The organism is Allobosea sp. WAO (assembly GCF_001509835.1).
Lineage (GTDB): Bacteria > Pseudomonadota > Alphaproteobacteria > Rhizobiales > Beijerinckiaceae > Allobosea.
Window position 1 is genome coordinate 1 of record NZ_JXTJ01000015.1, and the last position, 55,153, is coordinate 55,153.

Genomic DNA, 55,153 nt, shown 5'->3' on the forward strand with positions numbered 1-55,153 from the left:
CCGACCATGACGCGGAAAGGTTGCGTGCCCCCTCATCCGGCCCTTCGGGCCACCTTCTCCCGCAAGGGTAGAAGAGAGCGGCGGGCTTCTCAAACCTTCTTCTTCCCCGCCGTATTCAGCGCAATGGCAGCGCGGACCAGCGCTGTCAGCGCCGCCTCGTCGATCGCATCGCTCTCATGAATGTCGATGGCGCGGCGGGTGTTGCCGTCGAGGCTCGCATTGAACAGGCCGGCGGGATCGGGCAACGAAGCGCCCTTGGCGAAGGTCAGTTTCACCGCGCTCCTGTAGGTCTCGCCGGTGCAGAGGATGCCGGCATGCTCCCAGACCGGGACGCCGCGCCATTTCCAGGTCTCGACAACGTCGGGGTCGGCCTGCCGGATGATGGCGCGGACTTTTGCGAGTGCGGCACCTCGCCAGTCGGTCAGCTCTGCGATCCGGGCATCGATCAACGCGGAAGCCGAGGCTTCGCGAGCCTGGTCGTTGTCCGTCGTCATGCGATTGTCCTCGCGCTGGTTCGGATGCAGCTCCGCCGACCGCTCACATCTTCTCGCCCGGCAAGCCGGCAGCCTGCTTCACCCAGGCGGTGAACTGGGCCTCGTCGAGCCCGTCGTTCTCGTGGATGTCGAGATAGCGTACCTCCTTCTGCTTGGAGGGGCCGGGCGGGACGGGGTCGAGCGCCGCCCCGCGAAAGAAGGAGACTTTCACATAGTGCGTGAAGCAGTGCAGGCCGAGGAACCAGTAGTCGTCCTCGAGCCCGTAGAGCGGCGAGTTCCATTTCACCGCCTTCCTGACGCCGGGGACGGCGGCACTGATCAGCGCGTCGATCCGGGCGCCGAGGGCGCTTTTCCAGCCTGGCATGGCGGCGATATAGGCCTGGATCGGCGCCTCGCCATAGCCCTTGGCGATCTGCGGATTGCCGCCCGAAAGCAGCACTGGCCGCCCGCTCGCGTCGGCCTTCGGTTTCGGTGCTGCCTTCTTTGCCGCTTTCGGCGCTGGTTTGGGCTTTTCGGCCATGGTCCCGCTCCTAGCTGCCGATCCGTCGCCCGCTACCCCGGCCGGAGACATAGGGCAGCACGAACATGTAGAGCCCGGAGAACATCAGCAGGAAAAGCGGCAGCAGCGGGGAATAGACGATCCAGGCCGGCGGCTCGCCCACCGCCATCGCGGCGAAATTGGCGATGACGGTCGCCGTGAAGATGATCGACAGCCAGCGATGGCCCTGCCGAATGACGCCATTCAAGGACAAGGAGGCCTCCTTCTTGAAACGAGGGTGGGGCGACACGGCTATTCGGCCTGTGCGAGCAGCGATTCGAGCTTGTCGAAGAAGCGCGGCCAGCCGCTCTTCGCGCCGCCATAGGCCAGCTTCTGGTCCGGCCGGAAGCCGACCTGTTCCATGCGCAGCAGCGTGCCGCTCGGCGTCGGGGCGAGGGTGAAGGTCACCACGCTCTTCAGGCTGAAGGCCGCGTCCTCATGGGCGAGATCCCAGGTGTAGGACAGCGTGCGATTGGGCTCGATGGCGAGCACTTCGCAGTCGAGCACGCCACCCCAGTCGCCATGCAGCTTGAAGCGGTGGCCGAGGCTCGGCACGAAATCGTTCCGCATCAGCCATTCCGCGATCAGGTGCGGCTGCGTCAGGGCGCGCCAGAGTTTTTCCGGCGGATGGGCGATCTCGCGCTCGACGATCACCGAGCGCGTCTGCGGGGCGGTGGTGCTCATTGGTCCATCCTGTCGAGCAAGTTTTCCAGGTCGTCGAAGCGTGCCTCCCAGAAGCCGGCCATCTGGCTGGCCCAGTCGATCAGCGGGGCGAGGGCCCCGAGCTGGGGGCTGTAATGGGTCTGGCGGCCCTGATGGCGGTCGCGCACCAGCCCGGCCTGCTTCAGCACGCCGAGATGCTTGGAGACGGCCGGTTGCGAAATCCCGGCCTGTACCGTCAGGGCGCCGACGGTCTGCTCGCCGTCGCGGCACAGGCGTTCGAAGATCGCCCGCCGGGTCGGGTCGGCGAGCGTCCTGAACAGCATGTCGTGAGCAACCGGCGTCATGATCAATAACTCGTTGGCTATGAGTTTATTCATAACCATCGAGATATGAATTGGTCAAGCGTCCGCGTCCGACATGCAGGGCGGAGGCGCGTCGCAGGCGCTGGACCGCATCGCGGCGGTCCAGCACGATGCGATGGAAAACGCAGGGGCGGCGGCGATGCCGGCGCGGCGCTGCGGACCGCCTTCTGGGGAACGTCACCATGGATCTGAAGCTCAGCGGCAAGCGTGCTCTCGTCACCGGGGGCAGCAAGGGGATCGGCCGTGCGATTGCGCGGCAACTGGCGCTGGAGGGTGTCGACGTCGTCATCGCAGCGCGCAACCAGGCGGAGCTCGACGCCGCCGCGGCCGAGCTGGCACGGGAGAGTGGACGCAAGGTCGTCGGGCTCACCGTCGACACGCAGCTCGATGCCTCGGTGAAGGCGCTCGTCGCCGGCACGGTCGCCGCGCTCGGCGGGCTCGACATCCTGGTCAATGCCGCGGCGCGGCCGGCGAGCCAGGCGGCACCGCCCAAGCTCGCCGAGATCACCGACGCGCTGTTCTGGACGACGTCAACGTCAAGGTGATGGGCTATCTGCGCACGGCCCGCGAGGCGGCGCCGATCATGGCGGCCAATGGCTGGGGCAGGATCATCAACATCAGCGGGCTCAATGCGCGGATGGCCGGCTCGGCCATCGGCTCGATCCGCAATGTCGCCGTCGCGGCGCTGACCAAGAACCTCGCCGACGAACTCGGGCCAAAGGGGATCAACGTCACCGTGGTGCATCCTGGCGTGACGCGCACCGAGAAGACGGCGGGCATGTTCGCGGCGCGGGCGGCGGATGCCGGCGTCGACCCGGCCGAGATGGAGCGCCGCGCCGTCGCCAATGTCTCGATCGGCCGCCTGGTTGATGCGGCGGAGATCGCCGACCTCGTCGCTTTCCTGGCCTCGCCGCGCAGCGTCGCCATCAATGGCGACGCCATCGCCGCGGGTGGCGGCGCGAAGGGCGCGATCCATTACTGAGCGGCAGCGCGCCCGGCCGGCAACCCCACCGCCCTTATCCTGAGGAGCGCTCCGCAGGAGCGCGTCTCGAAGGATGCTCCAGCTGTCTCCCCAACCTCCTGGACCATCCTTCGAGATGCAGCCCTTGGCTGCTCCTCAGGATGAGGCCGGGGAAACTCGAGAGACGGGGAAGGCCGTCAGAACAGCGCGGTCGGTGCGAGTTCGGCCAGCACCATCAGTGCGAGGCCGAGCAGGCCGAGGCCGCCGCCGGTCCAGGCCAGCATGGTGACGCCGGTGATGATCGCGGCCGAGGCGATCACGATGGCGATCTGCAGCAGGCCGGAGACGATGTCGTATTTGTCGTCGCGTGCGCTGGAGATGTCGCGCCGGGCTTCCGCCGCCTTGGCGCGGGCGATCAGCTCCTTGCGGCCTTCCTGGGTCTCGGGCTCGGTTTCATAGCGGGCGATGGTCGCCTTCCAGCCATCGATCCGCTTCTGCAGCCGCTCGCGGGAAGCTGGATCGGTCGCGCCGGCGAGCTCGACCTCCATTGCCTCGGCGGCGGTACGCAAGGTGGTGCCGCGAATGGTCTTGGCCTGGAAGAAGGACCAGAGGTTCGAGGCCTCGATGTTACGGGCGAGCGCGTCCTGCTCGGCGTTCTTGCCGCCGATCTCGGCGAAGGCCAGCATCAGCGCGAGAATGGCGATCAGCAGGGCGATGCGCTTGTTGACCTTGCTTCCGGTCGCGCCTTCTTCGGTGACGTCTTGTGCTGCTGCAGACATGGACCTGATTCCCTCGGGATCGCGCAGCGCAGATCATCCGGTTGCGGGCCGGAAGCAAGCGGGATTTCCGCAGGGTCAGGCGTTATCAACGGGCGCGGGGATGGGCCGCGTCATAGGCGGCGAGCAGCCGGCTGGAATCGATCCGGGTATAGACCTGCGTCGTCGACAGCGAGGCGTGGCCGAGCAGTTCCTGGATGGCGCGCAGATCGCCGCCGCGGCCGAGCAGATGCGTGGCGAAGGAGTGGCGCAGTGCATGCGGGGTCGCGCTGCCGGGCAGTCCGAGCGAGCCGCGCAGGCCCTCGACCGCGAGCTGGATGATGCGCGGGGAGAGCGGCCCGCCCTTGACGCCGACGAAGAGCGGCCCGTCCGGCTCCAGCCGCCAGGGGCATTGCGCGAGATAGGCGGCGATCGCCTCGATCACGATCGGCAGCACCGGCACCATCCTGGTCTTGCCGCCCTTGCCGAGCACGGTCAGCGCGTCGCCGGTGCTCGTCGGTGCCTGGGCACGCTTCAGGCCGAGCGCCTCGGAAATGCGCAGGCCGCTGCCATAAAGCAGCGAGAGCACGGCGGCGTCGCGCGCCAGCACCCAATCGGGCCGATCCTCGCCGGCGCGGGAATCCGCCTTGGTCACGGCGGCGGCCGCCCCTGCATCGAGCGGGCGCGGCAGGCCCTTGCCGAGGCGCGGGCCGCGGGTCGCGGCGAAGGCGGCGGCGGTGAGCCGGCCGTCTCGCTCGCCGAAGCGCGCGAGCGAGCGCAAGGCCGCGAGCTGGCGCATCAAGGTGCGGTTACCGACGCCGTCACGGCGCCGCTGGCCGAGAAAGGCGCGCAGGTCGGCGGGCTTCAGTGCCGCGACGGCCTTGAGATTGGGCGATGCGCCGAGATGCTCGGTCAGGAAGGCGCGGAACTGGTTGAGATCGCGGCCATAGGCTTCGAGCGTTTTCGGCGAAAGCCGGCGCTCATGCCCGAGATGGGCGAGCCAGTCGCGCTGCAGGGTGTCGAAATCGCTCATGCCGTTCCGATGATGGGGCGGGAGCCTTAACAAGCACTGTGCGTCGGTCCCTTTGGTCCCCGCACTCGCCTTCATAACCAGGCGCGATGGCCGCCATCGTGTTTGCCGGCATTCCCGCGGCCTGCGACCGCTGCTATGAGCCAGTGCGGAGATTGTTCAGGGGTGACCATTTTGAACGCGATCGACAGCCACGGCCTGAGCTTTCCCTTTCCCGAACCGCCGGCTCCGGGGCAGGTGATCGAGGTCGCGCCCGGCGTGCTCTGGGCCCGTATCGCGCTGCCTTTCCGGCTCGACCACGTCAACATCTACCTGATCGAGGACGGCGACGGCTGGGCGGTGATCGACACCGGCATCGGCGATGCGGCGACCAAGGCGGCCTGGCTGGCTTTGACCTCCGGCCCGCTTGCCGGGAGGCGCCTGACGCGGCTCTTCGTGACGCATTACCATCCCGACCATATCGGCCTCGCCGGCTGGCTCCACGAGCAGTTCGGTACCCCGCTCCTGACCAGCCAGACCAGCTATCTCGGCTGCCTCAACATCTCGCTCAGCCCGGGCGCCTCCGAGGCGCCGGTCTATCGCGATTTCTATCAGCGCCATGGCCTGTCGGCGGAGGTCACCGAAGTCGTCTCGACCCTCGGCCATGGCTATCTGCGCATGGTGACGCCGTTGCCGCCGACATTCACCCGGGTCGTCGCCGGCGACGTGCTGAAGATCGGCGGGCGCGACTTTTCGGTGCTCGCGGGCGACGGCCATGCGCCGGAGCAGCTGATGTTCCATTGCGCCGAGGCCGGCATCTTCCTCGCCGCCGACCAGATTCTGGCCAAGATCACGCCGAACATCAGCGTCTGGGCGGTCGACCCGGAGGGCGATCCGCTCGGGCTCTATCTGCGCTCGCTGCGCAGCATCGCCGCGGCGATCCCGCCGGACACGCTGGTCCTGCCGGGGCATCAATTGCCGTTCCGCGGCCTGCAGGCGCGCTGCGCCGAACTCGTCGAGCATCACGGAGAGCGCTGCCGGCTGATCGCCGAGGCAGTCGCCAGGGGGCCGCATTCGGTCGCCGACCTCGTGCCGGTGATGTTCACCCGTCCGCTCGATCCGCACCAGCTCAGCTTCGCCTTCAGCGAGGTCTTCGCCCATGTGAATGCGATGCTGCGGCAGGGCGAGCTGCGCTGGGCGGAGCCGAAGGCCGGCATCATGCGGGTCGAACCCGGGCGCTGAGCCGTCCGTTCACCACCGTCTCCAGCCAAACCGTTAAGTATGGCGGCGGAAGTTTGGCCGCTGACGGTTGGTCACTACGCGGAATTAGGATTCTCCCGCCATCAATGCACGCCAATGGAGGCGTGATTTCGGTGGGTACTGACGCTGTTGGACCGTCGGAGGCGCGGAATGCCGCGAAAACGACGGGGAAAAACAGAGCCATGGCGATTCCGGCGATCATCCGGGCGATGCGACCGCATCACTGGCTCAAGAACGGTCTCGTCTTCGTTCCGATCCTGCTCAATCACGACGTCTTCGACCCCCACGCCATCGCCTATGGCGCGATCGCCTTCCTCTCCTTCTCGCTGCTGGCCTCGTCGATCTATCTTCTGAACGACATCGTCGACGTCGAGGCCGACCGGCGCCATCCGACCAAGTGCAAGCGACCGCTGGCCGCCGGCGAGATCACCAAGGCGCAGGCCTATGCGATGGTGCCCGGCCTGATGATCGTCGCCTTCGGGCTCGCCTGGTTCCTGCCGCGCTCGGACCTCTATCTGGCGGCGCTCGGCGCCTATCTCGTCCTGGCGCTGGCCTATCTGTTCTTCCTCAAGCGCAAGCTGCTGGTCGACGTGCTCGGCCTCGCCGCGCTGCACACGCTGCGCATCCTCGCCGGCAATGCCGCGGCGGACATCCCGCTCTCGTCCTGGCTGCTCGCCTTCTCGATGTTCCTGTTCCTCAGCCTCGCTCTGGTGAAGCGCTATGCCGAGCTGCGCATCACCCAGGACCAGTCCGGCCTGAAGAAGGCCGGGCGCGGCTATCATGCCGAGGATATCGAGGCGCTCTCGCAGCTCGGCATGGCCTCGGGCTGCACCTGCGCGCTGATCATGGCGCTCTATGTCGACAGCGCCGCGGTGAAGGAGCTCTACCGCTACCCGCAGCTGATCTGGCTGGTCTGCCCGATCGTGCTCTACCAGATGGCGCGGATCTGGTTCCTGGCGCGCCGCGGCCAGATGCCGGACGATCCGCTGGTGTTCATGATCCGCGACTGGCGCAGCCAGCTGATGGGTGCCGTCGTCGTCGTCATCATGGTCGCCGCCTCGGTCCTGCCGTGAATGGGCGGGTGGCCGACGTGCGTTCCTGGGGAGGGCTGAGATCGCAGGGCAGCGTCCTGCTCGAGCCGGCCGACTGGCTCGCCGCTCCGGCTATGCAAGGCGCGCCGGTGCTCGCCTATGGCAATGGCCGCTCCTATGGCGATTCCTGCCTGAACGATGGCGGCGGGCTGATCGCGGCGCGCCGGCTCGGGCGCATCCTCTCCTTCGACGCGACGAGCGGCGTGATGGTCTGCGAGGCCGGCGTCCTGCTCGACGAGGTGCTGACGCGCGCCGTTCCGCTCGGCTGGTTCCCGCCGGTGACGCCGGGCACCTGCTTCGTCACCATAGGCGGGGCGCTCGCCAATGACGTCCATGGCAAGAACCACCACCGCGCCGGCACATTCGGGCGCCATGTCCTTGCCTTCGAACTCGCCCGCTCGGACGGGACGCGCCTGACCTGTTCGCCGGCCGAGAATGCCGCGCTCTTCGCCGCGACCATCGGCGGGATGGGGCTGACCGGCCTCGTCACGCAGGTGACGGTGCAACTGATGAAGATCGAATCCGGCGAGATGCTGCAGGAGGCGGTCCGCTTCGAAGGGCTGGAGCGCTTCTTCGAGATCGCGGCGGAAGCGGATGCGACGCATGACTACACCGTCGCCTGGATCGATTCACTCGCGGGCGGCCGGAATTTCGGGCGCGGCGTGTTCTTCCGGGCCAATCACGCCCCGGCCTCGTCGGCGCCGCCGGCCAAGGCCGCAAGGGCATTGCCTTTCCCGCTCACGCCGCCGGTCTCGCTGATCAACCGGCTGACGCTCACCGCCTTTAACGCGCTCTATCTCTCCGCCCAGCCGAAGACGGCCGAGCCTCGGCGCATTCCCTATCGGCCGTTCTTCTACCCGCTCGACCGGGTGAACAACTGGAACCGCGCCTATGGGCCGAAGGGGCTACGGCAGTTCCAGTGCGCCGTGCCGATGGCCGATGCGCGCCCGGCCGTCGAGGAGATGCTGCGCCGGACGCTGGCGGCCGGCGAGAGCTCCTTCCTGACGGTGCTGAAACTGTTCGGCGATGTGCCATCGCCCGGGATGATGTCGTTCCCGATCCCGGGAGCGACCCTGACGCTCGATTTCCCGCATCGTGGCGAGCGCACGCTGAAGCTGCTCGACGAGCTCGACCGCATCGCGATCTCGGCCGGCGGGCGCGTCAACCCGTACAAGGATGCGCGCATGTCGCCGGCCACTTTCGCGGCGTCCTTCCCGCAATGGCGGGATTTCTCCCGCCATATCGATCCGGCCTTCTCTTCCGACTTCTGGCGGCGGGTCACGGCGGGCTAGATCGCCGAGCGTCACAACGGACGCGCTGGCGATCTATCTCCTTGTTAAAGCATCGGCTTCGCGATGCTCCAGGACTCAGGCCGAGGCCTTTTCCGGCGAAGGCGAGGGCTGCTCGACGGTCTTCACCGTCAGCGTGTGCTTCTTGCCGTCGCGGGCGGTCCAGGCAATCGACTGGCCGGCAGCAAGCCCAATCAGGGCGGTGCCGATCGGCGTCAGGATCGAGATCTTGCCCTGCTCGATATCGGCCTCGCCCGGGAAGACGAGCTGGACGCGGCGGTGCTGGGCGCTGTCGGAGTCGAACTCGACGATCGAGCCCATGCGCACGACGTCGGCCGGCATCTGCTTGGGGCTGACGACCTTGGCGCGGTCCATCTCGGCCAGCAGCTCCTCCGCAACCTCGGGTATGCGCTCCAGCGCGGCAGTGGCGAGCCCGGTCAGGCGTTCGAGATCGCTTTCCGTGACGACGATCTTAGGCTTGCGGGGAGACTTCTGGGTCATGATGACGCGGGTATCCTGTGGTGACGCATGCAGGCGCGCGGCGCTGCTTCGGAAGAGGGAAGACTAGGAGGTTGCGCCTGCTGGATCGTGCTGCGAACAGCGTCGACGGCCCCCCTGAACTCGGGGCGCGTTGAGCCGAGTCCGGGGCTATAGGTCCGCGATCGGGTGGATCCGGAAAACGGTGCGGCGCAGAGCGGTCATGCACCTAAATTTGGTCCCTTCCTTGTTTCTGTCAAGCCTCGCCGGGCGAGCACCGGCACGGGTGCACGGGCAAAATGAAAAGGGCCGGCGTGAGCCGGCCCTTTAGCAAGTCGGTCGATGTGGTGGCGGCTCAGCCCTTGCTGACCGCGACCTTGCGCAGATAGTCGGTGACGATCCGGGTGATGCCGCGCGAGAGCAGGTCGTCGAGCGCGTTGACGAACTCGTCGCACTGCTCGCGGGTGACGATCAGTGGCGGCTCGAGCCGGATGACGTTGCGGTTATACTCGGTGAAGGCGACGAGCACGTCGTAATCCTTCAGCAAGAGCGCGCCGATGAAGCCGCAGAGCGAGCCCTTCAGCTTGTCGTCGAGCAGCGCGACCATGTGCTTCAGCCCGAAGGGCATGGTCTCGCTGATGTCCTGGAACTCGACGCCGATCATCAGCCCGCGGCCGCGGATCTCCTTGAGCAGGCTCGGATGCTTGGCGCGGAGCTGGTTCAGCCTTGCGATCAGATAGTCGCCCTGGCGCTTGGCGTTGCCCATGAGGTCTTCCTCATAGAGCACGTTGAGCCCCTCGATCGCGCTGATGCAGGCCTCGCCCATGCCGCCGAAAGTGGCCTGGGCGTGGATCAAAGCGGTCTTCGGCTTGCCATAGGCCTTCATGTAGAGCTCGCGGCGGGCGATCATCGCACCCATCGCCGCCTTGGAGCCGCCGAGCGCCTTGGCGAGGGCGGTGACGTCCGGGACGACGCCGTCGCGCTCGAAGGCGAAGAACTGGCCGGTGCGGCCGAGCCCGCACTGCACCTCGTCGGCGACCCAGAGCACGCCATGCTTGTCGCAGAGCGCGCGCAGTTCGCGCCAGAAGCCTTCGGGCGCCTCGACGATGCCGCCGCCGCCCTGGATCGTCTCCATCACGACGATGCCGATCGCAGGATCGCTCTCCAGAGCCTGGCGCACCGCTTCGATATCGCCGAAGGGCACCTTGACCCGGTTTTCGACCAGCTTGAACTGCGACTGGTAGAGGGTGGAGTCGGTGACCGAGAGCACGCCCTTGGTCTTGCCGTGGAAGGAGTGGGCGGCGTGCAGGATCTTCGACTTGGCGGGCCCCTGCGCCTGCTCGGCGACCTTCAGCGCCGCCTCCATCGCCTCCGAGCCGGTCGAGCCGAGGAAGACCATGTCGAGGTCGCCGGGCGCGATCTGGGCGAGGTTGTGGGCGAGGGCCGAAGCGTATTGCGACATGAACGCCATGCAGATCTCATGGCGGTTCTCGTCCTGGAACTTCTGCCGCGCCGCGATGATGCGCGGATGGTTGTGGCCGAAGGCGACCGAGCAGAAACCGCCGAAGAAGTCGAGGATCTTGCGGCCGTCCTTGGTGATGTAGTGCATGCCCTCGGCGCGATCGACGAGGATCTTGTCGAAGCCGAGCAGCTTCAGGAAATGCACCTGGCCCGGGTTGATGTGGGCGGTGAAGAGGTCCTTCACCTGCTGGGCGTCGAGCTGCTTAGCACCTTCGACGCTGATCAGCTTCGGGCGGGCGGGGTCGGTGGCGGCCACGGTGTCCTCGTTCCGGTAAGCGGGCATGCTCATGCTGCGAGGCTCCTCTGCGCCTTGGTCCCTGCGGTCTTGGCCTTGCGGTATTCGGTGTAGGCGGCGAGCAGCATGTCCTCGTCGCGGTGCTTCGGCGTCCAGCCGAGTTCGCGCTTGGCCTTGCTGGTGTCGAGGATGCAGACCTCGTTGGCGATCTTGTACTGCTCGGGGTCCATGATCGGCAGGTTGACCGCATCCAGCGTGTCGAGCGCGAGCTTGACCAGCGGCGCCGGCGTCGGCAGCAGGATCGACTTCGAGCCGGCATGCTTGATCAGGTCGCCGAGCAGCTTCTTCACAGGCGGTGGATCATCCGAGCCGAGATTATAGGCGCTGTTCGGGAAATCCGCCTTCCAGGCGGCGATGCAGGCGCTGGCGCAGTCGAACACCGAGATGAACTGGTAGGGGTTGCTCCCTGCGCCGATCATCGGCACCGGCAGGTTGAGGTCGATCAGACGGAAGAGCTTGACCAGGATGCCGAGCCGGCCCGGCCCGATGATCAGGCGCGGCCGGAAGATCGGGATCTGGAAGCCCCTGTCGCGATAGCCCTGGGCCAGCTTCTCGGTGGCGAGCTTGCTCTCGCCATATTCGCCGAGCGGGTTTGCCGGATGGGTCTCGTCCTGCGGCACGGTCACGGCATGGCCGTAAATCATGTCGGTGGTGAAGTGGACGAGTTTGCGCGCGCCGTTCTTCTCCATCCATCTCAGGATGTTCTCGGTGCCGTGATAGTTCACCGGCCAGAAGAAATCGTGGCGTTCCTTGCGAGTCACGATCGGCGACAGCATCTTGGCCGAGAGGTTGTAGACGAGGTCGTCCGCAGTCAGCGCGATGCTCTCGACGCTGGCCGCGTCGGTGACGTCGATCTTCTGGAACGGCACCCGGTCGTAATGGGCGTGGCCGCTCTTTTGGATGTCGCAGACGAGGACCTCCTCGCCCATGGCGGCGAGGTCGGCCGCCAGATGCGAGCCGACGAAGCCGTCGCCGCCGATGATGATGTGTTTCATGACTGGTGGGCCGCTGTTTCGAAGGGCGGGATCTGCATCAACGCGGCGCGTCGGGCAGGCGGGTGCGGGTGCGTGCGGGAACCGGGATCGGCTTCAGCGTGGGCTCCGCCGGCGGGACGAGGAAGGTGCCGAGGCGCAGAATGAAACGGGCGATCAGGTCCATGGCGTTCCTCAGCTTTGTGCGATGAAGATTGTGCCCAGGACGATGAAGCCGATGCCGGCGATGCGGGCCGGGCTCAGATCCTCCTGGAAGACGAAATAGGCGTAGACCGCGACCACGACGTAGGCGAGGCTCAGGAACGGGTAGGCGTAGCTGATCTGCACCTTCGACAGCACGATCAGATGCGAAGCCATGCTGACCACGAAGGTGCACAGGCCCGCGAAGACGAAAGGGTTGAAGACCACGCGGAAGACGGTCGCGATCAGTCCATCGCCGCCGACATCGAGATGGCCGACGCCCGTCATGCCGCGCTTCAGCATCAGTTGCGCGGCAGCGTTGGTCAGCACCGTGAACAGGATCAAAGGCAGGTAGGCATTCATCGGCGCTGGAGTTTCCGCGTGGCTGATGCGGCCCTGAATGGCGCGGAAAATACTTCGAATGCCTTACGCTACGGGACCTTATCGGCCCGTAACCTTAAAAGTGTACTGCGCCGACCGCGGAAAGACCGCGGCTTCCCTTCAGCCATGCCGTCATCGCCCTGGCCTCCGGCCGAAGGCAATCCGGGGCGGATGCGCGAAATTGTGGCGGGAATGTGCGGCGGATTGATCCCGGAGCCCCGCTACTCTAAGGTTAATCATTCCTTAACCTGGATTTTCAACCCGCCATGGCCGACCTGCTCCGGCTCGCGTCCCGTGCTCGCTCCGAGCTCCTGCAGGCCAGCCCCTGGGCGTGGCCGTATGAGGCCGCGCTCATCTCAGCCGAGGCGCTGCCGCAGCACGGCTCGGACGAGCTTCGTGCGATCTACGCGGCGCGGCGCGAGGCGACCTTGCGCCGCCTTGGATCCGGGGGCGCGGCCTGGAACGCCTGGGCGGCGAACATGACGAGCCTGCGTCGCAAGGCGGGCGACGATCCGGCCCTGGCCCGGCTCTGGCAGTTGCTCGCCGGTGTCGAGCTGGTCGACGAGACCTTCGACGGCGAGTTCGACGTCGCCGGCTTCCACTTCCCGGGCGCGGCACGTTTCGCCGGCTCCGCCTTCGGCAGCGATGCCTGGTTCACCGATGCCAGGTTCTCCGGGCCTGTCGATTTCCGCGACGCGACTTTCGGGCGCGATGCCTTCTTCGAGCGCGCGCGGTTCGCGGCGGGGGCCGATTTCGGCGGGGTGCATTTCAAGCGCAGCGCGGAGTTTCGCGAACTCTCCTGCGCCGGGACGCTCGGCTTCGTCGAGGCCGAGTTCTCCGGCAGCGTCTGGTTCCGCAGCTCGTTCTTCGAGGGGCCGGTGCGCTTCCGCGGCGCGCGGTTCGGCTGGGAGGCGGGGCTGGGCGATTGCCGCTATCGCGGCCCGGCGGATTTCGCCGAGGTCGACTTCGCCGACAATGCCGGCTTCGAGAACGCGATCTTCGAGCAGAGCGCGACTTTCGCAGATACCCGCTTCTGCCAGGCGGCCTGGTTCAGCGGGGTGCAGTTCCGCGGCGAGGCGGTGTTCGACCGCACCCGCTTCCTTGGCCGCCGGCATTTCGACGGCATTGCTGTGTCGGTGCCGCAGACCCCGGTGGCGACGCAGGCCGCGGTCCTCGAAAGGCTGCGCGCCGCCTTTTCAGGCTGAGCAGGCGCTGCCGGTCAGACCGGCAATGCGTCGTCCTTGGCGATGGTCTGCTGCAAGGCGGGCCGTGCCAGCATCCGCTCCATATAGGCCTCGAAGGCGGGCAGGCGCGGCAGGGCGCCGATGATGTTCATGCCGAAATGGATGCCGCTGCCGAGCTGGGTGTCGGCGGCGGTGAAGCGCTCGCCCGCGGCATAGGGGTGGGCGGTCAGCCGCTTCTCGAGATTGGCGACGGTGTCGGCATGCGAGCCGAAGGAGAAGCCGCGCGCCTCATAGGCGAAGTTGTGCACCTTGGTGGCGATGATCGGGTCGAGCACAGCGTCGGTGTAGACCAGTGCGGTCAGGAAGGCGGCGCGGTCGGCATCGCCGATGGCGGGAGCGAGCCGGGTCTCGGGAAACCGCTCGGTGAGGTAGAGGCAGATCGCGGCGCGCTCGGTGACGACGGTGTCGTCATGGACGATCGCCGGTACCTTCTTGTGCGGCTGGATGGCGCGGTAGCTCTCCGGAGGGCCAGCCTTCGCGCGAATGTCGACCAGTTTCATCTCATAGGGCTGGCCGAGCTCCTCGAGCAGCCAGAGGATCGAGAAGGAGCGCGACTGCGGCGAATGATAGAAGGTCAGCATGGCGATATCCCTTTCGGCGTTTCCTCAAGCGCTGGACGGGCTGATAGGGGTGCCATGTGTCAGTAGTTGTCAGGATCGACGCGAGCCCGCCCAAGCCGTCGGCACCGAAACGCGAGCGGGCGGGGGCTCCCTTCGCTGTCGGCTGCCGGGGCTATCTCCTGCGCGCTACGATGAAGGGACGGCTGTCCTTCCCCTTGCTGGCATGGCGCTCGGTGCTCAGCACTTCGAAGCCTGCGGCCGTGATGCGGGCGCCCAGGTCCTGCGCACTGAAGATACCGGCATAGGGCGCCTGTCCGATCATCTGCATGATTGGCAGGGCAAGTCGGATCAGCGGGTTCATCTCGCCGAGGCAGGGCGTCTTGGAGAGGAACAGGCCGCCCGGTGCGAGCAGGGCATGGACGCTGCGCAGCGTGCCGGCGAGGTCACGGACCAGATGGAGGTAATTGAAGGCAAGAACGGCATCGAAGCGAGCGCCCTCGGATGCGATCGTTTCCGCTGTCGCGGCGCGGAAGGCGAGACCGGGAACTGGACTGGCGGTGCGCTTCTCTTCGGCGATTGCGATCATCCCGGAGGATATGTCCGTCGCGAGATAGGAGAGGGCCCCGTCGGCCAGTCGCAGGGCCGTTGTTCCCGTTCCGCAACCCAGCTCCAGCACCGTGTCGCCGGGCTTCAACAGGGCGCGAACCCGCTCCAGCGTGCGCTCATATCCGGCCTGATCCGAAATGCGCGACCGCGCATAGCGTCTCGAAGATCGGTCCCAGAAGCGTGCATCACTGGCGGTGCTCATGCATCTCTCCCTCGCGATGCGGGCTTAGCACAGGTGCTGTTACAGGCTTATGGATTCCGGCGGCGCTGTCCTGTCGCAGCTCGCCGCCGCTGGCCTGAGGTGGGAGCCAGGGTTGACCCCGCTCTCCCAAGTCCGGTTAAATCCCGGCGGGGGCCGTTGCAGGGATGATCATGCTGCGCGCCATTGTCTTGACTGCCGCCGCTCTCGCTTTCGCTACGCCTGCGTCGGCCTATTCCAATCCGATCAGCCGCGGGCTCGCGGACTTCCTCAACATCTTCAGCGAGCAGCCGGTGCCGCGCCAGGTCGTTCCCTGGAACGGCAAGCAGGCGCCGGGCACGGTCGTGGTCTCGACCAGCCAGCGGCGGCTCTACTACGTGCTCGGCCCGGGGCAAGCGATCCGCTATGGGGTCGGCGTCGGCCGGCAGGGTTTCAGCTGGTCGGGCACGAAGACCGTTTCGCGCAAGCGCGAATGGCCGGACTGGCGTCCGCCCGCGGCGATGCTGAAGCGCCGGCCCGACCTGCCGCGCTACATGGCGGGCGGGATGGAGAACCCGCTCGGTGCGCGGGCGATCTATCTGGGATCGAGCCTCTATCGGATCCACGGCTCGAACGAGCCCGATACGATCGGAGCGGCGGTCTCCTCGGGCTGCATCCGCATGACCAATCGCGACGTGATGGACCTCTATGATCGCGTCAGGCTGGGGACCAAGGTCATCGTACAGCGCTAGCCGTCGCTGTGGCCCCGCCTGATGCGGCGGACCATGCTCCAGACCCCGAAGAGCGCGAAGGGGACGAAGAGCGCGGTGGCGATGCCGACATCGACCGGCAGATAGCCGGCATCCTTGGCGCCCTTGGCGAGGTAGCCGAACAGGCTGACGACGTAATAGCCGATGGCGGCGACGGAGAGCCCCTCGACCGTCTGCTGCAGGCGCAGCTGCATGCGGGCGCGCTCGTTCATCGCCGCCAGCAGGTCGCGGTTCTGCTGCTCGAGCGCGACGTCGACGCGGGTACGCAGCAGGTTGGCGGCGCGGGCGAGCTTGCGCGACAGATCGGCCTGGCGCTCCTGCAGCATCTGGCAGGTGCGCATCGCCGGCGCCATGCGCCGGGAGAGGAAGGCGGCGATGGTCGGCCAGCCGCCATAGGCAACCTCGTCGATCGCCGCCAGGCGCTGGTGGACGATGTTGTCATAGGCGCGGCTGGCGCCGAAGCGGTAGTTCGAGGAGGCGGCCTCCGATTCCATCGGCGCGGCGAGTGCCGTCATCTCGTCGAGCAGTGCATTGTCGGCCGCGAGCCCGTCGGTCTGCGTCATCGTGCCGGCGATGCGCACCAGCGCCTCCTCCGTCGCCCGCACGGAAGGGGCGAGGCGCTGCGCCTCGGGCAGGCCGAGCAGGGCCAGCACCCGGTAGGTCTCGATTTCGAGCAGGCGCTGCGCCAGCGCCCCGGCGCGCGAGGGCGTCAGCGCCCGGTCGAGCACGAGGATCCGCACGAACCCGTCCGGGCAGGGGCGGAAATCGGTCGCGGCGAGCGCGGCCTCGCCATCGACCAGCGAGGCGGCAAGGCTCGCGGCATCGAAGATCTCCTCGAGCGGCGGGGCTGCTCGCTGCGGCAGGAGATGCAGGTCGACGGCGACGAGATGCGGCCCCGGCTGCGGCAGCTCGAGCATGTGATGCGGCAGCGCGTTGCTGCCCGGCGTGAAGGGCGCGCCGCCATTGCCCGGCAGCTCCCAGCTATAGGTGGTGAACTCGCTGTGCTGCTCCCAGCGCAGGCCTATTTCGCCGAGCCGGGCCCGGTGATGCTTGGCACCTTCGGCCGGGCCCGCGACGCCGCGTTCGGCGCAGAAGCGGGCGAGCGCCTCGCGATCGGCATTCGCCTGCGCCTGATCGGTCATGAAGGCGAAGTGCAGCAGGCGCCGCGGCGTCTCCAGCGGCGCGAAGGGCCGGGCGTGGATCTCGGCGAGGATCGCAGCGCGGGAAGGGTGCGCGCTGAGCGTCGGGCCCGGACTTGCGTCGGTGCGATCCATGCGATGTGCCCCGTAGCGGCGGCTCTGCGGCCGAGCTCCGCTTGTAAGGTCGAGCTTGCCGCAAAGCCCCGGGGACGAAAAGATCGCCATGGTGTCGCAGGTCCTGCCTGGCTGGCGCGGGACATGGCTGCGCGGTATCGTCCCGCAGCCAGCTGGGGATGTCCGCCATGACCTCGCAAATCCGGCCTTCGGGCATGCGCACTTTCCGCGCGCGCATCTTCCTTGCCGCCGCGACGACGCTGCTGATCGGCGCCGGCTTTGCGGGCATCGCCCGCGCAGAGGTCGCCGACGGTCCGGCCAAGCGCGACATCGAGCGCCATCTCGGCCGCAAGGCCGCGAGAGTCGTCGAAGCACCGGTGTTCTACGGGGATTTCAATGGCGACGGCCGGGGCGACGCGGTCGCCTTCATCTATGCGGAGACCGGCGGCAACAGCACCAGCCTCGACGTGCTGCTGTTCACCGGCGGGCCAGACGGCTTCCGCTTCTTCCGCAGGGCGGAGGGCGTGTTCGGCGAGGGACCGCGCAATGTCGCGATCAGACCTGGCGCGATCGACGTGACCCTGACCACGCTCGGCCCCCGCGATGCGCGCTGCTGCCCGACGCAGGAGAAAAATCTGACGATCGAGATCTCCGGCGTCAGGCGCGGCCGGCGCTAGAACATCGCCCGAAAAGTGGCCCTCGGTGTTCGGAAAGGCCGATGTGGACCAGGGAGCTAGCCAGCCACGCTGCTGCTGACGCGGTCCGGTGCCGGGTGGGCTAGGGTCCTGACATTGCCGGACATATTCTCTCCCAGCCATGCCCCTGCCAAACCGTATCCGCCCCGATGGTTCGTTGTTCGCCGATCCCGCGCGCGGCACGCTGTTCGGCAATCGCGGCGGCAAGTTCCACGATCAGGCGACGCAGGCGCTGCCGCAGCGCCTCTATGCGACGAAGCAGTGGATCTGCTGCGTGCTGTCCTTCAACGGTCGGCAGCGCGACGTCTGGGGCCGCTACTACACCGAGCTGTTCTTCTGCGACGAGGTCACCGCTTTGGCGGCCGGGCACCGGCCCTGCATGGAGTGCCGGCGCAAGGATGCGCTGGCCTATCGCGACGCCCTGGTTGCCGGGCTCGGCCTGAAGGAAACGCCGCCCTTTCCCGAGATCGACGAGCGACTGGACGGCGAAAGGCGTGACGGTCGGAAGAAGCGCCTACACGAGTTGCCGGCCGAGGGCCTGCCGGATGGGGCGATGCTCGTCTCGGCCGAAGGCGAGTTCCTCGCCTTGCACGGCTCCAAGGCGCTGCTCTGGTCGCCCGCAGGCTATGTCGTGGCGCGGCCGCGGCCGGCCGGACCGGTCGCCGTCTTGACGCCGCCGACCTCGCTGGCGGCGCTTGTGAACGGCTATCAACCTCTCTGGCACCCGAGCGCCGCCAAACTGGCCTGAAACGCGGCTTCCCTCACTTGTCATTCGCTTCCGTTGCCGCAACGTCGCGCCCGTGGATCGCCGGCCGCGAGGCGCGTGCGCGGTCGATCCGGGGGAGGAGATATCCATGTTGCGCAAGACCGTTTGGGCGCTCGCATTCCTGCTCGCCGGCTTCGCCGGAGGGCCGGCCATGGCCGGGGCGCTCTCGATCACCGATGCCGATCCGGTGGCGGTCGTGACCATTCCCGATGCCTGGACGAGCAGCAAGATCGCCCGCGGCGTCGAGATCAAGACGCCTGACGACGAGATCTATCTCTGGTTCGAGCTGGTCGCGCCGGGCGAGATCGACACGGTCCAGAAGGAGCACAACGGCTATTTCGACAAGGAAGGCGTCACCATCACCGGCGCCTCCGAGACGATGAAGCAGGAGGTCAACGGCAAGGCCTGGTCCTTCACCGAGCTCAAGGCCAAGAGCAAGGATGGCGACTCGATCATTCGCTACATCGCGATCAACCCGAACGTGCCGAGCGGCAAGATCATCATGATGACCTATTGGGCTTCGCTCGATGGCCACAAGGAGCACGACGCGGCGATGAAGAAGCTGATCGACAGCCTCGCCTTCAAATAGGCGTCGGGCCGCAAGCGCGCGCAACGCAGTTTCCGCGTGGCCCGCCCTTCCTGGCAGGCCGGGAACCTTCAGGGGGCCTGCGACGTTGTCCCGCCATCATCACCGATGGCAATCAAGGGGGCAAATCATGCGTTCGATCGCATTGTGGCTGCTTGGGATTCCGATCCCGATCATCATCCTGATCTGGCTCTTCGTCCGTTGACAGGGGCTTGGTCCGCTGACAGGAACTGACAGAATAAATTGCTATGGCCGGGCGCGTCCCGGCCATATTCTTTTGCAGGAAGAGTCGCGCAGGCTGGGCGGAGCTGCGTGACATCACCTTCACTCGATTGCCCTGTCTCTCCAGCAGCGTTCCGCCATGCAGCCGATCATCCAGATTTCCGGTCTCTCGAAGACCTATGCCTCGGGCTTCCAGGCGCTGAAGAGCGTCACGCTCGACATCAGGCGCGGCGAGATCTTCGCCCTGCTCGGGCCGAATGGTGCCGGCAAGACGACGCTGATCAGCATCGTCTGCGGCATCGTCAATCCGAGCACCGGCAAGGTGCTCGCCGACGGCCACGACATCATCCGCGACTACCGCGCTGCGCGCAGCCGCATCGGCCTCGTGCCGCAGGAGCTGACCACCGACGCCTTCGAGACCGTCTGGGCGACGGTCTCCTTCAGCCGCGGCCTGTTCGGTAAGCCGAAGAACCCTGAAATCGTCGAGCAGGTGCTGCGCGACCTCTCGCTCTGGGACAAGCGCGACAACAAGATCATGACGTTGTCCGGCGGCATGAAGCGGCGCGTGCTGATCGCCAAGGCGCTGGCGCACGAGCCACAGATCCTCTTTCTCGACGAGCCGACCGCGGGCGTCGACGTCGAATTGCGCCAGGACATGTGGAAGCTGGTGCGGCGCCTGCGCGACAGCGGCGTCACCATCATCCTGACCACGCATTACATCGAGGAGGCCGAGGAGATGGCCGACCGGGTCGGGGTGATCAGCAAGGGCGAGATCATCCTGGTCGAGGACAAGGCCGAGCTGATGCGAAAGCTCGGCCAGAAGCAGCTCACCCTGCATCTGCAGGCGCCACTCGCCGAGGTGCCGGAGGCGCTGGCGGGCCATGGGCTGACCTTGCGCGCCGATGGCACGGAGCTGGTCTACAGCTACGACACCAAGGCCGAGCGCACCGGCATCACGGCGCTGCTCAGCGATCTCGGTGCCGCGGGCATCCGCTTCAACGACCTGCAAACCAGCCAGTCCTCGCTCGAGGATATCTTCGTCGGCCTGCTGAGGGCGAACGCATGAGCGCCGCGACCATGAACCTGCACGCGATCAAGGCGATCTACCTGTTCGAGATGGCGCGGACCTGGCGCACGCCCCTGCAAAGCATCCTCTCGCCGGTGATCTCGACCTCGCTCTATTTCGTCGTCTTCGGCGCGGCGATCGGCTCGCGCATGCAGGCGATCGACGGGGTGCCCTACGGCGCCTTCATCGTGCCCGGCCTGATCATGCTCTCGCTGCTGACGCAGAGCATCGCCAACGCCTCCTTCGCGATCTATTTCCCGAAGTTCACCGGCACGATCTTCGAGCTGCTTTCGGCGCCGGTCGCCTGGTGGGAGGCGGTCTTCGCCTATGTCGCGGCGGCGGCGACGAAATCGGTGATGCTCGGGCTGATCATTCTCGTCACCGCCTTCCTGTTCGTGCCCCTGAAGATCGAGCATCCGCTCTGGATGCTGCTCTTTCTGGTGCTGACCGCGACGACCTTCAGCCTGTTCGGCTTCATCATCGGCGTCTGGGCAGATGGTTTCGAGAAGCTGCAGGTGGTGCCGCTCCTGATCGTGACGCCGCTCGCCTTTCTCGGGGGCTCGTTCTACTCGATCGACATGCTGCCGCCCTTCTGGCGGGCGGTGACCCTGTTCAACCCGGTCGTCTACCTGATCAGCGGCTTCCGCTGGAGCTTCTTCGGCTTCGCCGATGTCGGCATCGCCGTCAGCCTGACAATGACGCTGGTCTTCCTCTGCGCCTGCATCGCGGTCATCGCCTGGATCTTCAAGACAGGCTACCGGCTGAAGAACTAGGACGTAGACTCACCACTGCGCAACCAGATGCGGATTGCGACGAGTTTGAGAGCGGCGGGATATTTCTCGACCAGCTTGTGGCGGGTCGCGACGCGTCGAAACTGCTTGGCTTTGTTGAGGAAGCGCTCGACCAGGTTCGTAACCTTGCAGAGAAAGGGGCTGAAGCAGATCGGGTCCTTGCGACTGGCCTTGGGCGGGATGTTAGCCCATGCCTTTCGCTCGATGACGGCACCGCGCAAGGCATTGGCATCATATCGCTTGTCGGCGAGTAGAGGGCCGGGCCGGGCCGAGCCGCGACCGAACGGATGTCGAGCGCTCTATTCTCACAAGGTCGCAGGCACTAGCCGCGTGATGGCTCTGCAGCGATGGCGCTATTTAGCTCGCTGCGCATCATCGCAAGAAGCTGTTCGCGGCGCGTGTCGGTCAACCGTTCGAGGACCATTGCCAAGCTGATGGCGGCGTAGGGCGGCAGCGACCCGTTGGGAACGGCGAGGCCGATGCCGATGCTGCCGTCGGTGATCGCGTCGCGGCGCAGGGCAAACCCGCGCTGGCGCGTCTTCTCGAGGTCTTCGCGCAATTGCTCCACGGTGAGGTGCCCGCGCTCGGATATCGCCGCGCGGTTGGCCTCGACGATGGCGTCGGCCTCGGCTTTCGGCAGCGCGCCGAGCAAAGCGAGGCTGCCCGCGGTGATGCCGAGCGGATAGCGGTCGCCGACCTTCAGGGTCAGCGTCTTGATCGGGTAGTTGCCCTCGACGCGGTCGATGCAGACGACCTCGAAATCCTGTCGCATCACCAGATAGGCGGTGTCTCCGGAGAGCTCGGCGAGGCGGCGCATCAGCGGTTTCAGCCGCGCTGCGACATCGACCCGGTGGCTTGCCGCAAGCCCGAGCTCATAGGCCAGCGTGCCCAGATGGTAGCGTTGTGTCTCGGGATCCTGCCCGACCATGCCGTGGTCGACCAGGCGCTTCAGGATGCGCCGCGCGGTCGGTGTCGCGAGGTCGGCGGCGCGGGCCAGATCGGTCAGGCGGGCTGAGCCGCCATTGCCGGCGATCGAGCGCAGCAGGAAAATGGCGCGGTCGATGACCTGGGTGCCCTGGCCGGGCTCCCGCGCCGTGCTCTCGCCGTCCTGCGCCATGTGCTGAAAGTCTCCGTTTCCCCTTCGGCCCATTGCTGGGCTAGGGCCTCGAACAGTCGAACTCGGTCTCTTCATCGGACCATGGGTCAGGGCTGGTCTCTACCCTGCACATAGCCTTCCGCCCGTGCCTTGAGAAGGTGGACCGAAAGGCTGCAGATCCTCGGCGGCGTTCCGTCGGGCTGGCGCATTCAGGACGCCTGCAGCCGGGCGAAGCCGGCGATCGGCGGAAAGGCGCCCGGATCGACATGGACGTCGAGCAGAGAGGGGCCCTTCTCGGCGAACATCGCATCGAGAGCGGCGGGCAGCTCGCTGGCGGAGGCTACGGTGGCGTTGGCGCAGCCGACCGCGCGGGCGATCATCGCATGGTCGATCCGGGTGATCGCACAGACCTCGGTCGGCTGGCCGAAACGCAGCATCTCGGCATGGCGCTGGAAGCCGAGGACCGCGTTGTTCAGGACGATCAGCTTGACGTCGATGCCGTGCCGGACGGCGCATTCCAGCTCCGCCCAACAATGCGAGAAGCCGCCATCGCCGACCACCGCGACGACGGGGGTGGAAGGCAGCGCGAGGCGCGCGCCGAGCGCCAGCGGGTAGCCCCAGCCGATCCCGGCTAGCCCGCGGGGAAACAGGAAGCGCCTCCCGGACTCGTGGGCCTGCAGATATTGCGAGACCCAGAGGCTGGAATAGCTGGCATCGGCGACGAAGACCGTGTCCCGGGGCGACCGATCCTGCAGGACATGCATCAGATGCTCCGGCCGCAATGGATCGCCGGAGCGCAATGTCAGCGCCGCGACCTCGTCGGCGGTGGCAGCGCGTGCCTTTGCGATGGCGTCCGCGAGCAGGGGGCGGCGGCGCGCCGCGCCGCTTTCGGCGTCGGCAAGCCCGGCCATGGCGAGGCTCAACGCGCGCAATGTCGTGCGGGCGTCGCCGATCAGCGGCAGGGCAGGGTAGTTGCGTATCGCCTCGTCGACGGCGACGTCGACATGGATGAATTCGGCGCTGCCCGGAAACAGGTTCCAGCTGGCGGTGCCATTATCGTTGGTCCGGTTGCCGACGAACATCACCACATCGGCCGAGCGGATCAGCGTGCGCATCGCCCGCGAGGGGCTGCCGGGCCCCATCGCGCTGCCGACCACGCCCAAAGAGAGCGGATCGGCTTCACTCACGGCGCCCTTGCCCATGATCGTCGTCGCGACACCGAGCGCGAAGCGCTGCTGCAGGTCGGCCAGGTCGGCCTGCGCGCCCGATATGTGGACGCCGCCGCCGGCGACGATGATCGGCGTCCGGGCGTTGGCGAGCAGCCGGGCGGCCTCGGCGATCGCGGCCGGCTCGGGCTGCTGCCGCAGTGAAGGGAAGACGGCGGGTACCGAACGCGGCGCGCGCGGTTGGGGCAGCCGTTCGGCCAGCACATCCGCGGGAATGGCGAGCGCTACCGGACCCGGCCGGCCACTCGTTGCCAGGAGGATCGCCTTGCGCAGCATTTCGAGCGCTCGCGCGCCATCGTCGAGGCGGCGGAACCATTTCGTGCAGGAGGCGAAGAGGGCCGCGTGGTCGAACTCCTGGAAGGCGTTGCGATCGACATGGGCCCGTTCGACGTCCTGAACCAGGACGAGCACCGGGATGGAAGCCTTGAAGGATTCGCTCAGCCCGGCGGCGACCAGCGCTGCGGCGGCGCCGTTCTGGGTGGCGATGCAGCCGAGACGGCCGGAGGCGCGGGCAAATCCATCAGCCATCGCCGTTCCGGCATTCTCCGTCCGGAACCCGATCTGCCGCAGCCCGCGACGCTCGGCCGCCAGAGTGAGTGCAGACGGCGAGCCTTGCCCGAAGATCAGGTCAATGCCGGCCTTCTCAAGCTCGGCGGCGAGGAGTTCGGCGACGGTGGGCAGCTGGCTTTCGGTCATGCTCAATCTTGGAGTGCCATAATGTGGATGTTATATGTCCACGATAAAGGCGTCATATTGCCGATTGCAATGCCGTATAGGATAAAAGCCTATCTCGTATTTCATGTGGTGGAATTCTATGGATAGCAGCGCCGAGGTTCTGTCTGTCGATGAGGTCTATAAGCTCCTGATCGGATTGATCGTTCCGCGTCCGATCGCCTGGGTTACGAGCTTGTCGCTGAAGGGGGTGGTGAACCTCGCTCCGTTCAGCGCCTTCACCTATCTCTCAACCGAGCCGCCGCTGATCGGGATCAGCGTCATGCGTCGCGGTGACGGGCTGAAGGATACGGCGCAAAACATCGCCGATCGCGGCGACTTCGTTGTCAATATCGCTGACGAGACGCTGGTCCGGCCGGTCCATCTCAGTGCCGCCGAGTATCCCCACGATGTCAGCGAGGCCGAGTTGCTCGGCTTGGGCTTGGTGCCGTCGGTCGATGTGGCGGCGCCGCGCCTTGCTTGCGTTCCGGCGGCGCTCGAGTGCGGTTTTGAGCAGGTCATCGCCTTCGGCGACCGGGGCGCGCAGTTGATCGTCGGGCGTGTGCGGCGCTTCCATGTTCGCGACGAGCTTCTCGATGGCGGGAAGGTGATGACGGAGCGGTTGCGTCCCCTCTGTCGGATCGCCGGGCCGAAGTATGCCGGTCTGGGCGAGGTGCATACGCTTGAGCCTGTGCGGCAGGATGGCTCGCATTCTTATTCCACTTAGTGGATATTGATTTTATCATAATCGCTATTGACGCTCATTTTTGCGTCGATATGCTGATCCTATCGTCAATAAGCATCCATATAATGGAATATCGACATGGCGTTCAGCGAGATCGAGTACAGCGTATCGGGGGCGGTTGCGCGCATCCTGCATGCGCGGCCGGGTGCCCGGAACGCTGAAAGCCAGCTCCTGCTGGACGAGATGGATGCAGCCCTCGCTGCCGCTGTGGCCGATGCCGAGGTCCGGGTGATCGTGATCGGCGGTCAGGGCGATCACTTCTCGGCCGGGCACGATCTCAAGGAGGCCCAGGCGAAGCGGCAGGGCTTCACCGTCGAGCAGCGCTGGGACTATGAGCAGCTGCGCTATTTCGACTATGCGCTGCGGATCTGGGATTGCCCGAAGCCGACGATCGCGCAGGTGCAGGGCGCCTGTATCGCCGGTGGCTTCATGGTCGCCAATCTCTGCGATCTTGTCGTTGCTGCCGAGGATGCCTTCTTCGCCGATCCCGTGTGCCACTCGATGGGTGCGGCCGCTGTCGAGGTGCTGGTCCATCCCTGGGTGATGGGGACGCGAAAGGCCAAGGAGTTCCTCTTTACCGGCGCGCGTCTCTCGGCCCAGGAGGCTCTGGCGGCAGGCATGGTCAACCGTGTCGTCGCCCGTGGCGAACTCGAAGGCGAGGTGCAGGCGCTGGCGGACCGGGTCGCGGCGGCGCCGCCTTTCGCGCTGCGGCTGATCAAGCGCTCTCTGAACCGGACCATGGACATGCAGGGCTTCCGCAATGCGCTGTCGGCGCATTTCGACAGCCACCAGCTTTCGCATGTCTCGAACGAATTCGCTCAGATGCGTGGCAGCGGCCTGGCGAGCGCGATCGAGCGCGGGCGTCGGTGAGCTCTGCGATGAACGCGCTTTCCGCTAAGACCGCTTCGTCACCGGCAGCCATTCTCGCTGCGTCGACCGACGAGGCCTTCCGCGCCGGGATCAAGGCCTGGTTCGCACAGGAGCTGCCGCGGCTCGCCGGTGATCGTTACCGCGCCGCCGAGATGCAGCGCCTCGCCTTCCGCCGCGAATGGGAGGATCATGTCTGCCGTTCCGGCCTTTCGGGTCTAGGCTGGTCGGAAGCCGTCGGCGGCCGGCCGCTCTCGCTGACACGACAGGCGATCTACCATCAGGAATATGCCCGCGCGAAAGCGCCGCTCGCGGTCAATCTGATCGGCCACGGCATCGTCGGCCCGACCCTGATCGCCTTCGGCTCGCAGGAGCAGAAGGACCGCTTCATTCCAAAGCTCCTCAGCAATGAGGAGATCTGGTGCCAGGGCTATTCGGAGCCGAATTCCGGCTCCGACCTCGCCTCGCTGGCGACGCGGGCGGAGCGCCGCGGCGACGTCTATGTCCTCAACGGCCAGAAGATCTGGACGAGCTTCTCGCATCTCGGCGACTGGTGCTTCCTGCTCGCCCGGACCTCAAGCGAGGGGCCGCGCCAGCGCGGCATCTCGGTCTTCCTCGTCGACATGCGCCTGCCCGGTATCCGCGTGCGGCCGATCCGCCAGATCACCGGTGAGGCCGATTACGGCGAGGTCTTCTTCGACGATGTCGAGGTGCCCGTCGCCTGCCGGCTCGGCGAGGAGAATGCCGGCTGGGGCATCGCCATGGCTGCCGCGAATTTCGAGCGCGGTACCTATTTCATACCGCGCATCGTGCGGCTCCAGACCGAGCTCGAGGATCTGGTGCGGCTGGCGGCGACGACCGAGCGCGACGGGCGGCCGGTGATCCATGATCCGCTGGTTCGCGACGCGATCGCGCGCCTTTTCTGCGATGCCCATGCCTTGCGGCTGCATGCCGACCGCATGCTGAAGCAGGCGGAGGAGGGCGTGCCGCCGGGCGTCGAGGGCTCGGCCGTGAAGCTGCTCTGGAGCGAGACGCATCAGCGCCTCTTCGATCTCGCCATGGATATCATGGGTCCAGCCTTCCAGTACGGGCCGCAGGAGAAGCTGGCGCCGGCCGAGGGCCTGTGGCATCGCGACTATCTCTGGACCCGCGCCGAGACCATCCTCGCCGGCACCTCCGAAATCCAGCGCAACATCATTGCCGAACGTGGCCTGGAGCTGCCGCGATGACACAGGGCATTTCAACGGCCTATTCCGACCAGGTGCTGCGTGACGCCGCGGCGCGCACGCTTGCCGAGGCTGCGCCGAATGCGGCCCTGGCGCAGGGCGCGGATGCCTCTACGGCCTTCGCTGAGAACCATTGGCGGCTCGCTGCCGAAATGGGCTGGACCGGCATCATGGTGCCCGAGAGCCATGGCGGCCTGGGTCTCGGCCTCGCCGAGACCGCGGACATCGTCGAGGAGATGGGCGCGCAATTGTTCTGCGGACCCTATGCGCTTTCCGCGGTGCTCCTGCCCGGGCTCGCGTCGCATTTCGGCGCGGTCGGAGATGCACTGCTGCGTGAGCTGGCGGAGGGTTCAGTGAGGCTCGGCGTCGCGACGGCGGAGCCGAAATCCGACGCCGAGGGGCGGGTGGCTCTGCCGCTGGTCGAGCACGCTGCCGGGGCCGGCCACATCCTGCATCTTGTCCGCGAGGAGGGGGGCGTCAGCTTCGTCCTCTATCGCACGGCCGGGGCGACGAGCCGGGCGCTTCAGCCTATGGATCCGACCTGCCCGATCGCATCCGTGACCCTCGCGCCGGATGCCGAGATCGCCAGGGTGCGCTGTGGCCATGACGAGGCCGAGCGGCTCCTGCTGCCGATCCATATCCTGACGGCGGTAGAGCTGGTCGGCATCGCCAGGGCGGCGTTCGAGCGCGCCGTCGTGCATGTCCGACAGCGCAAGCAGTTCGGCGAGGTCATCGGGCGCTTCCAGGCGATCAAGCATCGGCTTGCCGACGGCTTTACGCTGCTCTCGCATGCGCGACTCGCCGTCAGCGATGCGGTGCAGCGGCCGGGCGACCTCGACGCGGCGCAGATCGCCCGCGTCATCGCCGCCGACGCCGCGATGAAGATCACGGCGGACTGCATCCAGCTGCATGGCGGCATGGGGTTCTCATGGGAGACCGATGCGCATTTCTATCTCAAGCGCGCGCGCCGGCTGCATGCCAGCTTCGGCGGCACTGCGGCGCTGCGCAAGCGCGCCGGAGACCGGTTCATCGAAAGCCTTCTGACGACGGATTGCGACAGGCTCAGGAAAGCCGACGCGGGTAGAGAAGAGGTAGTCTAGTGTCGCTGAACGAGGTGAAACCCGCGCGGGCGGTCGAGGAATGCGCCCCGGCGGTTCCCTATTACTGGAAGGCCGTCGACTGGGACGGGCTGATGCGGGACTACCCGCCGCCGCCGCATTTCCAGCAGACGACCGGCAAGCTGTCCGACCAGGAGCTGCGCGCGCTGCAGAACGCCCGCTTCATGGCGCGCATGGGAGACGCCTGGCGCACGCCGTTCTACGCGACGCGCTGGGCTGCGGCCGGGATCGAGCCCGGCGACATTCGCAGCCTCGACGATATCGAGAAGCTGCCGACCTTCACCAGCGACGATCTCAAGGAGGCGATCGCGGCTGCGCCGCCTTTCGGCAGCCACCAGCCGGTGACGGCCGAGGACCTGGCGAGCACGCCGTTCAAGGTGCACACCTCCGGCGGCACCACCGGCTTTCCGCGCCTGACCCTGTTCGACCCGGTCGCGCTCGAAGTGCAGGCGATCCAGACGGCGCGCGCGCTCTGGGCGCAGGGCACGCGCCCCGGCGATGCCGTGCAGATCACCTATACGCTGGCCATGGCGAATGCTGGCTATTGCGGCCTCTATGCCTGCCTGCACTGGCTCGGCGCGATGCCGGTCACGACCGGCTCCGGTGTGGTCACGCCTAGCGAGCGCCAGCTCGAATACGCGCTGAAGATCGGCACCACCGCCTGGTATGGCCGCGCCGAGTACCTGGCGCGCCTCGTCCAGGTGGCGAACGAGACCGGCTTCGACCTGCGGGCCCTCAAGACCAAGAGGCTGCATTCCTTTCTCGGTCCGGATGTCGACGGCCATCTGCGCAAGCAGCTCGAGGAGGCCTGGGGCTGCCCGGTCTACGATAATTACGGCACGCATGAGATCGGCCAGATCGCCTTCGAATGCGAGGCGCAGGACGGCAAGCATATCAGCGAGGACACGGTCTATCTCGAGACCGCCGATGTCGAGACCGGCGCGGTGCTGCCGGCCGGCGAGCGCGGCAATCTCGTGGTGACCAGCCTGCATCGCAGCACACCGCCGATCATCCGCTACGACCTGCGCGACCTGCTCGTCGCCTATGAGCGCTCGGAGTGCTCCTGCGGCCTGTGCACGCGCAAGCTCTCGATGTTCCTCGGCCGCAGCGACGAGATGGTGAAGCTGCGCGGCACCAACGTCTATCCGATGGCCTGCCAGAGCGCCGTCACCGCCGACCCGCGCGCGACCGGCGAGTTCCTCTGCGTCGTCGCCTATTCCGGCGAGGGCCTCTCGCGCCGGGAGTCGATGACGGTCCGGGTCGAGAAGAAGTCGGACGAAATCGACGACGCGGCCTTCGCGGCCGACATGGAGGCGGCGCTGCACCGCGATCTGAGCGTGCGGGTCGCAGTGGAGATCGTTCCGCCGGCGAGCCTGCTGCCGCTCACCCAGGTCGGCAGCACCGGAAAATCCCGGCGCCTGCTCGATCTGCGCCAGAACGGAAAGTGACGATGACGAAGACGATCACTCTCGCCAAGGCGCTGGCCGCGGTCGTGCCCGGCAGCTCCGTGGCCTTCGGCGGCGGCGGAATCCAGCGCAAGCCGATGGCGGCGGCGCGGGCGCTGGCCACGGCCGATGTCGGCGATCTCACCCTCGTCGCCATGCTCGGCGGCCCGGAAGTCGATCTCCTGATCGGCGCCGGCAAGGTCCGCGAACTGCAGTTCGCCTTCGTCGGCTTCGACGCCTTCGGGCTGGCGCCGCATTTCCGTCGGGCGCGCGAGGCCGGCAGCATCAGCGTCGTCGAGTATTCGGAGGCGACGATCATCGCCGCCTTCGAGGCCGGCGCGAAGAACCTGCCCTTCCTGCCGACGCGGTTCGGGCTCGACACCGACATCCTGACAACGCCCACCGCCCCGTTCCGCAAGATCGCCTGCCCGTTCAGCGGCGAGGAGTTGCTGGCGGTCCCGGCCCTGCGCCCGGACGTCGCCTTCATCCATGCCAACATCGCCGACCGTCACGGCAATGCGGTGATCATCGGCGACGGCTATGCCGACCCGCTCCTCCTCCAGGCGGCGAAGACCGTCTTCGTCACGGCCGAGAAGATCGTCGACGAATTGCCGGATGACGCCGCTACCGCCGGCGGCACCTTCCTGTCCCGGCTCTGGATCGACGGCGTGATCGAGGTGCCGCGCGGCGCCGGCATGACGGCGCTTTATCCGGACTACCGCTTCGATCTGTCGGCAGTGCTGGAGTATCAGAAACGGGCGACCGATTCCGAATGGTTCTCTGCATGGATTCGGGAGCAGTGACGATGACCGACTACTCTCTCGAAGAGCTCCTGATCAGCCGCATGGCCAAGGAGTTCCGCGGCAACGCCATGGGCGTCGGCGCGACGATCCTGTCGGATCTCTCGGCGCGTCTGGCCAAGGCGCTGCATGTCCCGGATCTCTTCCTGACCACGGGCTCGCGCGCCGCCGCCGATTGCGACGTGCACGCCAAGGCGCTGGTCGACGAATGGACACTGGCCGCCTCGGGGCGGATGAATCTGAGCTGGCAGGAGATGTTCCATCTCATCGCCCACGGCAAGCTGCAGATCTGGATCGGCACGGTCCAGCTCGACCAGTACGGCGCCTCCAACATTTCGGTGATCGGCCCCTGGGCCAAGCCGAAGGCGCAGCTCGTCGGCGCGCGCGGCGTTCCCGACGATCTCTGGGGCTGCGATTCGCTCTGCTATCACATCCGCCGGCACAATCCGCGGACGATCGTCGCCAAGGTCGATTTCGTCTGCGGCCGCGGCAATGAGGATGGTGGCGGCCCTGCGCGCCCGGTGCGCCGTGCGAAGCCCGGCCTCGTCGTCACCGATCTCGGTGTCTTTGACTTCGAGGGGCCGGGCGACTCGATGCGCGTCGTCTCCCTGCATCCCGGAGTTACGCTGGAGCGCGTGCAGGAGAAGACCGGCTTCACCGTTCATGCCGAGGGCGAGATCCCGGTGACGCCGGTGCCGACAGCCGAGGAATTGCGGCTGATCCGCGAGGTGATCGATCCGCACGGGCTCCGGCGGCTCGAATCCAACGAAGGCGGCGACGAGTTGCTGATGGATCTCTGGCAGCGCGAAACCGGCGCGCCGGTTGAGGGGAGGGCGTGATGCGCCGGGCTGTCATCGTTTCCTTCGCGCGCACGCCGATGGGCCGGGCCTATCGCGGCGCCTTCAACAACACCCATGCGGCGAGCCTCGCCGGCCACGTCGTCGCCGAGGCGGTCGCCCGGGCCAAGGTCGATCCGGCGCTGATCGAGGACGTGATCCTCGGCTGCGCGATGCAGGAAGGAGCTTCCGGCTACAATATTGCCCGCCAGGCGGTGCTGCGCGCCGGGCTGCCGGTCACCGTGGCCGGCGCGACGATCAACCGCTTCTGCTCTTCCGGCCTGCAGGCGATCGCCATGGCGGTCGATGCCGTCACGAACCATGGCGCGCAGGCGGTCGTGGCGGGCGGCGTCGAGACCATCAGCCTGGTGCAGAACGAGCACAAGAACACCTACCGCTTTCACGATGAGTGGCTGAAGGCGAACCGGCCGGACGTCTACATGCCGATGCTCGACACCGCTGAGCTGGTGGCGAAGCGCTATGGCATCGGTCGCGACGCGCAGGATGCCTATGCGCTGGAAAGCCAGCGCCGCACGGCCGTGGCACAGGAGGCGGGACGCTTCGACGCGGAGATCGCGCCGATGGACAGCGTCAAGCTCAACACCGACAAGGCGACGGGAACAACCAGCGAGGAGGCCGTGCGCCTCAGCCGCGACGAGGGCAATCGTCCCGACACCAACGCCGCCGGTCTCGCCAAGCTCGAGCCGATCCGCCAGGGCGGTACCGTCACCGCCGGGAATGCCAGCCAGCTTTCGGATGGCGCTGCCGCTTGCGTAGTGATGGAGGAAAAGCTCGCCGAAAAGCTCGGTCTGTCGCCGCTCGGCGCGCTCTCGCATTTCGCGGTCGCCGGCTGCGAGCCCGACGAGATGGGCGTCGGTCCGGTCTTCGCAGTGCCGCGTCTTCTGTCACGGGCGGGGCTTTCCGTTGGTGATATCGACCTCTGGGAACTCAACGAGGCCTTCGCGGTGCAGGTGCTCTACTGCCGCGACAAGCTCGGCTTGCCGGCCGATCGCCTCAATGTCGATGGTGGCGCGATCGCCGTCGGTCACCCCTATGGGATGTCGGGCGCACGCATGCTCGGGCATGCCCTGTTCGAAGGGCGGCGCCGTGGCGCCAGGCGCGCGGTCGCGACGATGTGCGTCGGCAGCGGCATGGGCGCTGCCGGCCTGATCGAGGTGTTTTGATCCACATCGTGGATGTTTTGTCAGCGCCTTTGCTCTCAATTGGCAAAGGTGCTTACAGTTAAGTCGAAGTTAACGATAATAAATTCCACATAATGGAATTATAAGCAGATCAGTCGGGTCACACCCTGCGAAGGAGGAAAGCATGGCGACCGTTCGCTCTCTATTCACGACCGCCGCCGCTATGGCGAGCGTATTCCTGTCGGCCGGCGCAGCTCAGGCGCAGACGCCTAGCTACGAGCAGATTCTCGAAGGCGCGCGCAAGGAAGGCCGGCTCTTCGTTGCGGTCAGCAGTCCGGGCACGCCGCAGGCCCATGCCGCGATCGCCAAGGCGTTCAACGAGCGCTTCGGCCTCGACATCACCGTCGAATGGAACGCCGCGAACCCGGTCCAGACCGGCACCAAGCTGATCGCGGAACGCGGCCGCGCCGGCGGCTCGGTCGACGTGGTCGGCGCCGGCGGTGCGCAGGAGGCTTCGGTGCTGTTCGAGCGCCAGATCCTCAAGCCCTATCCCTGGGCCGAAGTGTTCGGCAAGCAGTTCCCGCAGATCGAGGAAGTCGCCAACCGGGTGATGAAGGACCTGCGCGGCGCTGCGCTGCCGATCCTCGATGCGACCTACGGCATCGGCTGGAATCCGAAGCTGATCAAGGACGAGGACGTGCCCAACACCTGGGCCGAGCTCCTGAAGAGCGAATGGCGCGGCCGCGTCGCGATCAACGCCTTCTCGCTCAACCCGCTGGATTACTATTCCTTCGCGCTCGGCAAGGACGAGACGCTGAAGATGGCGAAGGCGACGCTCGACAACAAGCCGGTGCTGGAGCGCGGCACCGCGGCGGCGACGCGGGCGATCTCGGTCGGTCAGGCGCCGGTCGGCCTCTCGGCCTTCCACATCGCCGGCCGCAGCGAGGGCGTGAAGTTCAAGCTGTTCAGTGACTTCATCCCGCTGAACAACCTCTACATCTATGTCCCGGAAAGCGCGCCGAACCCCAATGCCGCGCGCCTGTTCGCGGCCTGGCTGACGACCGAAGGCATCACCGTCGCCAATGCTCAGGAGCCGCTGCCGCGCGCCGGCGACAAGGGCTCGCCCCTCGCCGAAATGATCGCCGAGCGGGTCAAGGCCGGCGCCAAGATCCTGACCGAGAACTCGCTCGAGGACACCAAGCAGGCGCTGTCGGTGCGCAGCGCCATCGCCGATCTGATGACCCGCTGAGCGCGACTGGGCCGAACGGGGAGGGGTGCAAGGCCCCTCCCGAGCAAGACCTTATGGACGGAAAGCCGGAAATCCCGATGCTGTTGATCGAGAACCTCGTCAAATCCTATCCGGGACAGCATGGCCAGGACGCCATGCTCGCCCTCAGGGATGTCTCCTTCAAGGTCGAGGAAGGCTCGTTTTTCACGCTGCTCGGGCCCTCCGGTTGCGGCAAGACGACGACGCTGCAATGCATTGCCGGCCTGGAGAACCCGGACACCGGCGTGATCCAGATGGGCGACAGGGCGGTCTTCTCGTCGCGCGAGAACCTGCTGGTGCCGGCCAATCGCCGCGAACTCGGCATGGTCTTCCAGTCCTATGCGATTTGGCCGCATATGAGCGTCTTCGACAATGTCGCCTTCCCGCTGATCTACGGCGTCAAGCGTGCGCCGAGCCATGAGGTGCGGCCGCGCGTGCTCAAGGCGCTCGAGATGGTCGAACTCGGCCATCTCGCCGACCGCCCGGCGCCGCTGCTTTCCGGCGGCCAGCAGCAGCGCGTGGCGCTCGCCCGCGCGCTGGTGCACGAGCCGCGCCTGCTCCTGCTCGACGAGCCGCTCTCCAATCTCGACGCGAAGCTGCGCGACACGATGCGCACCGAGATCCGCAATCTCGTCAAATCGCTGGGGATCACCACGCTCTTCGTCACGCATGACCAGGTCGAGGCGATCGGCATGTCCGACCAGATCGTGCTGATGAAGGCTGGCAAGATCGTCCAGCAGGGCTCGCCGCGCGACATCTATCTCCGGCCCAACAGCGTCTTCACCGCCGATTTCATGGGCCGCAGCAATCTCCTACCCGGCGTGCTCGAGGCTGGCGGCTCGACAGGGCGCGCTCAGACGGCGATCGGCCCGATCTCCGGCGTCGCCGGTCCCGAACTCGCGCCGGGTGCGCAGGTCATGGTCGTGGTCCGCCCGCAGGCGATCTTGGTCGCGCCGGCGACCGAGGCGTCCGGTCCCAATCGCTTCAAGGCGCGGGTCGATGCCATGACCTTCCTCGGCGACGTCGTGGAGACCGAGGTCGAGGTTGGCGGCCGCAAGCTGACCCTGATGCTCGATCCCTATACCGCTCTCTCGGTCGGGCATGAGCTCGTCCTGGAGTTGCCGCCCGAGCGCTGCGTCATCGTGCCCGCGGATGAGCCGGCCTCCTCCGGGAGCCTGAAATGAGCGGCGGTTCGATCGCGGCCGCCCGCCGTCCGAGCGCAGGGCTCGACCAGCAGAAGGTGGTGCTCGCGCTCTTGCTCGCGGTCGTCTCGGTCCTCGTCCTCGGGCCGGTCCTGCTGCTGATCCGGACGTCGCTGGCGCCGTCCGAGGCGATGCCGCTGGAGACGCTCGAGTTCACGCTGAAGAACTATGTCCAGCTGCTTCAGAGCCCGCGCACGCTGAGCCTGGTCTGGAACACCGCGGTCTATGCGCTGTCGAGCATGACGATGGGCGTTGCCATCGCTACCGCCATCGCCTGGTGCACCGAGCGCACCGACATGCCCGGCCGCATTCTGGTGCGCATCCTGATGTTCGCCTGGATGATGGTGCCGGCGCTGGTCGTCGGCTTCGGCTGGATCCTGCTGCTCAACCCCGGCAACGGCGCGCTGAACGTGATGTTCCGCGAGCTCTTCGGCTTCCTGCAGCCGATCCTCACGATCTATTCCTTCTGGTCGCTCATCATCGTCACCTCCTTCGCGGTGGTGCCGACCGCTTTCGTGATGATCAGCGGCCTGTTGCGCAACATGGACCCGAATCTGGAGCTGGCGGCGCGCGTCCACGGCGGCGGTTCCTGGGCGACGCTGACCCGCGTGACGCTGCCGCTGCTGACGCCCGGCCTGTTCTCGATCGGCATCTACATGTTCATGGCGGTGGTGCAGGCCTTCGACCTGCCGCTGATCATCGGCCTGTCGGCCGATGTGCCGGTCCTCTCGACGCGCGTCTACCTGTTGTCCTCGCCCGATAACGGCCTGCCGAATTACGGGCTGGCCTCGGCCTTCGGCGTGCTGCTGCTGGTGGTCGCGGGCGGGCTGATGTGGGCCTATATGCGCGCGACGCGGCTCGGCGAGCGCTTCCGCGTCGTCACCGGCAAGGCCTTCAGGCCGAAGCGCATCAGGCTCGGCCGCTGGCGCTTCGCTGCGCTCGGCTTCACCTTCGGCTATTGCGCGGTGATGATGCTGCCGCTCCTGATCCTGATCTGGGTCAGCCTGCAGCCCTCCTACACCACGCCGAGCCTTTCGGCGCTCGGTGGCCTGTCCTTCGACATCTATCGCCGCGTGCTGACCAATCCGATGATCTCGCGCGCCGTGCTCAACACGGTCATCCTCGTGGTCTCGAGCGCGACGATCGTGATGCTGATCTCCTGCCTGATCGGCTGGTTCACGGTGCGCTCGAACAGTCGGGCCGGCAAGATTCTCGACGCCCTGTCCTTCCTGCCGATGGCGATCCCGCCCATCGTGCTCGTGCTTGCGATCCTTCTGCTCTATCTCAACACGCCACTCTACGGCACGGTCTGGATCCTCGTCCTCGGCCATGTGACGATCTACATCGCCTTCGGCGTCCGGACGATGAGCAGCGCCCTGATCCAGATCCACAAGGAGCTTGGCGACGCTGCGCTGATCAGCGGAGCGAGCTGGCTGACCTCGCTGCGCAAGGTCACCTTCCCGTTGGTCTGGCCGCAAATCCTCAATGGCTGGCTCTGGGTCTTCGCCCACAGCGCCCGCGACCTGACGGTGCCGCTGATGCTGATGTCTACCGGCAATCTCGTCGCCGCTTCGACGCTGTGGAACCTCTGGCAGTTCCCCGACCTTCCGGGCGCAGCGGCCCTGGCGGTCCTGCTGATGGCGGCGCTGCTTGCCGTGGTGGTCCCCACGCAGCTCTATGTCGCCCGTCGGCTGGAGCGCTGAGATATGCGGAGCCGCATAGCCTCTAGCGCCGGAGTCACTGCCCGGCGTGGCGGCGTCTCGGCACGGCTGGGGGAGGGATCTTGCCCTATCTGACTGAGCCGGAGCCGGAGCGGGGCCTTGCGACCGAGGTCGCGCCGGGGATCAGGCGCATCGTCGCCGGCAATCCCGGGCTGATGACCTATCACGGCACCAACACCTATCTGATCGAGACGGGGGAAGGTGTCGTCGTCCTCGACCCGGGGCCGGACGATACGGCGCATGTCGCGGCGATCCTGGCCGCGACCCGAGGGCGCATCGCGTCGATCCTGCTCAGCCATACGCATTCCGATCATCTCGGCGCGCTGCCGGCGTTGCAGGCCCAGAGCGGCGCCAGCACCTTCGCCTTCCATCGCAGTGCCGATCCGGCATTCCAGCCGGATGTGCCGCTGCGCGATGGCGATCGCGTTGCGGGCCTCATCGCCATCCATACGCCCGGCCATGCCGGCGACCATCTCTGCTTCGCGCGGCCGGACGGCGTCGTCTTCAGCGCCGACCATGTCATGACGTGGTCGAGCAGCGTCGTCTCGCCACCGGGCGGCGACATGGCCGCCTATTTCCAGAGCCTGCGGCGGATGCTGAAGCGGGAGGATCGCCTGCTTCTGCCGGGGCATGGGCCGCCGCTCCCCAATCCGGCGCCCTATATCCGCGAACTGCTCGAAAACAGGATCAAGCGCGAGGACGCGATCGCCCAGGCCCTGCGCGAGGGCCCGTATCGCCCGCACGATCTCGTCGACCGGCTCTATTCGCAGACGCACCCCTGGCTGCGGCAGGCGGCCGAGCGCAATGTATTGGCGCATTTGATCAAGCTGCGCTCCGAAGGTCGAGCCACGCAACTTGATCAAAGCTGGACGATGGGTTCGAGCCTTGGCGACGGATAAGCGCTTTGCATGATCTTCCGATCTGGCGGAAGGGCAACGACGCTGTTTGAGCGGGTGCCATCTCGCCTAGACCAGACGCACCAGCAGACTAGGTCGTGGAACGGCTGAGATAGTCGAAGGCTGACAGGACATGCGTGCGCACGACATGGAGGAACTCCTCGATGTCGACATGCTCGTCATGCGAACCCATGCCGTGCGGGTAGGGGCCATAAACATAGGCGGGGACACCACGGTGCCGCCAGAGCCGCGCATCGGTTCCGCCGAGGCTGACGATCGGCTGCGGGCGCGGCCTGCCGGCTTCCTCGACGTTCTTCTGGATGATCGCCACCATCTCGTGGTCGGGATCGCACCAGGATGGCTCGTCGCCGCCGACCACCTCCCAGCTCGCCTGCGGGTAGCGGGCGGCGATCTCGGCGATCTTCGGCAGGAGATCGGCCTTGCTCATGCCGACCGGCAAGCGGAAATCCGCCTGGAAGGTGCAGTGCGACGGGATCATGTTGACCTTCTCGCCGCCCTGGATCGTGCCGATGTTGAGCGTGACCCGGTTCACCAGCTCGCCGGCGCCTTCGCCCATCATCCGGTCCATCACCGGCCGGCTCTGCTCGATGGCGCGCTGCAGATTGTGCGAGAGCGGCGCCTCGATCTCGGTCAGGCTCTCGAGCTCCGTCGCGAGGCGCATGGCGAGCTTGGTCGCGCTGTCGGTCGCGTGCACATAGGCGCCGTGCGCGCCCTTGGCCCGCAAGGTGAAGGCGATCCAGAGCGGTCCGCGCTCGCCGAAGCGGATCGATTCCGGCCCGCCGGGTTCGCCGTTCAGCAGGCAGTCGCCATGCACTTCCGGGTGATGCTCCATGAGGTAGCGTGCACCCCAGGGACCGAAGGTCTCCTCGTCCGAGACGCAGGTCAGGGTCAGCCGCCCGCCCAGGCTCTCGCGCAGGCGATGCAGCATGGCGTAGGTCACGATCGATGCCGTCGTGCCCGGTTTCATGTCGCAGGCGCCGCGTCCGTAGATCTTGCCGCCTTCGATCTCGGCGCCCCACGGGTCCTTCGTCCAGCCCGCGAGGTCCGGGGCGACCGGGAAGACGTCGAGATGGCCGTTCAGCACGAGATGCCGGCCCGGGTTCGCGCCGTCGAAGCTGGCGACGATGTTCGGCATCTCGGGATGGGGGGAAATGATGCGGTGATCGAGGCCACGAGCATTCAGGTAGGCGCGCACGACATCCGCGGTCGAGCGCGTGTCTCCCGGCGGGTTCGGCCCGCGCTCCCGCAGCAGGGCACGCAGCAGCTCGATGATCTCGTCGCGCTCGGCGTCGAGCCACTCCAGCAGCCTGCGCCGCTCATCTGCCATCGTCGTCATGGTCGTGTCCTCGTCGAAAGCGCTGGGGAGCAATGCGGTCGGCTCCAGTCACCGGCCGGGCCAAAGGCACGCGGGAACGTGCGTTCGTTCAGGAGGCCATCCGGTCGATCTGGTCGCGCAGCCGGTACCAGGCGAGCATCATCGGCAGGAACCAGGGCCGGCCGTCATAGAGCGGCGCGGTCGGGAAGGGCAGGTCGGCGAAGGCGCTCGGCGCGTTGCCCGAGCCGGCGATGGCGCGTGCGGCCTGGAAGCCGAGCCAGCTCTGCATCGCGACGCCGTTGCCCTGGCAGCCCAGCGCGTAGTGTACCCCCTCATGGCTGCCCAGATGCGGCCGGAAGTCGAAGGTGAAGGCGACATTGCCGTTCCAGCTGTGGCTGACGCGCACGTCGCGAAGCTGCGGCCAGACCGTCGTCATCACAGCATGGAGGCGCCGCGCGCTCTCGCGCGGGTCCATGGCTGCGGTGCCGACGCGGCCGCCCCAGAGCACGCGCCTTCCGTCCGGCGACAGGCGGAAATAGCTGAGTACCCGCCGCGTGTCGGCCAGCATGCGCCGGTTGGGCACCAGCTCGGCCGCGAGACCGGGCGACAGCGGCTCGGTCGCGATCAGGAAGCTAGCCACCGGCACGACCCTGCGCCGCATCCAGGGCGTGGCCTCGCCGGTATAGCCATTGGTCGCGACCATGACCTTCTGCGCGGTGATCGCGCCGGCGCTGGTCTCCAGGCGCCAGCCATCGGCGCTGCGGCTCATCCGCTGCACTTTTGTGCGGTCGACCAGTCGCGCCCCCGCGCGCCTTGCGGCCTCGGCGAGGCCGCGAACGTATTTGGCGGGGTGCAGGCCGCCGGCAGCCTCAACGAACTGGCCGCCGCGATAATGATCGCTGCCGATCTCCTCCCTCTGCCGCTCTGGCGGCACCATCTCGCAGCGCCCGCCGGTCAGGGCCGCGATGCGGTCGCTATTGGCGGCGAGGTGGTCGTAATGCTTGCGCGAATAGGCGGCGACGAAGCGGCCGGTCCTCTGGAAGTCGCAGTCGATCCGTTCCCGGGCGATCAGGTCCTCGAGGAACTGGAGGGTTCCGATCGCTTCGGCGGTCAGGCGGTCGGCGCGTTCCTTGCCGAGCTCGCGGGAGAAATCACTGAGCGCCAGCTTCACGCCGCCGGTGACCAGCCCGCCATTGCGCGAGCTGGCGTTGAAGCCGATCTCGTCGGCCTCGATCACCACGGCCTCGACGCCCTGCCGCCTGAGTTCCAGCGCGCAGGACAGGCCGGTGTAGCCGCCGCCGATGATCGCGACATCGGCGCGTTCCGGCAGGGCGCCGTCCTCTTCCTTCACCGGATGGGCCGCATCCCACCAATAGGGACGCGGCAGGAAATCGGGCGTGAACAGGTCGTTCGCAGGCATGGTTTCTCACCTGGAGACAGGAGGGCGTCCGAAGCAGCCGGCGGCTAAGGATCAGGTCGTGACCACGTATTCCGGCTGGATGCGGCTCAGCACCTCGGCGGACCCCTCGGTGGTCAGGATCGTGTAGCCGAGCGACATCGCCAGGTTGTTGGGCGCATCGATCAAGATGGCGTGCAGGAACAGGATCATGCCGGGTGCGACCGGCATCTCATTGCCGGAATAGATCATCGGCGGGACGTCCATCCAGGACGGCCGATAGGTTGCGCCCAGCGAGTAGCCGCAGGCGGACATGCGCGAGCCGCCGAAGCCCTCCTTGTCGAAGACGCGGCGATGGGCATCGTCGATATTGCCGATCGTGTTGCCCGGCCGGGCGGCCTCGGTCATGGCCGCGATCGCCTCGTGCGTCACCGCGAACATGCGCTGCTGCAGCGGCTGGGCGCGGCCGATTGCGATCGTCCGCATCAGGCAGGCGCAATAGCGGCGATAGCTCGCGGCGTGCTCGATGGTCAGCTGGTCCTCGCCGTCGAGCGTTCTGAAGCCGGTGGCACTCCTGACGAGCAGGGCGCGATCGCCAGATCCGAGCACGGGGCCAGAAGGCGGCGGATCTCCGCCGCCCGCCAGGATCGGGACCGAGCCCGCCGCGGCGATGTCGCCCTCGAAGCTGCCTGGACGCGCGTTCTCGATCATCGCGACGAGCGAGTCGTCGGCGAGTTCGGCGGCGCGCCTGACATAGGCGATTTCGGCCGCCGACTTTACGACGCGCAGGCCGCGGACCAGGTTGGACGCGTCGACCAGCGTGCACCACGGGGACAGGCGGTTGTGGACGAGGGCGTAATTATCGGCCGTCAGGCCGAAGGTGCGCATCTCGATGCCGACCCGGGCCCCCTTCAGGCCCTTCTCCTCCAGGATCGCCATCAGCTCGCGCGACGGGTCCATGCCGGGCGCATCGTACCAGAGCCTGATGTCCTCGAAGGTCGAGGTTCGCCGCGCCTGCTCGAGATCCGGCCGGCGCGTCAGCAGCGTCATCGGCCGCTCATCCGCGGTCAGCACCGCACACTGGAAGAAGACGAAGCCGCTCGTGTCGTAGCCGGTGAGGTAATAGGTGCTCTCCTGGGCGAAGAGCAGCAGGGCGTCGAGGCCTTCGCGCCGCATCGCGGCTCGCGCATTGGCGACGCGTTGATCGAATTCGGCTTTCTCGAAATGCAGCACCACGTCGGATCTCCTTTGGCGACCTTGAGCCGGTCGTCTAATCGCGAGGTTCGGATTGGAAGTACTGGGACACCGCCAGCAGCACGATCGACAGGACGATCAGCAGCGACGAGATCGCCGCGATCGTGGGGTCGATCTCGTCGCGCAAGGCGAGGAACATGCGCCGCGTCAAGGTCGCCTTGTCGCCGCCGGCGATCAGCAGGCCGATCACCACCTCGTCGAGCGAGGTGATGAAGGCGAGCAGGGCGCCGGAGATCACGGAATTGCGGATCTGCGGCAGGGTCACGGTGAGGAAGGCGCGCGGGCGCGAGGCCCCCATGCTGCGGGCGACCATCTCCTGGTTCATGTCGAAGCTCTTGAACCCGGCCGTGACCGAGATCAGCACGAGCGGCAGCGCCAGCACCGTATGCGCGAGCACGAGGCCCGACAGCGAATTGTTCAGCTCCAGCGGCGCGAAGAACAGGAAGATGCCGATGGCGAGCAGGATGACCGGGATCATCATCGGCAGCGTCAGGGCGACCTGGACGAGGCGTCCGGCACCGCTGCGTGCGAGGTGTAGGCCATAGGCGGCGAGCGTGCCGGTCACGGTCGCGACGATGGTCGTCAGGAAGGCGGCTTGCAGCGACACGACCGTGGCGTCGCGCCATTCGAGCGAGCCGAAATAGGCACGATACCAGCGCAGCGACCAGGATTCCGGCGGGAACGACAGGTAGCGCGAATCCGAGAAGCTCATCGGGATCACGAGCAGCGTCGGTGCGATCAGGAAGACGATGACCAGACCGCACAGGACATAGAGCCAGAGCCTGTCGAGATGGGTGATCTGCGTGCTCGTAGCTGGCTGTCGCAGCATCAGCGTGCCTCCCCGAGTTTCGCCGAGCCGGTCAGCTTCGCGACCAGCCAGAGGATGCCGAGCGTGATGACCAGGAGGACGACGCCCATGGCGCTGGCGGCGCCCCAGTCGGCATAGACGGTGGTCGAACGCTCGATCTGCATCGCCCACATCATCACGCGGCCGCCGCCGAGCAGGGCGGGGGTGACGTAGAAGCCGAGCGACAGCACGAAGACGACGATCAGGCCGGCCGCGAGGCCCGGGAAGGAGAGCGGCACATAGATCTGCCAGAAGGCGCGGATCGGCGAGGCGCCGAGATTGGCGGCCGCGCGCATGTAATCCTCGCTGATCGTCTTCATGGTCGCGTAGAGCGGTAGCACCATGAAGGGCAGCATGATGTGGGTCATGCCGATCGCCGTGCCGGTGAAATTATGCACCAGCCGCAACGGCTCCTCGATGATGCCGAGCTTCTGCAGCCAGGTATTGACGAGGCCCCGGCGCTGCAGCAGCACCAGCCAAGCGTAGGTCCGCACCAGCAGCGAAGTCCAGAACGGGAAGAGCACGCAGAGCAGGACGAGGCTCGCCCAGCGCCGCGGCAGCTGCGAGGCGAGGTACGCCAGCGGGTAGCCGAGCAGCAGGCAGACCACGGTGACAGTGAAGGCCAGCTCGAAAGTGGTCCGCAGCGTCAGCAGATAGGTCGGGTGCAGCAGCCTCTGGTAGTGGATGAGGGTGAAGCCGCTCTTGTCGACGAAGGACAGCCAGAACAGCCAGGCTATCGGGATGAGCACGACGAAGCCGACGAGCAGGAGCGCCGGCAGCGTCAGCGCCAGCATCGAGCGTCGCTCGCCATGGGCCTGGCGCCGCAGCGCCTCCTCATTGGCTCCGGACGCCGTGCCGCCGGCTGCGATCTGATCCAGAGCCAGCGTCATGACCGGCCCGTTTGCGGGGCATCCGCGTCGGCTGGGACGATGATCGCGTCCTCGGCGGAAAACCCGACCCGGACCGCGGTGCCCATCTCGGGGAGGACTTCGTCCGTGCGCAGGGAGCGCCGGATCGCGATCTCATGATCGCTCGCGGTCCTGACATAGGTGACGATGCTGTCGCCTTGGAAGACGTTCTGGCGGACATGGCCGGCGATGACGTTGGCCTCGGCCGGCGCCGCATCGGCAAGGAGGCGCAGCTTTTCCGGTCGCAGCACGAGGAAGCTCGACGCGCTGCTCGCCGGTGCCGGCGCCGCGCTGAGCAGTGGGGCGCCGGCGAAGCTCGGCCGCCCATCCCGGACCTCGATGGGCAAGGTCGAGGACTCGCCGATGAAGCTCGCGACGAAATGCGTGGCCGGCCGCTCGTAGAGTTCGCGGGGACGGTCGAGCTGGACGACGCGGCCGCGGTTGATCACCGCGATCCGGTCCGACATCGTCAGCGCCTCGCGCTGGTCGTGCGTCACGTAGACCGTGGTCATGCCGAGGCGATCATGCAGGCGACGGACCTCGAGCTGCATCTGCTCGCGCAGATTCTTGTCGAGCGCGGAGAGCGGCTCGTCCATCAGCAGGATACGCGGCTCGAAGATGACCGCGCGCGCCAACGCGACACGCTGGCGCTGGCCGCCGGACAACTGGTCGATGCGCCGCTCGCCGAAAGCGCTCAGCTGAATGAGATCGAGCGCGCGCTCGACCCGCCCGGCGATCTCCCGCGCCGGCACGTTTCGCAGCTTGAGTGGGTAAGCGAGATTGCCCGCGACCGTCATGTGCGGGAACAGCGCATAGTTCTGGAACACCATGCCGATGTCGCGCTTGTGCGGCGGCAGCAGCACCACCTCCCGATCGGCGAAGCGGACGCTGCCCGATTGCGGCCGCACGAAACCGGCGAGCACCATCAGCAGCGTGGTCTTGCCGGAGCCGGAGGGGCCGAGCAGGGTGATGAACTCGCCGCTCCTGATCGACAGGCTGACATCGTCGAGCGCCTTGAAGGAGCCGTATGACTTGACCAGGCGCTCGATCGTGATCGGCAGGGAGGCGCTGCGGTTGCCACCGGCCGCCGGAGCGTCGGCAGGTGTAGCCATGACTGTCATCCTGTTACCTTTTCATGCGAGGGCGGCCGGGCCCGGGCAGGCCCGGCCGCTCGTGTTCAGCGCTGGATGAACAGGTCGAACTGCTTGGTCAGCTCGTCGAGATTCGCGGCCCAGTAGTTCGCGTCGAGCACGAAGCCCTTCTTGGCGTTCTCCGGGGAGCTGGGCAGCTTCGCTGCGACCTCCGGCTTGATGATGCCCGTGTTGAAGGCCTCGACATTGGCCGGGCCGTAATTGATGTACAGGGCGATACGGGCCTGGACCTCCGGACGGCTCATGATCTCGATCGCCTTCATCGCCAGGTCCTTGTTCTTGGCGCCCTTGGGCACGACCCAGCAGTCCGTCAGCAGCATCTGCTGGTTGAAGGTCAGACTCACCTTCTCACCCTCGGTCGCGAGGGCTTCGGCGCGGCCGTTCCAGATCGCCGCCATCTCGACCTCGCGATCCTTCAGCACCTGCTGAGACTGGGCGCCGGAGGCCCACCAGACGACGACGTCCTTCTTGATCGCCTCTAGCTTCTTGAAGGCGCGCGCAGTGTCGAGCGGGTAGAGCTTGTCCATCGACACGCCGTCGGCGAGCAGGGCGGATTCGAGCGCGTAGACCGGGCTGCGGCGCATGGTGCGGCCGCCGGGGAAGGTCTTGGTGTCCCACATGTCGGCCCAGCTCGACGGCTTCTTGTCGCGATACTTCTCGTCGCTCCAGGCCAGGGTCGTGGCGTAGACCAGATTCGAGATCCAGCCCTTGCCCTTCATATTGTCGGCGATGCCCTTGACCCCGAGGATGGCCGGCGTCAGCGGCTCGGTGTTGCCTTCCTTGTCGAGCAGCGCGCAGCCATAATTGCCCTGCTGGACGAGATCCCAGGTCGGGCGCCCGGAGGCCACCTGCGCGCGCACATCGGCGACGCCGGAGGTGGTCTCCTCCTTGATCGTCACGCCGAGCTCCTTCTCGACGATGTTGAACCAGGCCTCCCTCTGCGCCTTCTGGTAGGCGCCGCCCCAGGACGAGATCGTCAGGGTCTGTTGGGCCGCGGCCGGTGCGACATGGCCTGCCGTGGCGGCCAATGCGACCGCGGCCAAGGCGTGAGCGACGAATTTCATGGTATCTCCCCTTGTGGTTATGCGCGCATGCAGATGAGGCTGTGCTCTCATTCTCGCGTCACGTCTGACGCGAGAATATTCGATCTCCCCCGAGATAGGTTTCATCGACACGGACATCGGCGAGGGTCTCCGGATCCACGCTGAAGACATCCTCGTGAAGGATAGAAAAGTCCGCAAGCTTGCCGACTCCCAGATCACCCTTGATGTGTTCTTCCTTGCCGCAATAGGCGCCGAGCGTCGTGTAGGCTTCGACGGCCTCGTAGACGCTCACCGCCTCGCGGCGGTCGAGATCGGCGCCGCTGTCGGTCTTGCGGTTCACCATCGAGTAGATGCCGCGGAACGGGTTGGGGTGGCAGACCGGGCAATCGGAATGGCCCGGCGCCTTCACGCCTGCATCGATCATGCTCCGGTGGGGCCACATGTACCGCATCGCCGCGGCGCCGCGATTGCGCCGATAGGCATCGCCGAGATCGTAGGCGAAGCCGGTGGCGGAGGAGCAGATGACCTGCAGCTTCTTGAGGCGCTCGAGGATGGCCGGGGTGACGTTGCAGCAATGCTCGACGCGCAGCCGGTGATCGCGGACCGGGTGATGTTGGAGCGCGTGCTCGAATGCATCGAGCACGAAGTCGATACCGCGGTCGCCGACACCATCCGCGCCGACGAGCAGACCTGCCTTGTGCGCGCGCAGGACCCGCTGCTTGAAATCCTCGAGCTCGTAGAGCAGCATCCCCCGATTGTCCTCGGGCTCGCCGAGGACCTTCTCGCCGATATAGGGCTCGTAATAGGCGGCGGTCCGTCCGCTGGTCGAGCAGTCCGGGCACCATTCCACCCCGGTCAGCCGGATCCATTCGTCGCCGAAGCCGGTGCGCCAGCCCGAGCGGATGATCGCGTCGATCAGCTCGTCCTCGCGGCCGCTGGCCAGGAGGCCGACGCGCATGCGCAGCTCGTTGTTCTCGCGCATCTTCTGATAGGCGACGATGCCTTGCGTCGAACACAGGCTGTTGTGCACGGACGTGATGCCGTAGGACGCGAAATCGTCGAAGACCCGCACCAGGCCGCCGGCGAAGTCGTCCGGCGTGAAGCCGCGCTGGCAGAGATTGACGATCTCATGGGCGGCCGTCTCGCGCAGCAGCCCGGTCAGCTCGCCCGTCTGCGGGTCACGGTCGAGGCGGCCGAAGGGCGGATCGCCGCTCTCGCGCGTGAAGCCGGCGGCGGCCAGGGCCGCGCTGTTGGCGAAGCCCAGATGCGCGTCGCGCCGGTAGAGAAAGGCCGGTCGCCCGCCGGCTGCATGGTCGAGCTCGTCACGCGTCGGATAGCCACCCAGCCGGGTATCGTCGTAGCGAAAGCCGACGAACCAGTGATCGGCCGGCTTGCCCTTGAGCGTGGCGCGGACATGGGCGAGCACGTCATCCTTGCTGCCGAACCCGCTGGACAGGTCCGACCAGCGGCCGAGCCGGGCGCCGTGCATGTCGGGATGGCAGTGACTGTCGATGAAGCCCGGCAGCACGGTCCGACCGCCGCAGTCGATCCGCTCGGCGAAGGGCGCGAGTTCCTTGATCTCCTGGTTGCTGCCATGTGCGACGACCTTGGAGCCGCTGATCGCGAAGGCCTCGATGAAGTGATCCGAGCGCTCCATTGTCGCGATCTTGCCGTTGATCACGATCCTGTCGATCCGAGGCACTGTCATCGACGATCTCACTCCCCCCGCTCAGCGCGGCGCTCGACAAATCCCGCGCATCGCCAGGCCGTGGCGCGGACGTCCGCGGACGGCGTTAGGGTGGCGTCGGCCGGAAAACGAAGCTGCATGCCCGGCGCCCGATAACCGCAGCTGCAGCGCTGCGTCAGGTCTTGTTTGACATGTCAGTAGAGGCAGCGTCACAAAGCTGAGAGGCGTTGTCAATCATGAATTTTCACGGAAACGCGAGCGCGGCCGCCTTGCCGATCTGTGAGGTTGCGACCTAATCTGATATGTCAGTTTAAGCCGACGTCCCAGGCGGTCTGAGGAGAGATGAATGGGTTTTGCGGGGGAGGCGTCCTCGACCTTGGCCGTGGAAGCCTACAGGCGTCTCGAGGAGATGATCATCCTCGGCGAGCTCAGGCCGGGAACGCGGTTGTCGGAGCAGACGCTGGCGCAGGCCCTGGCCCTGGGGCGCACGCCGATTCGCGAGGCCCTGCAGAGGCTGCGCGAGAACAATCTCGTCGATATCCTGCCGCGCTCCGGCGTCTTCGTGACGGATGTCGACTTCCGGGACCAGTTTCTGCTGATGGAGGTTCGTCGCCCCCTGGAGTGCCAGGTTGCGGTGCGGGCCGCGAGGCTCGCCTCGAACGAGGACAGGGCGCGCTTCATGGAGATGGCGCAGCGCATGCGGGCTGTCGTCGATGCCGGGGACAAGGTCGGCTTGATGAACGTCGACCGAAGCTTCAAGGATTTGTCGTTGCGGGTAGCGCGCAACAAGTTCCTGACTGCGGCGCTCGCTCCCATTCAGGCCAATTCCCGTCGCGTGTACTTCATGCATCTCGAGGCGACGAACATTCCCATAGGGCATGCGCATGCTGATGCGATCGAGGCGATCGGGCGCGGCGATGTCGATCGGTCATTGGAGGCCGCGACGAGATTTCTCGATGAGATGGAGTCCTTCCTGAGGCGACGGCTCGCGAATAGTCTTGTGTTTTCGTAGCCTTAGCAAGGCTTCCGCCGGAGAGGTTCCGGAAGTGGTCCAATCGCTCTGGTGAAAAGGCGTAAGTTTCGGCTCGTGGGCCGGGCGGGTGGGGTCTTGCGCGGCCGTGACGGGCCGCTCGTAGCGGCCGCGTCGCGAGGAGTTGCACTGACCAGCCCGTTTGGCGACGCTGTGGGATCGCCGGCCGAGCAAGCCTGCCAAGCTTGACAAGCCCGTGCATTCAAACGACCAACGCGACGTTCCCGGGGCGGGCATGATCTTGGATGTCCAGCCTGCTCGAGTCGCCAGGAGATGCCGTGCATGCCATTACGCATCATGAGTGAGCCGGGCACGGCGGGCGAACGTCGCGCGGCATCCGGCCCGAGCTTTCCGGCACGGTATTAAGCTGTTCGCTCACAAATCTTCTTACAGTCGCAGTCGCAGCAGCAGTGCGCGATAGACTGTGCATTGCAGCCAGGGCCATCGTCGATGATCAGCAATCCGATCCCCTGGCCGAACAATGCGCGTTGCGCCGTCGCCTATACCTTCGACATGGACGCGGAGGCGCTGCTTCACATCAACTTCCGCGAGCAGGCGCCGGACCGTGTCGCACTGGCCTCGATGCTGCGTTACGAGCCGCAGGTCGCCGTGCCGCGGCTTCTGGAGATATTCCGCCGCTTCGGGCTGCGGCAGACCTTCTTCATCCCGGGATGGTGCGTCGAAGCCTATCCGGCGACCGTCGAACAGATCCTCGCGGCGGGGCATGAGCTCGGCCATCACGGCTATCTCCACAAGCGGCCGAATACCCAGAACCGTGACGAGGAAGCGGAGAGCCTCGGACGCGGGATCGAGGCGTTGGTACGGCTGAGCGGGCACAAGCCTGCGGGTTATCGCGCACCGGCCTACGCGTTTTCCCGGCATACGCTGGAGCTGCTGCAGGAAAGCGGCTTCCGCTATGACAGCTCGCTCATGGGCGACGACCAGCCCTATCTGATCGGCAATGAGCGCGGCGACCTCGTCGAGCTTCCGACCGACATGTCGCTCGACGACTGGACGCAGTATGTCTGCATCAAGGAGTTCGGCTACATGCTGCCGATCGCCTCGCCAGAGCGGGCGATGGAGGTCTTCCGGGCGGAATTCGACGCCGCCTGGCGCCATGGTGGTCTCTGGAACGCCGTCTGGCATCCCTTCGTCTCGGGCCGGCCGTCGCGTGCCGACGCCTTCGCCGGGCTGATCGAATACATGCAGGAGAAGGGCGGCGTCTGGTTCGCCACCCTTGCCGAGATCGCCGCCCATGTCCGCGGCCTCGCCGAGCAGGGCATCTGGCAGCCGCGGCGCGATCAGGTCCCGTTCTGGCCCGAGCCCCTGCAGGACAGGGAATTGTCCTGAGATCGCGACCGGCGGCCAGGAACCGCAGGACGGAACATCATGCCAGGATGCGGCCGCGGTTCAGGATCCCAGTGGGATCGAGCGCGTCCTTGAGCGTCCGCATCAAAGCGAGCTCGGAATCGGAGCGGCTGTAGCCGAGATAGGGGCGCTTCAGCACGCCGACGCCGTGCTCGGCGGATATGCTGCCCTCGACGTCGCGAACGGTGCGGTACACCACCTCGGCCAGTCCCTCGAAGCCCGTGCCTTCGGGCGGGTGGATCGAGAGATGCAGATTGCTGTCGGCGAGGTGGCCGAACAGGATCAGCGTCGCGTCGGGCCTGGCTTCCGCGATCCGGGCGTGCAGGAGATTGACACCCTGCGCCATCGCTGCGAGCGGCACGCTGATGTCGAAATGCAGGCCCGTCGACAGGTGCCGGTAGAACTCCGAGCTCGCCTCGCGATAGTTCCAGAACTGGGCGCGCTCGCGGCTCGATTGCGCGACGAGCACGTCTTCGAGCAGCCCTTCCTCGACAAGCGCGCCGAGCGCTTCCAGGAACAGATCCGCATAGGCTTCGCCGGCGGGAAGCGCCGCCTCGACCAGCAAAGTGAGCGCTGGGCCCGATGTAAAGGGTGGCGGCAGGGCGGCATGGGTTGCCGTGGCGGCGAGATAGTCGCGCCACATCGCCTCGAAGGCGAGGAGGCCGCCCGGTAGCTTCGCTTCGAGCCGGTCGAGCACCTGCAGGGCCTCGGCGACGCCCGCGACGGAGCAGAGCGCGGTATGATGGCTCGGCACGGCGGGCTGGAGCGCCAGCAGGACGCGCGTGACGATGCCGAGCGTGCCCTCGCTGCCGATCAGGAGCTGGGTCCAGTCGTAGCCGGCATTGTTCTTGATGACCTTGACGAGCGAGCTGACGATGCGGCCGTCGGGCAGGACGGCCTCGAGCCCGAGCACGTTGCGGCGCGTCATGCCATAGCGCAGGACCTGCACGCCGCCGGCATTGGTCGCGACGTTGCCGCCGATGGTGCAGCTGCCGCGTGCGCCGAGATCGACCCCATAGAGCAGGCCCGCTTCGGCGGCGCGTTGCTGGATCGCCTCCAGCGGCGTGCCGGCGAGGGCGGTCATCGTCCGGCCGACCGGGTCGAGCTCCTCGATGCCGTTCATGCGTTCGAGCGAGAGCGCGATCTCGCCTTCGACGGGATGCGCGCCGCCGGCGAGCCCGGTCAGGCCGCCCTGGACGACGATCGGAAGGGACAAACGGTGGCAGATCGCGAGCGCTGCTGAGACTTCGGCCGTGCTGCGCGGCAGCAGCAGCGCCGCCGGTGCGCAAGGTGGCATTCCTGCGCTGTCGGCGCGGTTGCGCGCGGGCACGGCGTTGCCGACGCGGATCTGCTCCGGGCCGAGGGCGGCGGCGAGGGCCGCGAGCGCGTCGGGGGGCAGGCTCACGCTGCGACGTCCTCGTGCCGGGAGCTCACGGGGCCGCTCCCTGCGGCGCCTCGGCGAGCCGGCGGTCATAGTCGAGCACGGCCTGGAGCAGCACCTGGGCTCCGGCGCCGCAATCGTCGAAGGAGGCGTCCTCGGCCTCGTTGTGGCTAAGCCCTCCGGCGCAGGGCACGAAGATCATCGCCGTCGGCGCGACGCGCGCGATATAGGCGGCGTCGTGGCCGGCGCCCGAGACGATGTCGCGCATGCGATAGCCGAGGCCGCCGGCGGCCTGGCGCACGGAGGCGATGCAGCCAGGATCGAAGGGCACGGGCGGCGAGTCCCAGATCCGCGTCAGCGTGCCAGTGACGCCGTGCTCGGCGCAGATCTCCGCCAGGGCCTTCTCTATGACGGCCTCGGTCCGCTCGAGCGCGCCGGCATCGGGATGGCGCAGGTCGACCGAGAGGGTGGCTGCGCCGGGTATGACGTTGCGGGAGCCGGGATGGACCGCGATCGTTCCGACGGTGGCGACGGCCCCGGGGCAGGCGCGTGCGGCGGCCTCGACGGCCAGCACCAGCGCGGCCGCGGCGGGGAGGGCGTCCCGGCGCATCTGCATCGGCGTCGAGCCTGCATGCGACTCGCGGCCGGTGATCTCGACATCGTACCAGCGCATGCCCTGGACGCCGGTGACGACGCCGATCGTGTCGCCCTCGGCCTCGAGGATCGGTCCCTGCTCGATATGGAGCTCGAACATGGCGCCGATCGGCGTCGTTCCGATCGCGACCTCGCCACGATAGGAGATGGCCTCGATCGCCTCGGCGAAGCTCACGCCCTCACCATCCTTGCGCGTATCGGCATAGCTCCGGTCGAACACGCCGGCATGGACGCCGGAGCCGAGCATGGCGGGCGCGAAGCGCGAGCCCTCTTCGTTGGTCCAGTTGACCAGCATGACCGGCGCGTTCGTCTCGTAGTCGGCGGCGTGCATGGTGCGCAGGCATTCGAGCCCGGCGAGGACGCCGAGCACGCCGTCGAACTTGCCGCCGGTCGGCTGCGTGTCGAGATGGCTGCCCATGGCGATCGGCGGCAGCGCGTTGTTCCGGCCCGGCCTGATCGCGAACATGTTGCCGACCTCGTCGACATGCACGCTGCAGCCGAGGCTCTCGCATTCGGCCCGGAACCAGTCGCGGACGCGGCGATCCTCCTCGCCGAGCGTCAGGCGCCGGATGCCGCCCTTGGCGGTGCCGCCGATCTGCGCGGTCTCCATGAGATCGCTCCAGAGGCGGCCCGCGTCGATGGTCAGGTTGTTCGCGCGCTTCGTCATGACGTTTCTCAGCAGGGGACTTCGATCAGGAACGGACCGGGCTGGCGGAAGCTCGTCCCGACTAGTTCGATCAGGCGCTCGACGCTGTCGGCGCGAGCGGCTTCGACGCCCATGCCGCCGGCGAGCTTGACCCAGTCGAGATCGGGGCGGCGCAGGTCGAGCATGTCGAGCGCCGTCCGTCCCGGGTTCAGCGCGCCGACATTGAACAGCTCGGTCTCGAGGCTCTGATAGGCCCGGTTGGCGAAGATGATGTTGGTGACGTTGAGATTCTCGCGCGCCTGCGTCCACAGCGCCTGCAAGGTGTACATGCCGCTGCCATCGGCCTGCAGCGCGACCGTGCGCCGCTCCGGGCAAGCGACAGCGGCGCCGGTCGCCAGCGGCAGGCCGATGCCGATCGAGCCACCGGTCAGCTGCAACCAGTCATGCGCGGGTGCGCCGGCCGTGTGCCGGTAGCAGAAGCCTGCGGCATTGATGCTCTCGTCGATCAGGATCGCATCTTCCGGCAGCAACGCGCCGACGACCGCAGCGGCCGCCTCGGCGCTCAGCGCGCCTGAGGGCAGCGCCGGGCGGGCCAGCGCCTGCAGGACAGGCGGCGCGCCGGCGCCGATCAGATCGGCGAGGCGTTCGAGCGCATCGTCGAGATCGTCCTCCGGCGCGGCGAGCCGATGGACGGCGCAGTCCGGTGGCAGCACGAGGCTCGGCTTGCCGGGATAGGCAAAGAAGGCGACCGGCTCCTGCGCGCCGACCAGGACGACGCGGCGCACTTCGGCGAGTTGCGCGAGCGAGTCCGCGACCGGGTAGAAGACGCGCTCGAGCACGACGCGCCCGGCGCCGCGTGCGATGCGGGCATTGGAGGTCGGGGCCATCAGGCGCGCGCCATGCGTCTGCGCAATCCGGCTTGCCAGCTCCAGCGGGCGCGCGCGCAAGGCGCGGCCGCCGATCATCAGCAAAGTCGGCTCGCCAGATCGCAGGGCGGCGGCGGCCTCCTTCAGCGCCTCCTCCGAGACTTTCGGCCGTGCCGGCAAAGGCAGGCGCGGCGCCGGCCCGTCGGCATCGTTCCAGGCAGTGTCGGCCGGCAGGATCAAGGTCGCGACCCGGCCGGCGCCCGAGAGCGCTGCCGCCACCGCTTCAGCGCCGTCGCGTGCGACCGCGCGGGCATCCTTCGAGGTCCTGACCCAGTCGGACATCGGCCGGGCCACGCCTTCGACATCGGAGGTGAGGGGCGCGTCGTAGACGGCGTGGTGCGTGGCATGATCGCCGACGATATTGACGATCGGGGTATTGGCCTTGCGGGCGTTGTGGAGATTGGCGAGCGCGTTGCCGAGGCCGGGGCCGAGATGGAGCAAGGTCGCGGCCGGCTTGTCGGCCATCCGGGCATAGCCGTCGGCCGCGCCGGAGACGACGCCCTCGAACAGCCCGAGCACGCAGCGCATGCCGGGGACACGGTCGAGCGCCGCGACGAAGTGCATTTCAGACGTGCCCGGATTGGCGAAACACGTATCGATCCCGCTTGCGATCAGCGTCCTGACCAGGCTTTCCGCGCCGTTCATGCCCTTTTGTCCCACCTTGTCCTGCCGGAGGAATGGAGGGGCCGGGCGTGAGCCCGGCCCGTTTTGGTCAAAGCGGATCGCGAACGAGCGGCGAGGTCGAGCAGTGAATGCCGCCGCCGCCGAGCGCAACCTTGTCGTACTCTACGACGCGGACCGAGATGCCCGCCTTGTCGAACTTCGCCTGCGTGCGCTCGGAGAGGCCGCCGGCCATGATCACCCGGCCCGGGCGCACCGCAAGGCAGTTGATCACCCAGTTGCCGTCATCCGGGCAGACCTCGATCTGGCGGATGCCGAGTTGCTTCAGCCGCTCAAGGAACCAGAAGGGCAGCAGCGTCGGATTCACGAACGCCGTCTCGGCGTCGACCATCACGAACATGCCGTCGATGTGCAGACGATAGCCGGTGAGCTCGACCCGCAGCAACTCGACACCGTGCACGCGCAGCACTTCCTCAAGCTGGCGGGCGCCTTCCTCGTTCACGCGGCTCGAAAGGCCGACGACGGCGACCTTCGGCGTGATGAAGGCGAAGCTGCCGCCTTCCATCAGGCCGGTGCCGCCGATGGTCCGCAGGATCGGCATGCCGAGCTTGCCGAGGGTACGCGTGACCGGCAGCTCCTCGCCGCGGCGGATCGGCGGACCGAGACGGGCGACGATGGCGCCGCCATCGATGGCGATGACGCTGTCGCGGGTGTAGACGGACTTCATCTTGCCGGGCGCGCATTCGTCGAGGAAGACGACCTCGGCACCTTCCTCGCGCAGGGCGGCGACGAGCTTGTCATGCTGTGCCTGCTGGGCCGGAAGATCGGGGATCGAGTCGCCGCGCCAGTACCAGCCCTTCTCCGGGTCGCCGAAGGCGCCGATGTCGGGGATGCGCTTGGTGGGGTCGACGACATTGAGCTCCGGGCCCGGGCGGTGCATCAACACCTTGCGGATCTGGCCGACATCGTTGTTGCAGCCCCAGCGCTGCCCCCAGACCTCGACCTGCTCGGACTCGGCCTCGAAGGCGGGCTCGGCCCGCGAGGCGAAGGTCTTGATGAGCATGTTGTAGCGGTATTCGTGTTCCGAAATGATCGACATGGTCTTCTCCTGAATCCGGTGCTGAACTGATCTCTCGCAGCTGGGTCTCAGCCGGCAGCGGTCGGAATGGTCCATTCGTCGCCACGGGCAGTGGTGACGTATTCCGGCCAGCGATAATTGACGGGCGCCTCGAAATCGGCCGGCAGAAGCGGCGCGACCCACTTCTCGCCGCCGATGCCGCCGCCGGTGCGCTCCTTGAACTCCGCCTGCGCGGCGGCGAGGCTGGTGCCGTCGGTCAAGAGGTCGACGATGGTGGTGGCGATGACCTTGGCGGCCGTGCTCCACATCGGGTCGATGCAGGCCGGCATGCCGCCCATGGCGTAGCGGGTCCATTCCGGATAGCGGTAGCCGGGCGGCGCCTTGAGGGTCGGGCGGCCGACATAGAGCCGCACCGTCGGCGCGTGCCACGTGTAGTCGACATAGTCGTCGGCAGCGAGGTTCTTCTGCCAGGACGGCAGCTGCGCACGGAAGGCCTCCTCGCCCTCCCAGGGCGCCGTCAGGCG

The 55,153-nt window shown here is 67.0% G+C and carries 56 protein-coding genes and 1 pseudogene (1 of these 57 cut by a window edge); 26 read left to right on the forward strand and 31 right to left on the reverse strand.

All coding sequences use genetic code 11. From position 1 onward, the window contains the following. Positions 1-89: 89 nt before the first annotated feature. Genes DK26_RS23380 through DK26_RS23400 form a run of 5 tightly spaced genes read right to left on the reverse strand, consistent with a single transcriptional unit; the run spans position 90 to position 2,039 of the window. On the reverse strand, positions 90-494 hold the full coding sequence (locus DK26_RS23380) for a DUF1801 domain-containing protein (protein ID WP_066477824.1): 405 nt from the start codon (positions 492-494) through the stop codon (positions 90-92). 43 nt (positions 495-537) lie between these two features. Then, complete coding sequence (locus tag DK26_RS23385) at positions 538-1,014, reverse strand: DUF1801 domain-containing protein (RefSeq protein ID WP_066477830.1); 477 nt, start codon at positions 1,012-1,014, stop codon at positions 538-540. A 10-nt stretch (positions 1,015-1,024) separates the two neighbouring features. After that, on the reverse strand, positions 1,025-1,240 hold the full coding sequence (locus tag DK26_RS23390; RefSeq protein WP_066478221.1) for a hypothetical protein: 216 nt from the start codon (positions 1,238-1,240) through the stop codon (positions 1,025-1,027). Positions 1,241-1,284: 44 nt separating this feature from the next. Then, on the reverse strand, positions 1,285-1,716 hold the full coding sequence (locus tag DK26_RS23395; protein WP_066477832.1) for an SRPBCC domain-containing protein: 432 nt from the start codon (positions 1,714-1,716) through the stop codon (positions 1,285-1,287). After that, the gene (locus tag DK26_RS23400; protein ID WP_066477835.1) at positions 1,713-2,039 is read right to left on the reverse strand and encodes a metalloregulator ArsR/SmtB family transcription factor; all 327 of its coding nucleotides are present in this window, start codon (positions 2,037-2,039) and stop codon (positions 1,713-1,715) included. The genes DK26_RS23395 and DK26_RS23400 overlap by 4 nt, the downstream gene beginning before the upstream one ends. Positions 2,040-2,239: 200 nt before the next feature. On the opposite strand from DK26_RS23400, the gene DK26_RS29930 reads away from it, so the two are divergent. Together DK26_RS29930 and DK26_RS29935 are read left to right on the forward strand one after the other, a co-directional pair. Further along, complete coding sequence (locus DK26_RS29930; protein WP_282568051.1) at positions 2,240-2,602, forward strand: SDR family NAD(P)-dependent oxidoreductase; 363 nt, start codon at positions 2,240-2,242, stop codon at positions 2,600-2,602. Then, positions 2,602-3,039, forward strand: a complete 438-nt coding sequence (locus DK26_RS29935) for an SDR family oxidoreductase (protein ID WP_282568053.1) — start codon at positions 2,602-2,604, stop codon at positions 3,037-3,039. The genes DK26_RS29930 and DK26_RS29935 overlap by 1 nt, the downstream gene beginning before the upstream one ends. 176 nt (positions 3,040-3,215) lie before the next feature. Here DK26_RS29935 and DK26_RS23410 read toward each other — a convergent pair whose 3' ends face one another. Beyond that, the gene (locus DK26_RS23410) at positions 3,216-3,797 is read right to left on the reverse strand and encodes a DUF4337 family protein (protein ID WP_066477837.1); all 582 of its coding nucleotides are present in this window, start codon (positions 3,795-3,797) and stop codon (positions 3,216-3,218) included. An 85-nt stretch (positions 3,798-3,882) separates the two neighbouring features. Further along, the gene (locus tag DK26_RS23415; protein WP_066477840.1) at positions 3,883-4,806 is read right to left on the reverse strand and encodes a tyrosine recombinase XerC; all 924 of its coding nucleotides are present in this window, start codon (positions 4,804-4,806) and stop codon (positions 3,883-3,885) included. Between the two features lie 162 nt (positions 4,807-4,968). Here DK26_RS23415 and DK26_RS23420 point away from each other — a divergent pair, with 162 nt between their 5' ends. The 3 genes from DK26_RS23420 to DK26_RS23430 all read left to right on the forward strand — a co-directional run bounded on the left by DK26_RS23420 (position 4,969) and on the right by DK26_RS23430 (position 8,425). Further along, on the forward strand, positions 4,969-6,024 hold the full coding sequence (locus DK26_RS23420) for an MBL fold metallo-hydrolase (protein ID WP_248310088.1): 1,056 nt from the start codon (positions 4,969-4,971) through the stop codon (positions 6,022-6,024). Positions 6,025-6,128: 104 nt separating this feature from the next. Next, a complete protein-coding gene (locus tag DK26_RS23425; RefSeq protein WP_083533533.1) occupies positions 6,129-7,115 on the forward strand; it encodes a UbiA family prenyltransferase in 987 nt (328 codons plus the stop codon). A 17-nt stretch (positions 7,116-7,132) separates the two neighbouring features. Continuing rightward, a complete protein-coding gene (locus tag DK26_RS23430; protein ID WP_157089814.1) occupies positions 7,133-8,425 on the forward strand; it encodes an FAD-binding oxidoreductase in 1,293 nt (430 codons plus the stop codon). A 75-nt stretch (positions 8,426-8,500) separates the two neighbouring features. On the opposite strand, the gene rnk is transcribed toward DK26_RS23430, so the two are convergent. The 5 genes from rnk to DK26_RS23450 all read right to left on the reverse strand — a co-directional run bounded on the left by rnk (position 8,501) and on the right by DK26_RS23450 (position 12,250). Next, on the reverse strand, positions 8,501-8,923 hold the full coding sequence (gene rnk / locus DK26_RS23435; protein WP_066477852.1) for a nucleoside diphosphate kinase regulator: 423 nt from the start codon (positions 8,921-8,923) through the stop codon (positions 8,501-8,503). 331 nt (positions 8,924-9,254) lie between these two features. Continuing rightward, positions 9,255-10,709: an aspartate aminotransferase family protein gene (locus tag DK26_RS23440; protein WP_066477853.1), complete on the reverse strand. Its 1,455-nt coding sequence runs from the start codon at positions 10,707-10,709 to the stop codon at positions 9,255-9,257. Further along, the gene (locus DK26_RS23445; protein ID WP_066477854.1) at positions 10,706-11,710 is read right to left on the reverse strand and encodes an NAD(P)-dependent oxidoreductase; all 1,005 of its coding nucleotides are present in this window, start codon (positions 11,708-11,710) and stop codon (positions 10,706-10,708) included. Before DK26_RS23445 ends, DK26_RS23440 begins: the two co-directional genes overlap by 4 nt. Positions 11,711-11,747: 37 nt before the next feature. Then, the gene (locus DK26_RS29940; protein ID WP_282568052.1) at positions 11,748-11,873 is read right to left on the reverse strand and encodes a hypothetical protein; all 126 of its coding nucleotides are present in this window, start codon (positions 11,871-11,873) and stop codon (positions 11,748-11,750) included. Between the two features lie 8 nt (positions 11,874-11,881). Continuing rightward, entirely contained in the window at positions 11,882-12,250 is a 369-nt protein-coding gene (locus tag DK26_RS23450; protein ID WP_066477856.1) for a transporter, read from the reverse strand. A gap of 284 nt (positions 12,251-12,534) precedes the next feature. On the opposite strand from DK26_RS23450, the gene DK26_RS23455 reads away from it, so the two are divergent. After that, the gene (locus tag DK26_RS23455) at positions 12,535-13,473 is read left to right on the forward strand and encodes a pentapeptide repeat-containing protein (RefSeq protein WP_066477858.1); all 939 of its coding nucleotides are present in this window, start codon (positions 12,535-12,537) and stop codon (positions 13,471-13,473) included. A gap of 14 nt (positions 13,474-13,487) precedes the next feature. Here DK26_RS23455 and DK26_RS23460 read toward each other — a convergent pair whose 3' ends face one another. Together DK26_RS23460 and DK26_RS23465 are read right to left on the reverse strand one after the other, a co-directional pair. Continuing rightward, the gene (locus DK26_RS23460) at positions 13,488-14,093 is read right to left on the reverse strand and encodes a glutathione S-transferase family protein (RefSeq protein ID WP_066477861.1); all 606 of its coding nucleotides are present in this window, start codon (positions 14,091-14,093) and stop codon (positions 13,488-13,490) included. 151 nt (positions 14,094-14,244) lie between these two features. Beyond that, positions 14,245-14,880, reverse strand: a complete 636-nt coding sequence (locus DK26_RS23465) for a class I SAM-dependent methyltransferase (RefSeq protein ID WP_066477862.1) — start codon at positions 14,878-14,880, stop codon at positions 14,245-14,247. A gap of 170 nt (positions 14,881-15,050) precedes the next feature. Between DK26_RS23465 and DK26_RS23470 the strand changes: the two genes are divergently transcribed. Next, entirely contained in the window at positions 15,051-15,608 is a 558-nt protein-coding gene (locus DK26_RS23470) for a L,D-transpeptidase (protein ID WP_066478223.1), read from the forward strand. Here the strand turns inward: DK26_RS23470 and DK26_RS23475 are convergent. Next, entirely contained in the window at positions 15,605-16,900 is a 1,296-nt protein-coding gene (locus DK26_RS23475) for a DUF3422 domain-containing protein (protein WP_066477863.1), read from the reverse strand. The genes DK26_RS23470 and DK26_RS23475 overlap by 4 nt on opposite strands. Before the next feature lie 167 nt (positions 16,901-17,067). On the opposite strand from DK26_RS23475, the gene DK26_RS23480 reads away from it, so the two are divergent. The 5 genes from DK26_RS23480 (at position 17,068) to DK26_RS23500 (ending at position 20,987) form a co-directional block, all read left to right on the forward strand. Next, positions 17,068-17,556 (forward strand): hypothetical protein, encoded by a 489-nt coding sequence (locus DK26_RS23480; RefSeq protein ID WP_066477865.1) that lies wholly within the window; start codon positions 17,068-17,070, stop codon positions 17,554-17,556. A gap of 175 nt (positions 17,557-17,731) precedes the next feature. After that, the gene (locus DK26_RS23485) at positions 17,732-18,322 is read left to right on the forward strand and encodes a hypothetical protein (protein WP_248310089.1); all 591 of its coding nucleotides are present in this window, start codon (positions 17,732-17,734) and stop codon (positions 18,320-18,322) included. 106 nt (positions 18,323-18,428) lie between these two features. Continuing rightward, positions 18,429-18,929: a hypothetical protein gene (locus DK26_RS23490; protein ID WP_066477869.1), complete on the forward strand. Its 501-nt coding sequence runs from the start codon at positions 18,429-18,431 to the stop codon at positions 18,927-18,929. A 358-nt stretch (positions 18,930-19,287) separates the two neighbouring features. Then, a complete protein-coding gene (locus DK26_RS23495) occupies positions 19,288-20,214 on the forward strand; it encodes an ABC transporter ATP-binding protein (RefSeq protein WP_066477871.1) in 927 nt (308 codons plus the stop codon). Positions 20,215-20,225: 11 nt separating this feature from the next. Beyond that, entirely contained in the window at positions 20,226-20,987 is a 762-nt protein-coding gene (locus DK26_RS23500; RefSeq protein ID WP_066478225.1) for an ABC transporter permease, read from the forward strand. Here DK26_RS23500 and DK26_RS23505 read toward each other — a convergent pair. The 3 genes and pseudogenes from DK26_RS23505 to DK26_RS23515 all read right to left on the reverse strand — a co-directional run. After that, positions 20,984-21,259 (reverse strand): annotated as a pseudogene (locus DK26_RS23505) (IS5/IS1182 family transposase); the annotation flags it as partial. The gene DK26_RS23500 and the pseudogene DK26_RS23505 sit on opposite strands and share 4 nt — an antisense overlap. Positions 21,260-21,327: 68 nt before the next feature. After that, positions 21,328-22,122 carry an IclR family transcriptional regulator gene (locus tag DK26_RS23510; RefSeq protein ID WP_066477876.1) on the reverse strand — a complete coding sequence of 265 codons (795 nt, stop codon included), beginning with the start codon at positions 22,120-22,122 and terminating at the stop codon, positions 21,328-21,330. Positions 22,123-22,310: 188 nt separating this feature from the next. Next, positions 22,311-24,023: an acetolactate synthase catalytic subunit gene (locus DK26_RS23515; protein ID WP_066477879.1), complete on the reverse strand. Its 1,713-nt coding sequence runs from the start codon at positions 24,021-24,023 to the stop codon at positions 22,311-22,313. A 118-nt stretch (positions 24,024-24,141) separates the two neighbouring features. On the opposite strand from DK26_RS23515, the gene DK26_RS23520 reads away from it, so the two are divergent. The 12 genes from DK26_RS23520 to DK26_RS23575 all read left to right on the forward strand — a co-directional run bounded on the left by DK26_RS23520 (position 24,142) and on the right by DK26_RS23575 (position 37,306). After that, positions 24,142-24,765 (forward strand): flavin reductase family protein, encoded by a 624-nt coding sequence (locus tag DK26_RS23520; RefSeq protein ID WP_066477882.1) that lies wholly within the window; start codon positions 24,142-24,144, stop codon positions 24,763-24,765. Between the two features lie 96 nt (positions 24,766-24,861). Next, positions 24,862-25,653 carry an enoyl-CoA hydratase gene (locus DK26_RS23525; protein WP_066477885.1) on the forward strand — a complete coding sequence of 264 codons (792 nt, stop codon included), beginning with the start codon at positions 24,862-24,864 and terminating at the stop codon, positions 25,651-25,653. 8 nt (positions 25,654-25,661) lie between these two features. After that, positions 25,662-26,879 carry an acyl-CoA dehydrogenase family protein gene (locus DK26_RS23530; protein WP_066477887.1) on the forward strand — a complete coding sequence of 406 codons (1,218 nt, stop codon included), beginning with the start codon at positions 25,662-25,664 and terminating at the stop codon, positions 26,877-26,879. After that, positions 26,876-27,976 (forward strand): acyl-CoA dehydrogenase family protein, encoded by a 1,101-nt coding sequence (locus tag DK26_RS23535; RefSeq protein ID WP_066477889.1) that lies wholly within the window; start codon positions 26,876-26,878, stop codon positions 27,974-27,976. The genes DK26_RS23530 and DK26_RS23535 overlap by 4 nt, the downstream gene beginning before the upstream one ends. Next, a complete protein-coding gene (locus DK26_RS23540; protein ID WP_066477891.1) occupies positions 27,976-29,442 on the forward strand; it encodes an AMP-binding protein in 1,467 nt (488 codons plus the stop codon). Before DK26_RS23535 ends, DK26_RS23540 begins: the two co-directional genes overlap by 1 nt. A gap of 2 nt (positions 29,443-29,444) precedes the next feature. Next, positions 29,445-30,242 carry a CoA-transferase gene (locus tag DK26_RS23545; protein WP_066477893.1) on the forward strand — a complete coding sequence of 266 codons (798 nt, stop codon included), beginning with the start codon at positions 29,445-29,447 and terminating at the stop codon, positions 30,240-30,242. A gap of 2 nt (positions 30,243-30,244) precedes the next feature. After that, positions 30,245-31,078: a CoA-transferase gene (locus DK26_RS23550; RefSeq protein ID WP_066477896.1), complete on the forward strand. Its 834-nt coding sequence runs from the start codon at positions 30,245-30,247 to the stop codon at positions 31,076-31,078. Further along, positions 31,078-32,259 (forward strand): acetyl-CoA C-acyltransferase, encoded by a 1,182-nt coding sequence (locus tag DK26_RS23555; protein WP_066477899.1) that lies wholly within the window; start codon positions 31,078-31,080, stop codon positions 32,257-32,259. Before DK26_RS23550 ends, DK26_RS23555 begins: the two co-directional genes overlap by 1 nt. 142 nt (positions 32,260-32,401) lie before the next feature. Next, positions 32,402-33,466 (forward strand): extracellular solute-binding protein, encoded by a 1,065-nt coding sequence (locus DK26_RS23560; protein WP_066477906.1) that lies wholly within the window; start codon positions 32,402-32,404, stop codon positions 33,464-33,466. Between the two features lie 77 nt (positions 33,467-33,543). Further along, positions 33,544-34,668, forward strand: a complete 1,125-nt coding sequence (locus DK26_RS23565; protein WP_066477908.1) for an ABC transporter ATP-binding protein — start codon at positions 33,544-33,546, stop codon at positions 34,666-34,668. Continuing rightward, complete coding sequence (locus DK26_RS23570) at positions 34,665-36,389, forward strand: iron ABC transporter permease (RefSeq protein ID WP_066477911.1); 1,725 nt, start codon at positions 34,665-34,667, stop codon at positions 36,387-36,389. Before DK26_RS23565 ends, DK26_RS23570 begins: the two co-directional genes overlap by 4 nt. Positions 36,390-36,469: 80 nt before the next feature. Next, a complete protein-coding gene (locus tag DK26_RS23575) occupies positions 36,470-37,306 on the forward strand; it encodes an MBL fold metallo-hydrolase (RefSeq protein ID WP_066477914.1) in 837 nt (278 codons plus the stop codon). A gap of 88 nt (positions 37,307-37,394) precedes the next feature. Here the strand turns inward: DK26_RS23575 and DK26_RS23580 are convergent, their stop codons facing one another. The 8 genes from DK26_RS23580 to DK26_RS23615 all read right to left on the reverse strand — a co-directional run bounded on the left by DK26_RS23580 (position 37,395) and on the right by DK26_RS23615 (position 46,946). Beyond that, complete coding sequence (locus DK26_RS23580; protein ID WP_248310090.1) at positions 37,395-38,660, reverse strand: M20/M25/M40 family metallo-hydrolase; 1,266 nt, start codon at positions 38,658-38,660, stop codon at positions 37,395-37,397. 88 nt (positions 38,661-38,748) lie between these two features. After that, the gene (locus DK26_RS23585; RefSeq protein WP_066477916.1) at positions 38,749-40,059 is read right to left on the reverse strand and encodes an FAD-binding oxidoreductase; all 1,311 of its coding nucleotides are present in this window, start codon (positions 40,057-40,059) and stop codon (positions 38,749-38,751) included. 51 nt (positions 40,060-40,110) lie between these two features. Beyond that, positions 40,111-41,271: a Xaa-Pro peptidase family protein gene (locus tag DK26_RS23590; protein WP_066477919.1), complete on the reverse strand. Its 1,161-nt coding sequence runs from the start codon at positions 41,269-41,271 to the stop codon at positions 40,111-40,113. Between the two features lie 34 nt (positions 41,272-41,305). Continuing rightward, on the reverse strand, positions 41,306-42,118 hold the full coding sequence (locus DK26_RS23595; protein WP_066477921.1) for an ABC transporter permease: 813 nt from the start codon (positions 42,116-42,118) through the stop codon (positions 41,306-41,308). Further along, complete coding sequence (locus tag DK26_RS23600) at positions 42,118-43,026, reverse strand: ABC transporter permease (protein WP_066477923.1); 909 nt, start codon at positions 43,024-43,026, stop codon at positions 42,118-42,120. Before DK26_RS23600 ends, DK26_RS23595 begins: the two co-directional genes overlap by 1 nt. Beyond that, positions 43,023-44,156, reverse strand: a complete 1,134-nt coding sequence (locus DK26_RS23605) for an ABC transporter ATP-binding protein (protein WP_066477925.1) — start codon at positions 44,154-44,156, stop codon at positions 43,023-43,025. The genes DK26_RS23600 and DK26_RS23605 overlap by 4 nt, the downstream gene beginning before the upstream one ends. Positions 44,157-44,221: 65 nt before the next feature. Then, positions 44,222-45,259 carry an ABC transporter substrate-binding protein gene (locus tag DK26_RS23610; protein ID WP_066477934.1) on the reverse strand — a complete coding sequence of 346 codons (1,038 nt, stop codon included), beginning with the start codon at positions 45,257-45,259 and terminating at the stop codon, positions 44,222-44,224. A gap of 58 nt (positions 45,260-45,317) precedes the next feature. Further along, positions 45,318-46,946, reverse strand: a complete 1,629-nt coding sequence (locus DK26_RS23615) for an amidohydrolase (protein ID WP_066477937.1) — start codon at positions 46,944-46,946, stop codon at positions 45,318-45,320. Between the two features lie 325 nt (positions 46,947-47,271). On the opposite strand from DK26_RS23615, the gene DK26_RS23620 reads away from it, so the two are divergent. Both DK26_RS23620 and DK26_RS23625 read left to right on the forward strand, forming a co-directional pair. Next, positions 47,272-47,937, forward strand: a complete 666-nt coding sequence (locus tag DK26_RS23620; RefSeq protein ID WP_066477940.1) for a GntR family transcriptional regulator — start codon at positions 47,272-47,274, stop codon at positions 47,935-47,937. 468 nt (positions 47,938-48,405) lie between these two features. Continuing rightward, a complete protein-coding gene (locus DK26_RS23625) occupies positions 48,406-49,305 on the forward strand; it encodes a polysaccharide deacetylase (RefSeq protein ID WP_066477943.1) in 900 nt (299 codons plus the stop codon). A gap of 37 nt (positions 49,306-49,342) precedes the next feature. On the opposite strand, the gene DK26_RS23630 is transcribed toward DK26_RS23625, so the two are convergent. From DK26_RS23630 to DK26_RS23650, 5 genes are all read right to left on the reverse strand, one after another. Further along, on the reverse strand, positions 49,343-50,728 hold the full coding sequence (locus tag DK26_RS23630) for an FAD-binding oxidoreductase (RefSeq protein ID WP_184231683.1): 1,386 nt from the start codon (positions 50,726-50,728) through the stop codon (positions 49,343-49,345). Between the two features lie 25 nt (positions 50,729-50,753). Continuing rightward, positions 50,754-52,025 carry a Zn-dependent hydrolase gene (locus tag DK26_RS23635; protein ID WP_066477947.1) on the reverse strand — a complete coding sequence of 424 codons (1,272 nt, stop codon included), beginning with the start codon at positions 52,023-52,025 and terminating at the stop codon, positions 50,754-50,756. A gap of 8 nt (positions 52,026-52,033) precedes the next feature. Continuing rightward, entirely contained in the window at positions 52,034-53,575 is a 1,542-nt protein-coding gene (locus DK26_RS23640) for an acetolactate synthase large subunit (RefSeq protein WP_066477948.1), read from the reverse strand. Between the two features lie 67 nt (positions 53,576-53,642). Continuing rightward, positions 53,643-54,650: an arginine deiminase family protein gene (locus tag DK26_RS23645; protein ID WP_066477950.1), complete on the reverse strand. Its 1,008-nt coding sequence runs from the start codon at positions 54,648-54,650 to the stop codon at positions 53,643-53,645. A gap of 47 nt (positions 54,651-54,697) precedes the next feature. Beyond that, on the reverse strand, positions 54,698-55,153 hold the end of the coding sequence (locus DK26_RS23650; RefSeq protein WP_066477953.1) for a M20/M25/M40 family metallo-hydrolase. The gene runs 1,143 nt beyond the window's last position; the window shows 456 of its 1,599 coding nt (coding positions 1,144-1,599); its start codon lies beyond the right edge, outside the window; its stop codon occupies positions 54,698-54,700.

Excerpts from the sequence above, each read along its gene's own strand:
- DK26_RS23395 (WP_066477832.1), bottom strand. The coding sequence starts at position 1,716 with ATGAGCACCACCGCCCCGCAGACGCGCTCGGTGATCGTCGAGCGCGAG.
- DK26_RS23380 (WP_066477824.1), bottom strand. The coding sequence starts at position 494 with ATGACGACGGACAACGACCAGGCTCGCGAAGCCTCGGCTTCCGCGTTG.
- DK26_RS23415 (WP_066477840.1), bottom strand. The coding sequence starts at position 4,806 with ATGAGCGATTTCGACACCCTGCAGCGCGACTGGCTCGCCCATCTCGGG.
- DK26_RS23475 (WP_066477863.1), bottom strand. The coding sequence starts at position 16,900 with ATGGATCGCACCGACGCAAGTCCGGGCCCGACGCTCAGCGCGCACCCT.
- DK26_RS23455 (WP_066477858.1), top strand. The coding sequence starts at position 12,535 with ATGGCCGACCTGCTCCGGCTCGCGTCCCGTGCTCGCTCCGAGCTCCTG.
- DK26_RS23515 (WP_066477879.1), bottom strand. The coding sequence starts at position 24,023 with ATGACCGAAAGCCAGCTGCCCACCGTCGCCGAACTCCTCGCCGCCGAG.
- DK26_RS23440 (WP_066477853.1), bottom strand. The coding sequence starts at position 10,709 with ATGAGCATGCCCGCTTACCGGAACGAGGACACCGTGGCCGCCACCGAC.
- DK26_RS23520 (WP_066477882.1), top strand. The coding sequence starts at position 24,142 with ATGGATAGCAGCGCCGAGGTTCTGTCTGTCGATGAGGTCTATAAGCTC.
- DK26_RS23625 (WP_066477943.1), top strand. The coding sequence starts at position 48,406 with ATGATCAGCAATCCGATCCCCTGGCCGAACAATGCGCGTTGCGCCGTC.
- DK26_RS23425 (WP_083533533.1), top strand. The coding sequence starts at position 6,129 with ATGCACGCCAATGGAGGCGTGATTTCGGTGGGTACTGACGCTGTTGGA.
- DK26_RS23560 (WP_066477906.1), top strand. The coding sequence starts at position 32,402 with ATGGCGACCGTTCGCTCTCTATTCACGACCGCCGCCGCTATGGCGAGC.
- DK26_RS23545 (WP_066477893.1), top strand. The coding sequence starts at position 29,445 with ATGACGAAGACGATCACTCTCGCCAAGGCGCTGGCCGCGGTCGTGCCC.
- DK26_RS23555 (WP_066477899.1), top strand. The coding sequence starts at position 31,078 with ATGCGCCGGGCTGTCATCGTTTCCTTCGCGCGCACGCCGATGGGCCGG.
- DK26_RS23535 (WP_066477889.1), top strand. The coding sequence starts at position 26,876 with ATGACACAGGGCATTTCAACGGCCTATTCCGACCAGGTGCTGCGTGAC.
- DK26_RS23565 (WP_066477908.1), top strand. The coding sequence starts at position 33,544 with ATGCTGTTGATCGAGAACCTCGTCAAATCCTATCCGGGACAGCATGGC.
- DK26_RS23495 (WP_066477871.1), top strand. The coding sequence starts at position 19,288 with ATGCAGCCGATCATCCAGATTTCCGGTCTCTCGAAGACCTATGCCTCG.
- DK26_RS23635 (WP_066477947.1), bottom strand. The coding sequence starts at position 52,025 with ATGACGAAGCGCGCGAACAACCTGACCATCGACGCGGGCCGCCTCTGG.
- DK26_RS23580 (WP_248310090.1), bottom strand. The coding sequence starts at position 38,660 with ATGACGACGATGGCAGATGAGCGGCGCAGGCTGCTGGAGTGGCTCGAC.
- DK26_RS23570 (WP_066477911.1), top strand. The coding sequence starts at position 34,665 with ATGAGCGGCGGTTCGATCGCGGCCGCCCGCCGTCCGAGCGCAGGGCTC.
- DK26_RS23525 (WP_066477885.1), top strand. The coding sequence starts at position 24,862 with ATGGCGTTCAGCGAGATCGAGTACAGCGTATCGGGGGCGGTTGCGCGC.
- DK26_RS23490 (WP_066477869.1), top strand. The coding sequence starts at position 18,429 with ATGTTGCGCAAGACCGTTTGGGCGCTCGCATTCCTGCTCGCCGGCTTC.
- DK26_RS23610 (WP_066477934.1), bottom strand. The coding sequence starts at position 45,259 with ATGAAATTCGTCGCTCACGCCTTGGCCGCGGTCGCATTGGCCGCCACG.
- DK26_RS23615 (WP_066477937.1), bottom strand. The coding sequence starts at position 46,946 with ATGACAGTGCCTCGGATCGACAGGATCGTGATCAACGGCAAGATCGCG.
- DK26_RS23410 (WP_066477837.1), bottom strand. The coding sequence starts at position 3,797 with ATGTCTGCAGCAGCACAAGACGTCACCGAAGAAGGCGCGACCGGAAGC.
- DK26_RS23645 (WP_066477950.1), bottom strand. The coding sequence starts at position 54,650 with ATGTCGATCATTTCGGAACACGAATACCGCTACAACATGCTCATCAAG.
- DK26_RS23605 (WP_066477925.1), bottom strand. The coding sequence starts at position 44,156 with ATGGCTACACCTGCCGACGCTCCGGCGGCCGGTGGCAACCGCAGCGCC.
- DK26_RS23400 (WP_066477835.1), bottom strand. The coding sequence starts at position 2,039 with ATGACGCCGGTTGCTCACGACATGCTGTTCAGGACGCTCGCCGACCCG.
- DK26_RS29940 (WP_282568052.1), bottom strand. The coding sequence starts at position 11,873 with ATGGACCTGATCGCCCGTTTCATTCTGCGCCTCGGCACCTTCCTCGTC.
- rnk (WP_066477852.1), bottom strand. The coding sequence starts at position 8,923 with ATGACCCAGAAGTCTCCCCGCAAGCCTAAGATCGTCGTCACGGAAAGC.
- DK26_RS23550 (WP_066477896.1), top strand. The coding sequence starts at position 30,245 with ATGACCGACTACTCTCTCGAAGAGCTCCTGATCAGCCGCATGGCCAAG.
- DK26_RS23585 (WP_066477916.1), bottom strand. The coding sequence starts at position 40,059 with ATGCCTGCGAACGACCTGTTCACGCCCGATTTCCTGCCGCGTCCCTAT.
- DK26_RS29930 (WP_282568051.1), top strand. The coding sequence starts at position 2,240 with ATGGATCTGAAGCTCAGCGGCAAGCGTGCTCTCGTCACCGGGGGCAGC.
- DK26_RS23445 (WP_066477854.1), bottom strand. The coding sequence starts at position 11,710 with ATGAAACACATCATCATCGGCGGCGACGGCTTCGTCGGCTCGCATCTG.
- DK26_RS23530 (WP_066477887.1), top strand. The coding sequence starts at position 25,662 with ATGAACGCGCTTTCCGCTAAGACCGCTTCGTCACCGGCAGCCATTCTC.
- DK26_RS23460 (WP_066477861.1), bottom strand. The coding sequence starts at position 14,093 with ATGCTGACCTTCTATCATTCGCCGCAGTCGCGCTCCTTCTCGATCCTC.
- DK26_RS23385 (WP_066477830.1), bottom strand. The coding sequence starts at position 1,014 with ATGGCCGAAAAGCCCAAACCAGCGCCGAAAGCGGCAAAGAAGGCAGCA.
- DK26_RS23470 (WP_066478223.1), top strand. The coding sequence starts at position 15,051 with ATGCTGCGCGCCATTGTCTTGACTGCCGCCGCTCTCGCTTTCGCTACG.
- DK26_RS23500 (WP_066478225.1), top strand. The coding sequence starts at position 20,226 with ATGAACCTGCACGCGATCAAGGCGATCTACCTGTTCGAGATGGCGCGG.
- DK26_RS23595 (WP_066477921.1), bottom strand. The coding sequence starts at position 42,118 with ATGCTGCGACAGCCAGCTACGAGCACGCAGATCACCCATCTCGACAGG.
- DK26_RS23600 (WP_066477923.1), bottom strand. The coding sequence starts at position 43,026 with ATGACGCTGGCTCTGGATCAGATCGCAGCCGGCGGCACGGCGTCCGGA.
- DK26_RS23620 (WP_066477940.1), top strand. The coding sequence starts at position 47,272 with ATGGGTTTTGCGGGGGAGGCGTCCTCGACCTTGGCCGTGGAAGCCTAC.
- DK26_RS23480 (WP_066477865.1), top strand. The coding sequence starts at position 17,068 with ATGACCTCGCAAATCCGGCCTTCGGGCATGCGCACTTTCCGCGCGCGC.
- DK26_RS23450 (WP_066477856.1), bottom strand. The coding sequence starts at position 12,250 with ATGAATGCCTACCTGCCTTTGATCCTGTTCACGGTGCTGACCAACGCT.
- DK26_RS23510 (WP_066477876.1), bottom strand. The coding sequence starts at position 22,122 with ATGGCGCAGGACGGCGAGAGCACGGCGCGGGAGCCCGGCCAGGGCACC.
- DK26_RS29935 (WP_282568053.1), top strand. The coding sequence starts at position 2,602 with ATGGGCTATCTGCGCACGGCCCGCGAGGCGGCGCCGATCATGGCGGCC.
- DK26_RS23465 (WP_066477862.1), bottom strand. The coding sequence starts at position 14,880 with ATGAGCACCGCCAGTGATGCACGCTTCTGGGACCGATCTTCGAGACGC.
- DK26_RS23640 (WP_066477948.1), bottom strand. The coding sequence starts at position 53,575 with ATGAACGGCGCGGAAAGCCTGGTCAGGACGCTGATCGCAAGCGGGATC.